We start from the raw sequence: 57671 nt of genomic DNA, 5'->3' as shown, positions 1-57671 counted from the left end.
CACTGTAAACGGCACGTTCAGTTCCAGTTTGGCGATCTGCGCCAGTACCTGGCCTTCGGGGTCTCGCAACAGTCCGGCTTCGGCCTGCACCAACCAGTTGGCGTCGATAAACCGCAGGCACGCATGCTGCTCGACGACTCCCGGATCGTTCAACATCAGGTCAGCGTCCGCGTGCGCACCAATACTCCATCGCTCCCCAAATAACGGCAACGCAGCGCCCTGGCGCAGCCCATCAAGCACCCTTAACTCAAACATCATCGCAACCTCCACGCTGGCCATGGCCGAATACTCATGCCACCGCACCACGCATCAGCTCGTCCTGGCCCAGGTCAATGCGCCCCAGCACCTTGACCTTGGAGGAGCTCCCCAACTCGGCAAACGACAGCACCGGGACATGGTTGAACTCTTCCAGCAGCAAGGTACGCAAGGGACTTCGCAGGTCCTGCGCCACCAACAGCACACTTTTACTCTTGGCCCTTAAGGTAAAGGCCTGGTTGAGCAGGCTGATCAACGCAGCGCTGTGCTCATCGTCAAGCGCGAAAAACACCCCGGTCTGGGTCTGTCGCAATGCCTCGCGCAGGATGTTTTCCGTATGCGGTGAAAGCAGCCAGGCATGCAGGCCGTCGGCCTCGCTGTACTGGTGGAAAATCTGCGCCTTGAGCGCAATACGCGCGTAGTCGGCCAATGCTTCCGGTTCACGCTCATGCTGGCCATACTCGATCAGCGATTCGACAATCAGCCGTACGGCCCGCAGCGGCACCCCTTCGCTGGCCAGGCGTTGCAACACCGACGAAAAGCGCGACAGCGGCATGATTCGCTGCAGTTCCTGCACCAGTTCCGGCTGGTTGTGCTCCAGCCAGCTGAGGATCGACTTGCTCTCCTGGATCCCCAGGAACTGCGGGCCGCTGAGCATCATGGCCTGCTTCATGCGTTCGATGATCAGACTGGTCGCGGTGAAGCGCTCCAGTTGCGGATCGTCGAGCAGTGGATCATCCGGTGCCAGCCAGACCCAGTCCTGTTCATCACGCTCAGCCAGGCCGGGTATTCCATGCTCGGGCTCGACCGTCAAGGCGTTACGCTCAACGGCCAGATAGTTGACAACCGAGGCCTTGACCATCGGCACTTCATGCACACAGAAACGCATTTCGTCGGCGGCCAGCGAGTCATCGAGTTCGACTTCGAAGGGCGGCAGGGTCAGGCCAATATTGGCAACCAGTGCATTTCGGGACTGGCGAATCCCATGAATAAGCTCCGTCACCTCAGGCGTCCCACGCAAAACCGGGGGAAACTGCAACAGGTAGGGGCGCGACGGATCGAACCCGCGCAAGTCCTCTTTTCCGTTCTCTTCGGGACGCACGGCTTCGGAGGCTTCGGCCGCGGGCGCTGCCTCTCGCTGACGCTGGCGCATCAGGTAATACCCCAATGTGCCGGTTATCAGCGAAATAAGGATAAATACCCCGGTCGGCATACCGGGCACTATCGCAAAGGCGAGCATGCCCACCGAAGCGATTATCCAGCTCTTGGGCTCGCTGGTCATTTGCCGGGCAATTTCGGCCCCCATGTTACTGATGCCCTTGCGCCCCTCCGGCGCCACCCGGGTGATGATCATGCCGGCGGTCAGGGAGATCAGCAGCGCCGGAATCTGTGCAATCAGGCCATCACCGATAGTCAGCACCGAATACAACGCCATTGAATCAGCGGCGCTCAAGCCGTGCTGGAACATGCCCGTAGAGAAGCCGCCCAACAGGTTGACCACGACGATGATCAACCCCGCGATAGCGTCGCCCTTGACGAACTTCATCGCCCCATCCATCGCGCCGAACAATTGGCTCTCACGGGACAACTGCTCGCGCTTGTCCCGCGCTTGCGTGCCGTCGATCAGGCCGGCACGCAAGTCGCTGTCGATGGACATCTGCTTGCCCGGCATGGCGTCCAGGCTGAACCGCGCCGCGACCTCGGCAACCCGTTCGGAGCCCTTGGTGATCACCAGGAAGTTAACCAGGGTCAGGATCAGGAAAATCACCATCCCCACCGCCAGGTTGCCCCCCACCACGAAATTACCGAAGGCCTCGACGATATCGCCGGCGTCTTGCTCCAGCAGGATCAGACGCGTGGTTGCAATCGACAGGGCCAGTCGAAACATGGTGGTCAACAGCAGGATCGAGGGGAACGAAGAAAACGCCAGGGGGCCCGGCAGGTAAAGCGCAAGCACGATCAACAGGCACGAAATGCAGATATTGAGGGCGATCAGAATATCCACCAGCCAGGTGGGCAACGGCACGATAAAGATGAATACGATGGCCATGACCACCACAGCGCCCAGCACCTCGGCGCGTTGTGCCACTTTGAGCAACCCACGGTTGATGGCCGACAGTGCGGTCACGTCATCAGCCTCGGTTCACCGGCATACCGTGTGGGTCCACGCAAGGCGCGGTCCAGTTCATCGATCACCGTCAGCAGGATCTGCAGGGTTTCCAGACGTATTCGCTTTTCGGACCACAATGCCAGGGGAAATTGCTGAAACAGAGGGTAAAGGGCATTGAGGGACATCAGTTGACGGTCAAGCGGACCGCCTCCCAGTTCGTCCCCCAAGCGCAGCAATTCATCGACCGCGATACCGGTACCGGCATACCCCAGCAGGCGTTGCAACAAGCTCACGGCGTTATGCTCAATACTCAAGCGCTGGATCAGCGTGTGACAACCGCCCAATACGCTGCTCAGTTGCCCGCAGTCCCGCAGGCCCATCAGCAAAGTGCGCAACAGGGGTGTGGGCATTGACGACACCGCGGCCGCAATGTCATCCGCCAAAGCCTTACGCATCACCTTGAGCCCGACGTGGAACTGCTCACCACCGTATACACCCAGCAAAGCCTGCATCATCGTCGGCAGGGACTGGCGCGTGACCACACTGGCATAGTAGAGCACACGCAGTGCCTGGCGCTCCTGCGGGTCGACCCCGGCTGACTGCAATGCCAAGGCAATGTTCAGGCCGGCCTGGATCTCCCCTTTGAAACGAGCTTCAAGATTGGCAATTGCATCGCGCGCCAACAACGTAGTGTCGGACGGGCGGCCCTCGCTGTCTGCCTTGGCCACCACATGCTTGAGCACCACGAACGCGCGCGCCGGGTCCCCGTCCGCAAGCTTCAGCAATTTTTCGACAGTAGGTCTGTCCTGCAATTGCTGCCTGAAGAGCAGTGAAAGGAAAGCCAGCGTTTTCTTGGCCGGATGGCCCAACTGATCATAAAGTTGCGCAAGCTGCTCGGCCGGAAGCACGCGTACCGCCATCTTCCGTTCGCTCAGCGCCCGGCTGTTGAGCTCCACCTCCTGACCAAACAGATGTGCAAGCTCATCGATGCCCTTCGCGGATGTGTGCACTTGCGCTGAGGCATGGCTGACAACCGCTTCACCCTCAGAGGGGTGGGTGCGCACATCGTTACGAGGGTCAGTTGTTTTACGGGATACTTGTTCCATGGACACGCCAGTACAGGAAGAGTGTTTCCCTGTGTGGCAACGTCTCCCCATGCAGTTCCATCAAAATCCGTGCTCACTGGGAATTTGAAAAAACTTGCAAAAGCCTTCGGCGCCGCATGCAAATCACTGCATAAAAACCCACCAGCCAAAAATATTTATATATGTAAATCATACAGTTATGTATTTTTTTCGATTGGCACAGGGAGTGCTAAGGGGACCTGTCGACACCCGCTCGACTGCGTCTACCCTAAGGAAAAAAAACATGAATCTCCCCATTGAAGCTTTAGCTCACCTCGTTGGCAGCTCGCCTCAATTCATGCATCACCTGACAGACGACCAGCAGAAAAAACTCAGGCGCTTCATTCACAAGCGCGTACTCAACCCCGAAGATGCGGATGATCTTCTGCAACTGACGTACTTGGAGGCCTGGCGCAACCGCGAGCGCTTCTGCGGTAACGCCTCGCTCAGCACCTGGATGTGCGGCATCGCGCAAAACCTGATTCGCAACCACTTCAGGCGCATGTATGCCAAACCCGTGCATTGCGAATTTGATGAATCGTTGTGGCATGGACAGGAAGAAAACAACAACCTGGATTGGGAGTTTGAGATCAACCGCCGCCTGGAGAATACCCTGAGCGCCATTGACCACCTGCCGGCGGAAATGCGCAAGACGATGTACGCCTCCCTGGAAACCGACGGCAGCTATCAGGACACAGCCGACGTATTGGACATCCCCATCGGCACCGTTCGCTCGCGACTGTCGCGCGCACGCGAACAACTCAAGCGCGCCACCCAGAATCCGTTTCAATCGTAAATCCGGCTGACTGGCAAAGCGTTGGGCGACAAGGATATCTGCCCAACCGAACCAGACCTCTTTCATACGTGCCAGGCAGATCGCTCAGCCTCCTGACAGTACCGCACCGATCCCACCAACACCGAACATCACCCCCACGGCTCTCGGGCGATCAGTCCAGCTGCCAGCAGGAGCGGCGGGCAGGTTTGCGCGGCGGTCGAGGATTGCTCGGCACCATGGGTGTCTCTTCACGGGAGAAGCGAATCAGCAACCACTCGTCGCCCAACTCGCTCATTTCCGATAAACAATTGAAAGCGTAGATAAAAATTCAAAATAAATGCTTGACGCATTCCCGTTCTACGCGAATAATGCGCGCCACTTGGCTACATAGCTCAGTTGGTTAGAGCATAGCATTCATAATGCTGGGGTCCGGGGTTCAAGTCCCTGTGTAGCCACCAAGTACCGATCCATAGATGTCTACAGCAGTCTATGAATCACCTCAAGAAGCCCGCCTCGTGCGGGCTTTCTTGTATGTGGCCGTTTATCCCTGTCTATCCCTCCCCACCCCGCACCATCGCTGCCCACTGGCATGCCGGACATCTATACCTGTCCTTTTTAACCAAACGGTTGTCCATTCGAGCCAAGCACACTTCATCTCCCCTAGATAATGTTCACTCCACGCCGTGTCCCTAAAAACACAAATGACGAGGTGTCTCATGCATCTACGAGAACAGCAGCGACTATCCGATTCATCCTGGTTTTTACAGAGATGGGACATGGCACCCGAAGAGTTTGCCACTTACCTGCTGCAACTCGGGACCTTGGTGCTGCAACGCCGATGGAATGGGACCAATCGTAAAACACCAACGTCCACGGCGATCTAGAACAGCGAACCGTCCGGTCAAGGCAGAAATAGAGGAACCCCAGTCACGGACCATATCTACCCCCATGGCCGCAGGACCAGTTCCGATGTCAGCATTTTGCGTCTGCTGCAAGCACGGTTTTCCTAAGCCGTTGTCCGTCTAGACCAAACGATTGTCCTTGCCAGCAAAGCGTGCGCTCGACAGCAGCTCTAATTTGGATTCGTCGCAAGTTCTCGCACCCTTTATCAACCGTGCGGAACGCGACATTGAGCGAATGAGATCGTCCCCAGCCGAAACGGAGAAACCGCATCATGACCGACCAGCAACCATCCGTGGAACAACAGCCCTCCCTCTATGCGCGTCTTGGGGGCTACGACGTCATTTATCAGTTCGCAGGTGCAGTTTTGAGGAAGACCATGGGACATCCCGCTATCGGCCATATCTGGGCCCACATGTCCGAATCAACATTCCAGAAGGAACACATCAACTTTGTCGATTTCCTTTCTGAACATTGGGGTGGCAGCGCCAAATACCGAGGTAGGGACATGGTCACCGCGCATCGCGGAATGGGTCTTACCGAGGTGCACTGGCAAGCCGTGCTCGATTGTCTTGAGGAATGCTAAAACGACTACGATCTGGCACCGGATCTGCGCAAAGAGGTCAATGACTTTCTGATCAAGTTTAAACCCGCCGTGATTGGTAGCCCCTCCTACCGCGACGTAGTACTCGCACACCCCGAAATGGACCCCGCCAAAGGAATGAAAAGCGTTGGGGTAATTTGGCCGAAACGAGGGAAGTAACCTGTGAAAAAGCTGGCGCCGGATATTGGTATTGCTGCATTCGTCGAGTAATGCAGGGAGCGATTTCACCAACTTCAGAGGGGGCAAAGACATGAGTCATACGCACGAACATCATCACGATCACGACCACACTGAGCCACCGGAGGCCATAGCGCTACGCGTCAAAGCGCTCGAGTCCCTGCTGACGGAAAAGGGCCTGGTCGATCCCGTAGCCATGGATGCTTTGGTGGACACCTACCAACACAAGGTCGGCCCGAGAAACGGCGCCCAGGTCATAGCGAAAGCCTGGTTCGACCCTCTGTACAAACACAGGCTGCTGGAAGATGGCACCGCAGCCATCGCCGAGTTGGGCTTTTCTGGTGTTCAGGGTGAAGACATGGTGGTCGTGGAGAACAGCCAGACCGTGCACAACGTGACGGTATGCACACTGTGCTCCTGCTACCCATGGCCGACCCTGGGCCTGCCACCGGTCTGGTACAAGTCCGCACCTTATCGCTCGAGGATAGTCATTGACCCGCGCGGCGTGCTGGCGGAGTTCGGTCTGACGATTCCTGATGACAAGGAAGTTCGCGTCTGGGACAGCAGCGCTGAGCTGCGCTATCTGGTATTGCCGGAACGTCCGGCGGGTACTGATGGCTGGAACGAGGAACAACTGGTCGAACTCGTGACTCGCGACGCCATGATCGGCACCGGACTGCCTAAGAATCCGGATCAAGTAGCCTGAACCTGAGAAGGAGAAAACCCATGAATGGTATACACGACCTGGGCGGCATGCATGGCTTCGGCCCAGTGCTCACGGAAGAGCACGAACCCATCTTCCATCATGATTGGGAGCGCAGGGTTTTTCCGCTCTTCGCCTCGCTCTTCGTCGGCGGGTACTTCAACGTGGACGAATTCCGCCACGCCATCGAACGCATGAAGCCGGCCGAATACCTGCAGTCGAGCTACTACGAGCACTGGCTGCACGCCTTCGAGACCCTGCTGACAGAAAAGGGCGTCATCAGCGCCGCCGAACTGCAGGGTACGGCCAAACCAACCCCACCGACACAGCCCGTCACGGTGTTAACACCGGACATCGTCGACGCCGTAGTGCTCGGCGGCGCCTCGTCGCGGGCAAAAGAAGATGTCCCCGGCCAATTCCGAGTCGGTGACCGGGTGCGAACGAAGTGCCTCAACCCAACCAATCACACCCGGCTGCCACGCTACGCGCGCGGTAAGGTCGGCACAATCGTGATTGCACATGGCGCGTTCGCTACCCCGGACACGATGGCCCATGGTTTGGGCGAACAGCCGCAGCAGGTCTATGCCGTACGCTTCAGTGCCGAAGAATTGTGGGGAGTACGGCGACCGGACAGTGTGTGCATCGACCTATGGGACAACTACCTGGAGGCCGTATGAACACGAGCATGCGCCACGACTACAAGGCCGTCGGCCTCCCTCTCGACGATGAAGGCCCGGTGTTCGACAAGCCTTGGCAGGCTCAGGCTTTTTCCCTGCTGGTGCACTTGCACCAAGCCGGCGTGTTCCCCTGGAAGGACTGGGTGCAGGTATTCAGCGAAGAGATCAAGGCCGCCCCGGCGCAACCCGGAGAAGGCGTCAATGACGCCTATTACCGGCAATGGATCACGGCCATGGAAAGAATGGTCACCACCCTTGGCCTGACCGGGATGGAGGACATCGTCCAGCGGGGCGAGGAATGGAGGCAGGCCTACCTGAATACTCCCCATGGACAACCGGTGGTTTTGCTCAATGCAAGTTGTCCACCGGCCCACGGGCACACCGGTGAGCATCTGCCGCATCGCGAGCCCGTGGCGATCAGCCGAGCCTCTAACTGAGGGCGGAGCAGTTTTTTGTTGTCCTTTTTTACCTAGCAAGCCGCAGAGGCGGCCAAGGAGTCATCGTCATGCATATCGAACCTGGCCTCGTGGAAGCCGGAAAACTCTGGCTGAGCTATGTTACCGCCGCAAGCGTCGGCACCTACACCGTCAAACTCGTTGCGGACGCCATTGGCGAACGAGGTGCCGTCTCGCTGGTAGTTCGCGCCGCCGCCGCCACGGCGCTGGTGTTTGGCTTCTTTGAACTGCTACCGCATCATCCGGTTGGCGTCTCGGAGGTGCATCTCATACTCGGCTCGACGCTGTTCCTGTTGTTCGGTGCAGCACCTGCAGCAGTAGGTCTCGCTTTGGGGCTGTTAATCCAGGGTCTGTTCTTCGCCCCATTCGACCTGCCGCAGTACGGCATGAACGTCACCACCCTTTTGGTACCGCTGTTGGCAGTTGCTGCCCTGGCGCGGCGTATCATCGCGCCAAACACGCCCTATGTTGATCTGGGCTATCGCCAGGCACTGGGCCTGTCGACGGCCTTTCAGTCAGGCATCGTCGCCTGGGTTGCCTTCTGGGCCTTCTACGGGAAGGGCTTCACGGCAGAGAACGCACTGTCAGTCCTGACCTTCGGCAGTGCCTACATGACCGTCGTCATCCTCGAACCGCTGTTGGACCTGGCCGTGCTGGCCGGTGCCAAGGCAACGCATCGCCTGCGTAACAGCAGGCTGGTCGAGCGCCGTCTGTACCAGACCGCCTGAGTCGACAGACGCCAGTCCAATCCAGACTGTCCCCGGGCATTCGAAGACCGCAATGCTCGGGGCATCAAGAGCGAGAACGACCTCAACACCTCGTGAGCAAAACTGGAGGTAGTTGATGCGTTTCAGAAATAGCCCCCGCAAGTCAGTCCGGGGGAGTACCGCTGGCTCCATATTCATGGCGAAACGCGCCGTGATGAACGGGGACTACCAACAGATGACCGCAGGTCACCCTGCGCCGCGTCGCATCCCCGCACCTCGCACCTTGATCGCCTTTGTAGTTCCTGAACCTTGTCTTCACCTGATCAGAAGATCCTGGACCGATCCACAACTGTTCGTTCCTGGTTTGGCTTCACCTTCGACGCTGGCTGCGAGTCCGCGTGGGGAGATCCCGAACCGTTGCTTGAACAACCGGGAGAAATGCGAGGCATCGTTAAATCCCCAGCGCAGCGCTACGGCGAGCACGCCAGGATGGCCGGAACTGCAGAGATCGCGCGCGCTGTGCCGCAAGCGCAGCTCCCGGATCAGGCCACTGACGCAGCGTGCTGTCGCCTGGCGCGGTGCCGCGAGCCTGGACACCAGTTGCTCCCTGGGTATACGGAATGACAGCACGCGCCAATCTTCCCTGAAATCGAGAAAGTAGGGACGCGTGGAGTCCACGACGGAGAAGTCACCGGGCATCACCAGTGTCTCCTGCCCATCCTGACGGACCACGCATGCCCCTTCCAACTGGAAGTTCGCGAAGCAGAACTCGACCGGGTTGCGGCGGATTTCATCCCAACGTCGTTGGACGAACTGCGCACGGGAAAACACGCGGGTCTGCGCGCTCATGGAAAGGGGCCGGGAGCTCACCTCGCCCGTGAAGTCCGATCCTGCAGGCTCTTGCTTGAGGATGGGATTGAGCGAGACGAAGGCTTCGCAGAGGACCTCACGCCAGTAGCTGAATCTTTCGCGCTGCACGCACGCTTCGGTAGTCCAGATTTGCATCCTGCGGTCACCCCTCAGTGGCGCAAAAGACAATCATCGCGAGCGCAAGCCAGCGACTGATTTCTGAGCCAATGTCACGGTAGGGCGGGCCGCTCAGACGTGTCATGTGTGCCTCCTGTTGCACAGATCGTCAATTGGGCTTGCACGCTCCAGCGAGACCGAGGCAGTCCGGCTGCCTACGATGGGTTGTCCGTTACCTAACCCACCGCAAGAAAGGTCGCTTCCCATGGCTATCGATTTCCAGCTCACCGAATCACAGAAAGCTTTACAGGCAAGCGCGCGAACCTTCGCCGCCGAAGTCCTCAGCAAGGTCGCCCCCACCATCGCCCCAATCGCGCGACCGGAAGACCGGTTCTACGCCACGCGGCCGTTCTACGATGCCATGGTCGACGCCGGCTTCATCAAGGCGTTGCTGCCCGCCTCGTTCGGCGGCAGCGCCCTGACCACGCTGGATTTTGCCTTGGCTGCCGAAGAACTCGCCGCCGCCGACGTCAACTTGCCTTCGGCCTTGCTGGGCACCGGCCTGGGTTTGCACGCGGTGCTGCACCACGGCACCGAGGAGCAGAAGCGCCGCTTCCTGCCGGACTTCGTCGAAGATGGCTCGCGCCTGGCCGCCCTGGCCTTCACTGAGGTCACCGGCGGCGCTAACTACGACAGCTCCGCCCCCTCCGCCGGCGTGCAGACATTCGCCCGCCTCGAAGGCGACGAATGGGTCATCAACGGCGCAAAGCACTACACCACCAACGGCACCGGTTGGGACGGCAAGGGCGCGCACCTGTACAGCGTCATATGCCGCACCGATGCGGCCCTGCCGCCGCAGCAATCGCTGGCGGTCATCATGGTGCCCGGCAGCGCCCAGGGCATCGAGATCGCGGGCTTTCTCGATACCGTCGGCCATCGCGCGACGATCTCGCCGCGCATCCATTTCAACAATGTGCGCGTGCCGGCGGCCAATATTGTGGGCAAGCCGGGCGATGGCATTGCCATGGTGGAAGATGCCTTCTCCTGGACTGCGCCGCTCATCGGCGCGGCCTGCGTAGGTGTGATGCGCGCGGCCTTCGACGTCGCCTTGAAGTTTGCCCGCACCGACAAGCGCTCCGGCACGGTGCCTGTGATTGAGCACCAGAACGTTGGCTTCATGCTGGCCGATATCAAGATGCGCATCGAGGCCGCGCGCTACCTGACCTGGAAAGCCTGTCACCAGCTCGATATCACCCAGGGACGCAGCCGCGAACTGGCCATCATCACCAAGGTTCACTGTTCGGAACTGTGCGTTCAGGCTGTCTACGATGCCATGCGCGTTGTCGGTGTCGATGCCTATACCGACCTCTACCCGTTGGCCGGCCTGATGCAGGACGCGCTGTGTTTTCCCCTGTACGACGGCGGCAACGTGGGGGTCCGCCGCCGGCAACTCCATGCGCTGCTGCGCTCGCCGGCCTACGACGCCATGGCCGGCGCAGAGGCACGCAATTGAAACGGCCCCCAGGCCACGAGGCGTAAGCGCCGAGCAACTGTCCTTCCCAGCACAACGAATGACCGCCCCAACAAAGCGACTTGGGGCACGTCCCCCCTATCTTTGCCATGCGCACTGCCGCGTTGTCCTGTGTCGCCGCACTTCGCCGACCGATCAATGACAGATGACTACTCGAGAGAGGACTTCCGTAATGACCCAAGCATTCTCCAGCGTCGCCCGCAGGACCGGCCACGTGTCAAAGGCCGGTATCCACTCGCCCCTGAGCTGCATGAACAAGGTATTGGCCTTGGCCTGTCTACCGATGGTCACGATGGTGCCGATGACCGCGCGCGCCATCGATGTGGACATCGGTGATTTCGTCCCGGCGCCGGAGGGTACGACGGCGGGGTTGCTGTACCTGCAGCATGCCGAGCGCAACAAACTCTATGCCCAGGGACGGCAGACGGCGCGGGATCCTCGGCTGGTCTCGGATGTCGGTATCGGGAGGCTGGTGCACTACACCACGATTGGCGGGCTGACGGTAGGCCCCCAGATCCTGGTACCGTTTGGCCGGCTGGATGCCGGGCGCGACACGAGTGCACTGGGCAAGACCAGCGGGGTAGGTGACATTATCCTGGCCGCACCAGTCTGGTTGATCAACGACTCAGCGTCTCGCACCTATCTAGCCATAGCGCCCTATCTGTACCTTCCAACGGGTAGCTATAGCCACGACCGCCCGCTCAATCTGGGTGAGAACCGCTGGAAATTTGATTTACAGGTAGGTTTCGTCAAAGGGCTGACCGACAATTGGTATGTCGATTTGACCGGCGACGTCATGTTCCACGGCAAGAACGACAACTACGGCGCTGCCGGCGACACGCTCAAACAGAAACAGCTCTACCAGGGGCAGGGATATTTGCGTTACCAGTTCACGCCCGGAGCCAACGCTTTCGTCGGCCTGTCGCAGACCTGGGGCGGTGAGACCCGAGTCAATGGCGTTGACAGCGACGACGAGGCTCGGCAACGAAAAATCAGCGTGGGTGGCAGTTACTTCATCCGCCCGAAGACGCAGGTGCTGGTGGCGCTCGGGCGCGATCTTGAGGTGGAAAATGGCTTCAAGGAAAGCGCCCGCATAAACGTTCGACTGTTGCAGGTGTTCTGAGCAAAAATCTCATTCAGGGCTACTCGATAACGCCTGGCGTTGAAACATATCCGGGCATGGGGCGACCAGGCGTAATCGAACAGCATTTGCCCTCAATTGACGCGTAACCCGCTACTGATAACGGCTTACCGAAAGGTAGAGCGTTTTTTATGCCTTGAAAAAAGTGCCTGGGGCATACTCGCAGCCCCCTCCTGGATACAGAACTGAGCCAATAGGATGTCCCTTCATGAGCCTTGATGTGTTCGCAATCATCATGCTGGGCGCGGCGTTGCACGCGACTTGGAATGCCGTGGTCAAGGGCGGTGACAACAAGCTGCTGACCACCTGCATGATCGCGTCCATTGCATCGCTGATCGCATCGACGGTCATTCCGTTTCTGGAGCTGCCGGCCAAGGAAAGTTGGCCCTTCATCGGCGCGTCGGTGATTTTGCAGGTGGTGTATTTCGTGCTGGTCGCCTCGACTTACCGCATTGCCGACATGAGCCAGACCTACCCGATCATGCGCGGTACCGCGCCGTTGCTGGTGGCGACAGCGAGCGTGGGACTGTTGTCCGAATCCTTGTCCTCATTTGCCTGGCTCGGCATTGCCATCATCTGCATCGGCATTTTGAGCATGGCTGCCGCCCCCAGCATCGGTCAGCGAAAAGGGATGCTCCTGGCGCTGGTCAACGCGGCGGTCATCGCCGGCTACACCCTTATCGACGGTGTGGGTGTGCGCAAATCCGGCGCCCCGGCGGCCTATACGCTGTGGATATTCCTGCTCACCGGCATCGCGCTTGCCGTATGGGCATTTGCCGTCAGGCGGCGCGAATTCTGCCGCTATCTGGCGCGCCACTGGCGCCCAGGTGTTATCGGTGGCTTCGGCACCGTCGTGTCCTACGGCCTGGCGCTTTGGGCAATGACGGCGGCACCGATCGCCACGGTTTCGGCGCTCAGGGAGACGTCGATCCTGTTTGGCGTGGTGATCTCGGCACTGGTGCTCAAAGAGCAACTGACCCGCCGCCGCATCATGGCTGCGTGCATCATTGCCAGTGGAGCTATGGTGTTGCGGCTGGGCTGACGCGCCGGTCGAACCCATGACACGCCCGGCAGGACTGCTCTCCAAACAAATCACCCGCCGCCCTATCAAATGAGACCGCTTCTCATTAATATGCCTGCTATTCGCGCAACGCCGCATCAGGGTATCGGGGCCATGGAGACAGGGACGCCAGGGGATCAGGAAAAACTCAGCGCCGTTTTTATCGGGCAGCGCAGTGCGTTAATCCGTATGCTGTCGCGCGTCGTCGGCTGTTCGAGCCAGGCGGAGGACCTGGCCCAGGAAACCTACCTGAAGGTGGCGAAAGCGCTGTACGCTCGCCCTATCGAACACTTGAAGCCGTTTCTTTATCAAACTGCGCAGTACCTGGCTTTTGATCATCTGCGCAGTGTGCGCAGTAAAAGGCGCTATGAGTGCCATCTGGCCGAAAGCCTGGTTGTCGAGGTGCCCACCACGGCACCCGGTCCGGAGAGCCAGGCCCAGGGCCAACAACAACTGCTGCAGTTTCAACAGGTGCTCGCTACCTTGCCCAAACGCCAGCAACAAATCCTGGTATTGCATCGATTGCATGACCTGTCCCAAAGCGAAATCGCCCAACGCCTGCAGGTGTCGTTGAGCACGGTGGAAAGAGATCTGCGCCAAGCCCTCACTGCCTGCGTCAAGCAAACGACCGACCATGATTGATCGCGCCGACACCCCCGATGCCATACGTAAGCAGGCGACCGACTGGTTCGCCCTGCGCGATGAGACGGTGCGCAACCCCATAACCCGCCAGCGCTTTGAGCAGTGGCGTGATGCGGATCCCCGGCACGCCACGGCGTATGCGGAACTGGCCGCGATGTGGGAAAGCCGCGCCTTCGAGCAAGCCTTGAAAAACCTCGCCAGCGACCTGGAATTGCCCCCTGCCCCGCAAGCCGCCACGCACCGCAAGACACGCTTCATGGCTGCCGCCGCTGCCGTGTTGATCACGCTGGGCATCGGCTGGATGACCGATGTGCCGATGCGCCTGCAGGCTGACCACATGACCGACGTTGCGCAGTTGGAACGCTTTGACCTGGAGGACGGCTCGCACATCGTGCTGGGCAGCCGCAGCGCAATCAGCATCGCTTTCGACGGCGCTCATCGCCGCATCAAGCTGCTGCGTGGCGAGCTCTACGTCGAAGCCGCACACGACTCAGAGCGCCCTCTTAGCATCGAAACCGCCGAGGCCAGCGTGACCGTAGTCGGCACGCAATTCAGCGTCAGCCAGCGCGACGCGGGCGTCACCGTCGCCGTGCGACAAGGCCAGGTGCGCTTCGCCAACCGCAAGGGCGAACAGAGCCTGTTGCAGGCGGGCAACTGGCAACAGTTGCTGGGTGGGCATCTGCAACCGCTGTCCCTGGAAGGTGGCGAACAGCAGATGGCCTGGATCAACGGACGGCTGTCGTTCCAGAACGCGCCGCTGGCACAGGTGTTGTCAGAGATCCGTCGCTATTACCCCTCACCGATCCTGCTATTGAACGATACCGCTGCCGGTGAGCGGGTCAGCGGCAATTACCAATTGGATGACCCCCAGGCGATCGTGCAGGCGTTGAGTAGAGTCACTTCCACCCACATCCAGCGCCTGCCGGGTGGCATCCTGATTATTCGCTGATACAGAGCCCCTGACACCGTCGCAAAAAGTTTTACGGCTTTCGAAGCTTCAACCCGTCAAGAACTTTGCCTTTGCAAATCATTCCTATTTCTAACGGGGCTCACATGTACTTTCCAGCACTCAATCCGACCCACGCCCGTAGCATCCTTGCGCTTGCCGTCTGCCTGGCGTGCAACACTGCGGTTGCCGTGGAACCGGCGGGCAAGCCGGCCATTCGTGAAGCAGCAGATACCCGCAGCTTTGCCATAGCGCGTCAGTCGCTGGTCAATGCCCTGGATCAATTGAGTGTGCAGAGCGGGCTGCAAATTGCCTATGCGGCGGACTTGGCCCAAGGCGTCGAGTCGCCTGGCGTCAGCGGCCGCATGACCGCCCTGGAGGCGCTGGCCCAGTTACTCAAAGGCACGCCCCTGAGCTTCGAGCTCAATGGTCCCAACGCGGTCATACTGACCCGCACCGCACAACCCGGCGCGGCCCTGCAACTGGGCACCACCACCGTGATCAGCAACCAACTGGGCACCGTCACCGAAGGCACCGGCTCCTACACCCCGGGCACCATCGCCACGGCCACGCGCCTGGTGCTGACCCCGCGTGAAACGCCGCAGTCCATCAGTGTCGTTACCCGCCAGCACATGGATGACTTCGCCCTTGACAGTGTCGACGACGTGATGCGCCATACCCCTGGCATTACCGTGTCGGCCTACGACACCGACCGCAGCAATTACTACTCGCGCGGTTTTTCGATCAACAATTTCCAGTACGACGGTATTCCCTCAGCCGTACGCAACGTGGCCTATTCGGCGGGCAACACCCTGAGCGACATGGCGATCTATGACCGGGTCGAAGTGCTCAAGGGTGCCTCCGGCCTGCTCAGCGGCGCCGGTTCCCTGGGCGGCACCATCAACCTGGTGCGCAAGAAGCCTACGGCGGAATTTCTCGGCCACATCACCACGGCGGCGGGCACCTGGGATCACTACCGCACGGAAGTGGACGTCAGCGGCCCGCTGACCGAAACCGGCAATGTGCGTGGGCGTGCGGTGGCGGCCTATCAGGACAACAAGTCGTGGATCGACCGCTACTCGAACAAAAGCTCGGTGTTCTACGGCATTCTCGAATTCGACCTGTCACCCGACACCTTGCTCACCGTGGGCGCCGATTATCAGGACAGCAAACCCAAAGGCTCCACTTGGTCCGGCAGCTTCCCGCTGTTCAACTATGCCGGCGAGTTGAACAATGCCAAGCGCTCCTTCAGCAATGCCACTGATTGGAGCAGTTGGCAGCAATACACCCGCACGGTGTTCGCGAACCTGGAGCACGACCTCGGCGACGGCTGGGTGACCAAACTGCAACTGGACCACAAGCTCAACGGCTACGACGCCCAGATGGGTGCGATCCAGTTCTACCAGCCGGCGGCGGACGGCACTGCCAATATCAACGCCCAGCGCTACAAGGGCGAAACCACCAGCGACTCGGCCGACCTGTATATCAGCGGTCCGTTCAATTTCCTCGGGCGTGAACATGACCTGGTGGTCGGTGGATCCATCAGCACCGCCCACTGGAAGGGCAAGGGCTATTGGGACGAAACCTTCCCCACCGCCAACCTGGTCGACTACGTCAACTGGCATGGCAACCTGGCCAAGCCCGACTGGGGCGTGGCCTCCCAAGTCACCGACGACACCATTCGCCAGACCGGCATGTACCTCACCACCCGCTGGAACCTCAGCAACGACCTGAAACTGTTGCTCGGCGGGCGCGTGGTCGACTACACCCTGACCGGCAGCACCGATACCTACCGTGAAACCGGACGCTTCATTCCCTATGCCGGGGCCATCTATGACCTCACGGACAACCTGTCGGCCTATGTCAGCTACACCGATGTCTTCATGCCCCAGGAAAGCTACAACCTCGACCGTAACCGCAAGTTGATTGACCCGGACGAAGGCGAGAACTATGAAGTGGGCCTCAAGGGTGAGTTCCTCGACGGTCGCCTGAACGCCAGCTTGGCGTACTTCGAGGTGAAGGAAAGCAACCGCTCCCTGCCCGACGATGCGTACAACAACCAAACCCCGACACCACCCAACTTTGCCTTCAAGGGCACCGACGCGACGACCAAGGGCTACGAACTGGAACTGTCCGGCGAAATCGCTCCAGGCTGGCAGTTGCAGGGTGGCTACACCCACAAGGTGGTACGCGACGACGCCGGCAAAAAAATCTCGACCTTCGAGCCCGAGGATCAAGTGAGCATGTTCACGATCTACAAGCTCAAGGGCGAGCTGGACAAAGTCAGCGTCGGCGGTGGCCTGCGCTGGCAGAATACGGTGTGGCAGGACATCTACAACAGCCCCAAAAACACCACCGAGAAATTTTCCCAGGAGTCCTACTGGGTGGTGGACCTGATGACGCGCTACCAATTCACGAAAAACCTGTCGACCACGCTGAACCTCAATAACGTGTTCGATAAGCCGTATTACACCAACGTAGGCTTCTACAACTCCGCCATCTACGGCGCACCGCGTCACTTCATGCTGACCACGCGCTGGGACTTCTGATTGCCTGAGCCACACGGCCTATCCCGGGGTAGGCCGCTTTTGACGCCCTCCCTTACCACTGTTAGTGTCCAGCCTCCCCCCACGCACGGAGTGCTTCACGGTGAAACTGGACATCTACCAAGTCGACGCCTTCAGCCAACATGCCTTCGGCGGCAACCCTGCCGCGGTGTGCCCGCTCACCGAGTGGCTGCCCGATGAGCAACTGCAGCATATCGCCGCCGAAAACAACCTCTCCGAAACCGCCTACTTCGTGCCCCGCGATGGGTTCTACGAGTTGCGCTGGTTTACCCCGCAAGTCGAAGTCGACCTGTGCGGCCATGCCACGCTGGCGACGGCGTGGGTGTTGATTCACGCGCTGGCGGATGCACCCCAGGTGCTGCGCTTTGCCACCCGCAGCGGCGAGCTACGGGTGACGCGCAACGGCGATGAACTGGCGATGGATTTCCCCGCCCGGCAACCACAGCGTTGCGAACCGCCCGCTGGAATGTTGAGTGCCCTGGGGATCGAGAGCGCCGACGTGTTCGGCACCGATGACTACATCGTGCTGGTGGACGACGAAGCCCAGGTCGCCGCGCTGACGCCTGACTTTGCGCGGCTCAAGGGCCTGCCCAAGCGCGGGATTGCAGTCACCGCCAAGAGCACCCGGTTTGATTTCATTTCGCGCTGGTTCGGGCCGAATGTGGGGATCGATGAAGACCCGGTCACCGGCTCGGCACACACCTCGCTGGCACCGTTCTGGGCCGAGCGCCTGGGCAAATCGCACTTGACGGCCGAGCAAGGGGGCCAGCGCAAGGGCCAATTGCACTGCGAGCTGCAGGGCGACCGCGTGATTATTTCCGGCAAGGCAGTGTTGTACATGCAAGGCACGATTTACCTGTAAACCGCAGCGCCCCATGGACAACAGATCATTCGCACAATGAACGGAGTTCAGCACGTGTTTTCGATTTCCCGCCGCCAACTGTCGCTCATGGCGGCAGCCCTTGCCCTGGCTGCCTGCCACACCCCGGTCAACGAACAGCCACCGGCACCGGAGTTGGGCTCGGGCTATCGCACCGACCTCAGCACCCGCCATGCCGAGCGCCATATGGCCGCCGCTGCCAACCCGCTGGCGGCCGAGGCCGGACGCGAGATGTTGCGCCAGGGCGGGTCGGCCATTGACGCTGCCATTGCGATGCAGGCGGTGTTGACCCTGGTGGAACCACAATCCTCCGGCATTGGCGGCGGTGCGTTCATCATGCTGTGGGATGGGAAAAACGTGCACGCCTATGACGGGCGGGAAACGGCCCCGGCCGGGGCGACCGAGCGGTTGTTCCTGAACGCCGACGGCACGCCGATGGCCTTCACCGACGCGCAGATCGGCGGGCGTTCGGTGGGCACGCCAGGGGTGCTGCGGGCCCTGGAAATGGCCCATAGGAAGACCGGCCGCCTGCAATGGGCCCAGCTGTTCGAGCCGGCGATTCGCTTATCGGAGCAGGGCTTCGCGATTTCGCCGCGCTTGCACAGCCTGATCGCCGCTGACCGCTTTATCCCGCAATCGCCGGAGATGGCGGCCTACTTCCTGAATGCCGATGGCACGCCTAAAGCCACCGGTACACGACTGAAAAACCCGGCGCTGGCCGCTGTGTTCAAGCGCATCGCCAAGGAAGGACCGGACGCCTTGTACCACGGGCCGATTGCCGATGAGATTGCGCGCAAGGTGCAGGGCAACCGTAATGCGGGCAGCCTGACTCAAGCCGACCTCAAGGGCTACGTCGCCAAGGAACGCGTGCCGCTGTGCACCGATTACAAGCGCTGGAAAGTCTGCGGCATGCCGCCGCCGTCCTCAGGCGGGATTGCGGTGGCGCAGATGCTCGGCACATTGCAGGCCCTGGAAGCCCGCGACCCGCACCTGGCCATCGCGCCGATGACACCGATAAAAAGCGCCTCGCCTGCCGGGCTTGAGCCCACGCCCGAGGCCGTGCACCTGATCGCCGAAGCCGGTCGCCTGGCCTTTGCCGACCGCGCGCTGTACGTGGCCGATGCGGACTTCACACCGGTGCCGGTGGCCGGCCTCGTGGCTCCGAATTACCTCGCACAGCGTGCCACGCTGATCGGCGAGCGCAGCATGGGCATCGCCAAGCCGGGCCGACCGGCGGGTATTCAAGTCGCCTACGCACCAGACCGTTCGCCACTGCGCATCTCCACGTCACAAGTCGTCGCCGTCGATGACCTGGGCGGCGCCGTGTCGATGACCACCACGGTGGAAGCCGCGTTTGGCTCCCATGTAATGGTCCAAGGCTTTTTGCTCAATAACCAGATGACCGACTTCTCCTTCATCCCCGAAGAAAACGGCCAGCCGGTCGCCAACCGCGTGCAACCCGGCAAACGCCCACGCTCGGCCATGGCGCCGACCCTGGTGTTCGACCGCGAGAGCGGTGAATTGCTGGCTACGCTCGGTTCGCCGGGCGGCTCGCAAATCATCGAGTACGTGAGCAAATCCCTGGTGGCGATGCTCGACTGGAACCTCGACCCGCAAGCCGCCATTGGCCTGCCCAACTTCGGCAGCCGCAATGGGGCTACCGAGCTGGAGGCGGGCTTGTTCAGCCCAGGCCTGAAGCAGGTGTTGAAGGACAAGGGCCATGAGCTGAGCGAGATCGACATGACCAGCGGCATCCAGGCCATCGTGCTCAAGCGGGACGCCCAGGGTAAGGTGTCGCTCAGCGGCGGCGCCGACCCTCGGCGCGAAGGCGAAGCGCTCGGCGACTGACTTTATTGAACGGAGGTGATCCCTTGCATCAGGCTGAAAATCTCGCTGCCATCCCTGGCATCGACCACAGTTTCTGTTCGATCGATGACCCACGGCGCCCGGATGAAGTGTTCATCTGCAAGCAAGTGCACAGCGCCTCGGTGATTGAATGGCAGGCCGGCCAGGTGGCCAATACGATCGAGGCCGATGGTGTGTTGACGCACCACGCTCACCCGATCGCGGTGATCACCGCAGATTGCCTGCCCATTCTGTTCGCGTCGAAAACGGGCGAACGGGTAGCCGCAGTCCATGGCGGCTGGAAGGGGCTGCAACGCGGGATTATCGCCAACGTCATGCAGCACTTTGCCGCCGAGGGGATTGCAGCCGACCAACTGCAAGTGGCTATCGGCCCATCGATCAAGCCGTGCTGTTATGAAGTGAGCGAAGGGTTTATCGCCGACTTCCAGAATGACCAAGGGCACCTGTGGCAACACGCCCAGGCACCGTGGTGCTTCGTGCAACCGGCACCGCTGCGGTCCCCGGAAATTACCCCGCCCCATGCACGGCAAGCAGGCAGTGCGTGGTTTGACTTGAGCGGGTATGGGTTGTTGTTGCTGCAAGCGGCGGGTGTCAAGCGGGAGCAGATCGAAGTGAGCGAAGTGTGCACCTACTGCACGTCGCCGACGTTTGCCAGCTACCGCAGAAGGACGCATCAGCCGGAGGAAGCGAAGACGTTGATTTATTCGTGGATTGCTCGTAGACCCTGACGAACCTACGCGCCCTTGTGGCGAGCGGGCTTGCCCCGCGTTGGGCTGCGAAGCAGCCCCAAAACATAGCCCCGGACCTGCTTGGCACACTGCAGCGCTCTTATTGGGGCTGCTACGCAGCCCAACGCGGGACAAGCCCGCTCGCCACAGGTATTTATCCCATCCGTTAACGGCTGATCTTCAACCCCTTCCGCCCCGCATGCCGCTCCAACGCCAGCTCAATCAACCGGCTCACCAGCTCGCTGTAGCTCATGCCCGCTGCCTGCCACAGCTTGGGGTACATGCTGATGCGGGTGAAGCCGGGCAGTGAGTTGATTTCGTTGATCAGCACTTCACCATCGTCGGTCAGGAACACATCGACCCGCGCCAACCCTGCGCAGCCCAACACCTCAAACGCCTCAAGGGCCAAGCGGCGAATCCGCTCACTGGCTGCATGGCTGATGTCGGCCGGCACCACCACCTGGGCCGCCTGGCCGTCGATGTATTTGCTGTCGTAGGAGTAGAAACCGCTGCTCACCACGATCTCGCCGCAGCCGCTGGCGACCGGGTTTTCGTTACCCAGCACGGCGCATTCTATTTCGCGGCCGCGCACGGCGGATTCCACCAGTACCTTTTGATCAAAACCCAGGGCCAGTTCAACCGCGGCGTGGTACTCAGCCTCGTTGCCAACCTTGCTCACACCCACCGAAGAACCCTGGTTGGCCGGTTTGACGAACATCGGCAGGCCGAGTTTATTCACCGCTGTTTCAAAGGAAGTACGCGCGGCGTTGCTGCGGGTCAGGGTGATGAACGGGGTCACGGCAATGCCGGCATCGCGCAGCAGGCGTTTACTGATGTCCTTGTCCATGCACACTGCCGAGCCGAGCACGTCGGAGCCGACGAAAGGCAGGTCAGCCATGCGCAACAGGCCTTGCAGGCAACCATCTTCGCCGAGGGTGCCGTGGACGATGGGGAAGATCACATCGATGTGTGCCAGCAGCCCGTTGCCGGAGGTTTCCACCACCTGCTGGCTGGCCTTGCCGGGTACCACCGCCAATTCGCGATTGGATTGGTTAAGGGCGATGAGTGCCGGGTTTTCCTGGTTGATCAGGAAGTTCGAGGTGTCGTTGAGGTGCCAGTGGCCGGCCTTGTCGATGCCGATCAAAACCGGCTCGAAGCGTGTGCGGTCGAGTGCATCGACAATATTGCGCGCCGACTGCAACGAGACTTCGTGCTCGGCCGAACGGCCACCAAAAATAATCCCTACCCGCACCTTGCTCATGACCCGGCCTCACTGTTGAAAGTAAGGCTTCTTACCACGGACGGTCAGCGATTCGCTACCAGGTGTGCGCCGAACAACACGTAGCAACCGCCGGCAAAACGGTCGAGCCATTTGCGCGAGCGGCTGTAGAGGTTGGCCATGTGCGCACTGGAAAACACCAGGGCCACGCAGGCATACCAGCTGAACGACAAGCTGGCCATGGTGATCACCGCCAGGGTCAGCAGCATCGGCGACGGCGACGGCGGCATGGTGGAGGCGAAGATGGTGGCGACGAACAACGCGGCCTTGGGGTTGGACAGGTTGCCCAGCAACCCCAGGCGCCAGGCGGAAAACAACGAGCGGCGCGCTTCGTCCGGCAACAAGCTCTGGCCCATCGCCGGTGCCGAGCGCTTGAACAGTTTCAGCCCCAGGTAAATCAGGTAGCAGCCGCCGATGATCTTGAACGCCAGGTACAACATGGGCGCGGCGGTAAACAGCGACTTGATGCCCAGCCCACCCGCCAGCCCCCACATGATCGTGCCGGTAGCCACGCCCGCCGACGCCACCACGCCATGACGGCGCGAACAACTGGCGGCCAACTGCGCGGTATTGAAGAAGTTGGGACCCGGCGTAACCACCGCCACCGTCCACAGCAGGGCCAGCGAGACCAGAGGCGCCACATAGGTGGGGTTGATAAATTCCATTGGGCGGTTCCATCAGCGCAGGGCACGAGCAGGGAGCATAGACCTCGCCCGCCGCCTGCACAAACGTACAAGACCCCGGCAGACAAGGGATGCAGACTGGGTTAACGTGTTTCCACCTCTTTTTGTGACAAGCCACCATGGGCAAACCGACCCGCAACTTCGACTGGCTGCACCGTGCCCCCCATGCCAGCGGCCTGGACCGTATCGAGGCGTACTTCGCCGGTTTCGCCTTCGACCCCCATCGCCACGACACCTATGCCATCGGGCGTACCTTGTCTGGCGTGCAGAGTTTTCACTACCGCGGCGACATGATCCATAGCCTGCCCGGCACCACTATGGTGCTTCACCCCGATGAGACCCATGACGGTCACGCCGGCAGTGACGAGGGTTTCAAGTACCGAATGATTTACGTGGAGCCGTCGCTGATCCAGCAGATCCTTGGCGGCAAGCCGTTGCCGTTTATCCCCAGTGGTTTATCCACTGACCCAAGGCTGTTCCGCGCCAGCGAAGTGCTGCTGCAGAACCTTGATCATCCGATTGACCCGTTGCAGGAACAGGACGCGATGTTCGACCTGGCCCACACGTTGAGCAACGCCGCTGGCGCCATCGTCAGCCGCAAGACCTTCGATTACGTCGCCGCCGAGCGCGCCCGCGAGTTTATCCACAGCGCCCTGGGCCGCAGCATCACCCTGGACGAAATGGCCGACCACGCCGGCCGCGACCGCTGGGCATTGTCACGGGACTTTCGCGTGCTGTTCGGCACCAGCCCCTATCGCTACCTGACGATGCGCCGGCTGGACCTGGTGCGCAGTCTGCTGGCGCAGGGGCAGTCGCTGGTGGACGCGGCGCTGACCGCCGGCTTCACCGACCAGAGCCATATGACCCGGCAATTTCGCAGCACCTACGGTATGCCGCCGTCGCGATGGGTGAAGATGCTCGGGCGCTGAGTGCGCTTATAGCGAATGCCCATCGATGGGCTCGCCGATGCTCAGGAAATGCCCACCCGCTACATGGTGCAAGGTGCGTAACTGATCATGCCCTTCAAAGTGCCAGCGGCCTTCGCTGAACACGCGCTCGTCGGCATAGGCCGCAACTACTTCGCCGAGGAACAGGTCATAGGTCTGCTGGTTGTGGGGCTCGGGGAGCAAGCGGCATTCCAGCCAGGCTACACAGCCTTCCAGCAACGGCGCCTCCGTGTGTTCACCGCTGAAGGTTTGCAGGCCATAAGCGGCGAACTTGTCACGCTCGGTGCCGGTGGTACTGCCGACCGTCTGCACGAGGTCGACCTGGGCCACACAGGGCACCTGCAGCACGAAGGTGCCGGAGCCTTCCAGCAATTGGCGAGTCCAGGTGGCCTTGTCCAACACCACCGCGACTTTCGGCGGTTCGAAATCCAGCGGCATAGCCCAGGCAGCCGCCATGATATTGCGCTGGCCGTTGTGGGCCGCACTCACCAGTACGGTTGGCCCGTGATTGAGCAAACGGTAGGACTTGGACAACGGAACGGGGCGGCAGTGAGTAGGGCTCATGGAGGATCGGCTCTTCAAACGAAAAAGCCTACGATACCCCAAGCGTCAGCCCTATGGATCAGCTCGACAGTTGGCTAGTGAATCGTCCTACGCGTTGAGCGCCAGCATATTTAACTGCCGTTATTTCGACACACGCCCATGACTTGGTACTCCAACGTAGTGAGCTTGCCGCTGGAGTCTTCATAGGTCATGCGCGAAGGCACGGTACTGCACGCGCGGATCGGCGGCGTCACGTTGACCACCTTGGCAATGTCCAGCTTCATCCCATAGCGATACGCCTGCACTTGGGGCACTGGCTTGCCGTTTCTCACGGCGTAATCGGCCATGGCCTTTTCATTGCGCTCCATCATCAGGGCAAAGGTGCGATCACCGCCGCCTTCGGCCAATGCACCGAAAGACAGGACGGCCGTTAATACACCCAGAGCGGTTTTATAAAAGTTCATCACCTATTCCTCGACTGAAAGTTCAGTGCCGAGACTAACGAACGAACCCTGACGCGATGTTCACCAGAACATTACTTATTTGTTAGGTGGCGACGAGCTTCCAGAATTGTAATGTTCACGCCACCCAATCGTTATCCACGGTTTGCAACTATCAGCCCGGGCCAGATCAATAAGAACGCCCGCCTCCATAAGAAGCTGATAACTGCCAACACCGAGGAGCGAAACATGCGGATCCGTTACTACACCCTTCCCCTTTCACTGATCGCCACATTGCCCCTGGCAGCCGCGGCCGCGGAAGACAAACCTGAAGGGTTTATCGAAGGCAGCAGCGTGAACGTGCTGGCGCGCAATTTTTACTTCAATCGCGATGACCGCAAGGGCCAATCCAGCCCCACCGGTAATGGCTATTCCGAAGCCTGGGCCCAGGGACTGATCGGTAAATTCGAATCCGGCTTTACCCAGGGCACCGTGGGTTTTGGCCTGGACGCCTTCGCCATGGTCGGCGTGAAACTCGACTCGGGCACCGGCCGCAGCGGCGGCAAGGGCTCGTTCGGCATGCTGCCGGTGGACAGCAACAACCATCCCGAAGACAACTACAGCAAGGTCGGCGGCGCGGCGAAACTGCGGGTATTGGACACGGTGATCAAGGCCGGCGACGTGTTCCCGCTGACTCCCGTGGTGGCCTACGGCGATTCGCGGGTGTTGCCGGAAAGCTTCCGTGGCGTGACCCTGCAAAACACCAGCCTGGAAGGCCTGACCTTGCAGGGCGGGCGTTTGAGCGGCATGAGCCAACCCAACGAAAGCGGCATGAACAAAGGGTTCGCAACGTTTTACGCCGGCCCGGTCGATTCACCTTGGATCGGCTACTTCGGCGGCGACTACACCGTGAACAAACACCTCGGCCTGAGCCTGTACAGCAGCCGCCTGAAGGACGCCTGGGACCAGTACTACGTCGGCAGCGCCGCCAGTTACCCGCTGAACGAAGACGTTTCGCTGTTCGGCGACATCAACTACTACAAGGCCGTGGATGAAGGCAAAAAGCTGCTGGGTGAATTCGATAACAGCATCTGGAGCGCCCGGCTCGGCGTGAAGGTGGGCGCCCACAGCCTGGCCGTGTCGCACCAGCGCAACAACGGCGATGACGACTTCGATTACCTGCGCCAGTCGGACTCGATCTTCCTCAACAACTCGATCCAGTACAGCGACTTCAACTCGCCCAAGGAGCGCTCGTGGATGCTGCGCTACGACCTGGACATGCAGCCATTCGGCATTCCCGGCCTGTCGTTCATGACCCGCTACGGCAAGGGCACCGGCGCCGACTACAGCAACGCCAACACGGTGTATATGCGCCGCGATGCCGCCGGCGATCCGCTCACCGACCAGCGCCGCTGGGAGCGGGATATCGAAGCCAAGTACGTGGTGCAAAGCGGCAACTTGAAGGATTTATCACTGCGTCTGCGCCAGGCCACCGTGCGCTCAAGTTCATTCGAGTCCGACCTTGAAGAAGTCCGCGTCATTATCGAATACCCACTGGCGGTGCTTTAAGACGCGCTTACATTCACTTGCCGATGCCCTACATCTGTTCACAGGTTGAAGTCTGTCAGAACTGTAATATCGGCCTCACCTTCTCGTTAAGTTGCACTTTTTATACTGCGCATCGAACACTTCTCATCTCTGCGGCTTTTGTGTAGCTCCTTTGGAACAGAGATGAATTTTATACGCCCCAGCCGGGGCGTTTTTTTTGCGTGCCCGGTCAGTGACGAATCGTCGCACCGGCCTGACGCGGCTTGACCCTAAAGCTACTTCAGGCTTCAGAGTTTTCCTACAGCCTATTCAAGCCTCTATGAGGCCATCTCCTTTCGTTTTCCTTGAAGGTAAATCCCCATGCGTATCCTTGTGGTTGAGGACGAGCAGAAAACCGCCGATTACTTGCAGCAAGGCCTGACCGAAAGTGGCTACGTCGTCGATTGCGCCGCCAGCGGCATCGACGGCCTGCACCTGGCCCGGCAGCACACCTACGAACTGGTGATCCTCGACGTGAACCTGCCCAACACCGACGGCTGGGAGGTACTGGAACAACTGCGCCGGGACGGCAACCAGCGCGTGATGATGCTGACCGCGCGCGGCCGCCTGGCCGACAAGATCAAGGGCCTGGACATGGGCGCCGACGATTACCTGGTCAAACCCTTCGAGTTCCCCGAACTGCTGGCCCGTGTGCGCACCTTGCTGCGCCGTAGCGAACATATCCCGCTGCCGGATGTGCTGCGCGTCGCGGACCTGGAGCTGGACCCGCGCCGCCATCGCGCCTATCGCGGCAGCCGGCGTATCGACCTGACCACCAAGGAATTCGCCCTGCTGCATGTGTTGATGCGCCAGGCCGGCGAGGTAATGACCCGCACGCAGATCATCTCGCTGGTGTGGGACATGAACTTCGACTGCGACACCAACGTGGTCGAGGTCTCCATCAGCCGACTGCGGGGCAAGGTCGATGACCAGAGCGAGGTCAAGCTGATCCACACCATTCGCGGCGTGGGTTATGTGCTGGAGGCGCGCCAATGAGGACCAGCAGCCTGTCGATGCGCCTGGGACTGACGGTCAGCCTCATGGGCGCCGGGCTGGTGGTGCTGCTGGCGACCCTGGCCTACCTGGCCTTGACCCATGAGCTGGAAAAGCTCGCGCGCAAGGGCCTGGAAAGCAAGATGGAACAGCTCCAGCACAGCCTCGCGCTGGGCCTGGACACCCACGCAATCAAAGCCCGTCCCCACTCGTTGCTGGACCTGGTGATGGGCCACGACAATTTCTACCTGACCATCGTCGGCACCGCACCCGATAACGCGGTGCTGTTCAGTGTCGGTGCCAAACCCCAGGAACCGTTGCTGACCGACTTCTCCCCCCGGGAAACCCTCGGTTACCTCAACTGGCAAGACCAAGACGGCAACCAGGTACTCAGTGCCTCCAGCCTGATGCGCCTGGCCAGCGGCGAGCGCGTACGGGTGTTGCTGTCGCTGGACCGCAGGGATGACCAGGCCCTGCTCAGTGCCTACCTGCGCGCCACCCTCATCGCCCTGCCGATGCTGCTGATCCTTATCGGCATGGGCGCCTGGTGGCTGGTGCAGCGTGGGTTGGCACCTTTGAAGCAGTTCAGCCATGTCGCGGCCCAGGTAACGACCCAGGACCTGACCCACCGCTTATCCATCGACAACCTGCCCCAGGAGCTGGGCGAGTTGGCGCAAAGCATCAACGTAATGCTGCGTCGCCTGGACGCCGGTGTGCAGCAGCTGTCGCAGTTCTCCGACGACCTCGCCCACGAGCTGCGCGCGCCGCTGACCAACCTGATGGGCAAGGCCCAGGTGACCCTGTCCCGCGAACGGCCCTCGGAGGAGTACAAGGCGGGGCTGGAATCCTGCACCGAGGAAATGGAACGCCTGTCGCGCATCGTCTCCGACATGCTGTTCCTGGCCCAGGTCAGCCATCCGGCGGCGCGGGCCGGGTTTGGCCCGGTGTCACTGGGCGAAGAAGCACAACGGGTGATGGCGCTGTTCGCCCTCAGCGCCGAAGACAAACACGTGACCCTCAGCCTGCGCGGCGACGCCTGGGTAACGGGCGATCGCCTGATGATCCAGCGAGCCATTTCCAACCTGCTGTCCAATGCCATCCGCCACACGCCCGAAGGCTCCAGCGTTCTGCTGCTGGTGGAGACCTATGACCAGAGCGCGTCGTTGTCGGTAGGCAACCCCGGGCGCGGCATCGAAGCACACCACCTGCCACATCTGTTCGAACGTTTCTACCGCGCCGACAGCAGCCGCACCCGCGCCGAAGGTGGCACGGGGCTTGGGCTGGCCATTGTGCAGTCGATCATGCAGCTGCATCAGGGGCACGCCCACGTCAGCAGCCAGCCCGGACGGTTCACACGGTTCAACCTGGTGTTTCCTCTTCCCGGCGATGAGCCCACTGGTACAACGCCGGCAGCACCAGCAAGGTCAGCAAGGTAGAAGAAATGATCCCGCCGATCACCACCGTCGCCAACGGACGCTGCACTTCGGCGCCGGTGCCGGTGGCCAGGGCCATGGGGATAAACCCCAGGGAGGCCACCAGCGCGGTCATCAATACCGGGCGCAGGCGGGTCAGCGCACCCTCGTGGATAGCCACCGACAGCGAGCGTCCTTCCTCGCGCAGGTTGCGGATGAAGGCAATCATCACCAGGCCGTTGAGCACCGCCACGCCGGACAAGGCGATAAAGCCCACGCCTGCCGAGATCGACAGCGGAATATCGCGCAACCACAGCGCCATGATCCCGCCGGTCAACGCGAACGGAATCCCGGTAAACACGAGCAGTCCGTCCTTGAGGTTGTTGAACATCATGAACAACAACCCGAACACCAGCAGCAACGCCACCGGCACTACGATCTGCAAACGCTCGGCGGCTTCCTTCAACTGTTCGAACTGGCCGCCCCAGGTGGTCCAGTAACCTGCCGGGACTTTCACCTGCGCCGTGATCGCCGCCTCGGCCTCGTCCACGAACGACCCCATATCCCGCCCGCGCACGTTGGCACTGACGATCACCAGACGCTTGCCGTTCTCGCGGCTGATCTGGTTCGGGCCGAGCACCAGGTCCAGGCTGGCGACCTGGGACAACGCAATGAACCCCAACTGCCCCGCCGCATTCCCGGCCAGTGCCGGCACTGGAATCAACAGCCGCGACAAGCCGTCGATATCAGTACGCAGCGCGTCGGACAAGCGCACGACCATGTCGAAACGCCGGTCACCTTCATACAGGGTACCGGCCTGGCGCCCACCGACGGCGACGGCAATGGTGTCCTGCACATCGCCGACATTCAGGCCAAAGCGCGCGGCCTTGTCACGGTCGATATTGATGGTCAACACCGGCAGGCCGGACGTCTGTTCGACCTTCACTTCCGAAGCGCCATCGAGGCCTTGCAAGGTCTCGGCAATGTCTGCGGCGGTGGTGTTGAGCACCGCCATGTCGTCGCCGAACACCTTCACCGCCACATCACTGCGCACCCCGGAAATCAGCTCGTTGAAACGCAGCTGGATCGGTTGCGACAGCTCGTACGCACTGCCCGGCACAATCGCACTGGCGCGCTGGATATCGGCGATCAGGGTTTCGCGGGATTTATTCGGGTTCGGCCATTGCGCCTTCGGTTTAAGCATCACGTAGCTGTCGGAAATATTCGGCGGCATCGGGTCGGAGGCGATTTCCGCCGTGCCGGTACGGGCGAATACCCGTTCGATTTCCGGCACCTGGGCCATCAAGGTTTTTTCCAGTTGCTGCTGCATCTGCACCGATTGCGTCAGGCTGGTGCCGGGCACGCGCAGGGCCTGTTGGGCGAAGTCGCCCTCACTGAGGCTGGGGATAAACTCACTGCCCATGCGGCTGGCCACCACGCCCGACGCAACAATGGCCAGCACGGCCAAGCCGAACACCAGTGGCCGGCGCGCCATCACCCAATCCAACACCGGCCCATAGGCCCGGCGTGCGGTACGCATCACCAGGTTTTCTTCTTCCTTGACCTTGCCGGTGACGAACAGCGCAATCGCCGCCGGTACGAAGGTCACCGACAAAATCATCGCCCCCAGCAGCGCAATCACCACGGTAAACGCCATGGGGTGGAACATCTTCCCGGCCACCCCGGTAAGGGCGAAGATCGGCAGGTACACGACCATGATGATCAGCTGCCCGAAGATCAGCGCACGCCGCGCTTCCTTGGCCGCCGCGAACACCTCGTGCAGGCGCTCGCTGCGGGTCAGCAAACGACCATGGCGCTGCTGCGCATGGGCCAGGCGGCGGATGGCGTTCTCGACGATCACCACCGCGCCGTCGACGATAATGCCGAAGTCCAGCGCGCCGAGGCTCATCAGGTTGGCGCTGACTTTGTGGGTGAACATGCCGGTAAAGGTGAACAACATCGCCAGGGGAATCACCATCGCGGTGATCAGCGCCGCGCGGATATTGCCAAGGAACAGGAACAGCACCGCGACCACCAGCAGCGCACCCTCGAAGAGATTTTTCTTCACGGTGGCAACGGCTTTTTCGACGAGGTTGGTGCGGTCGTAGACGGTCACCGCCACCACGCCTTCGGGCAGCGAACGGTTGATTTGTTCGAGCCTGGAAGCCACCGCCTGGGACACCGTGCGGCTGTTTTCTCCGATCAACATAAACACCGTGCCCAGCACCACTTCACGGCCGTTTTCCGTGGCGGCGCCGGTCCGCAGCTCACGGCCGATCTCGACCTGGGCGACATTGCGCACACGGATCGGCGTGCCGTCGGACGTGGTGATGACGATATTGGCGATGTCGTCGATGGACGCCACCTGCCCCGGCGCGCGGATCAACAATTGCTCGCCGCTGCGCTCGATGTAGCCGGCACCGACGTTGGCGTTGTTACGTTCCAGCGCCGTGACCAGATCGTTCAAGGTCAGGTTATAGGCCGCCAGGCGCTTGGGGTCGGGGGCGATCTGGTATTCCTTGGCGAAGCCGCCGATGGTGTTGATCTCGGCCACACCGGGCACGTTGCGCAGTTGCGGCTTGATGATCCAGTCCTGGATCACCCGCAGGTCGGTCGGCGTGTAGGGCGTGCCGTCGTCCTTGCGTGCGCCCTCCTCGGCCTCCACGGTCCACAGGAAAATTTCCCCGAGGCCGGTGGAAATCGGCCCCATCGCGGTTTCAATCCCCACAGGCAATTGCTCGCGGGCCACTTGCAGGCGCTCGTTGACCAACTGGCGGGCGAAGAACAGGTCGGTGCCGTCCTTGAAGATCACCGTCACCTGGGACAAGCCGGAGCGTGACAGCGAACGGGTCTGCTGCAGCCCCGGCAAGCCGGCCATCGCGGTTTCGATGGGATAGGTAATGCGCTGCTCGGTCTCAAGCGGCGAAAAACCGGCCGCCGCCGAGTTGATCTGCACCTGTACATTGGTGATGTCGGGCACCGCGTCGATGGGCAGTTTCTGATAGCTGGCAATGCCGACACCGGCCATCAACAGCACCGCCAGCAGCACGATGATGCGCTGCTCGATGGCGAATTGGATAAGGCGCTCAAACATGGGAAATCACTCGCAGGATCAATGGGCGTGCTCGGCCGAGCCCTTGCCCAATTCGGACTTGAGGATGAAGCTGCCGGTGGTGGCCACCTGAGCACCGGCCTCCAGGCCCTGGCGCACTTCGACGTAGCCGTTTTCACTGGCGCCAAGCTCAAGATGGCGGGTGATAAAACCGTCAGGCGTGCGTACGAAGACCGAGGGTTTTTCCTCGACGGTCTGGATCGCCGTTTGCGGCACGGTGACCTTGGCCTGGTAGGTGTCCGTGGCCAGTTGCACGGTGACGAACAGTCCTGGGCGCCAGGCGTCGTCGGGGTTGGGCACCGTCACACGCACGGTGGCGGTGCGTGTTTGCTCGCCGAGCAAATTGCCGACATAGGCCACGCTGCCCTGCACATCGGTGCCCATTTCCGTGGAGCTGACTTTCACCGGTTTGCCGAGCCGGACCTTGTTCAAATCCTTGGGAAATACGCCGAAGGTGACCCACACCTGGGACAGGTCAGACAGCGTGAAGGCGTTACTGGTCTCGCTCACCACCTCGCCGACACCGAGGTGCTTTTCCACCACCACGCCTGTGAACGGCGCACGCAGTTCGTAACGATTGCCGCCGGCCAGCACGGTGTTGCCGCTGAGCGCGGTCATCTTTTGGCGGGCATTGTTCAAGGCGATTTCAGCTTCTTGCAGGGTTTGGCGCGCCAGCAGGTAATCCTGCTCGGCGGAGATCTTGTCCTGCCACAACTGGCGTTCACGCTGGAAGGTAATACGCGCCAGTTCAACCCGACGCTCGCTGGCCGCCAGCTCACTGCGCTGGTCGGAAATCTGCTGGCTGGCGATCACCGCGAGCAGCTCGCCCTTCTTCACCGCCTGGCCAAGATTGACCTTCACGGATTCCACCACACCGGCCGCGCGCGGGACGATATGCGAGGTACGGTCTTCGTCGAAACGCACCTCCCCCGGCAGCGTCAGCAATGTGCTGATCGACCGGGGTTGGGCCTCGGCGAGCTCGATGCCGGCGGCCTGGATTTGTTGTTCAGTCAGCTCGAGCGTGCCTTCTTCTTCCTCGGCGTTGGCCACGCCGGACAGCATCAGGCCCAAGGCGACGGCAAGCGCCACGCCGTGTCGTTTATTCATAAGGCACTCCAGAAAAAATCAAAACCGGGCGAGGTCGCCGTAAATCCGTTCGATGCGCAGCCAGGCATCGGTGGCCTGGGCGGTGGCCGCAAGGTATTGGGTGCGCGCCGCGATCAGGGTGCGCTGGGCGTCGAGCACGTCGAGGAAGTTGAACTTGCCCATCTCGAAGCCGCGGGTGGCGCTGTCCACCGCGCGTTGGGCGGCGGGCAGGATCTGCTGGTTGAATGCGCGCACTTCGCTGTTCGCGGTTTGCCACAGGTCCAGGGCCTGGCGCGTTTCGGTACGCAGGCGCAATTCGGCAGCGTTGCGCTGGTCGCGGGCCTGATCGGCACGGCGCGTGGCGGCAAGTACGTTGCCCTGGTTGCGGCTGAACAACGGAATCGGCATCGACACGCCGACCAGGTTCACCCGCTCGCGCACACTGGCGTCGTACTGACTGCCGATGGACACATCCAGGTCGGGAATACGCTGGGCTTTTTCCAGGCCCACGCTGGCTTCGTTCTGCACGATCTGCAGTTCGGCCAGGCGCAGTTCGGCGGTCTGCTCAAGGCGCGCCAACAGTTGTGTGGCGGACGGCAACGGCGGTGTGGAGTGGCTTGGCGTGGCGACAGTCTGGAAGTCGGTCGCCGCGCTGCCGGTACTGGCGGCCAGGCGGCGATAGGCGTCGGTGAGGCCCATGTGTGCGCGATTGAGTTCGAGGCGGATCTCCGACAACTGCACCTGGGCCCGTGTGGCTTCCACCGGTGAGGATTTGCCGGCGGTGACACGACCGTTGGCGACCACCAGGCCGCGCTCGGCCAACGCCAGGGAGCGTTGCGCCAGGTCGAGACGTTCCTGGGCACGCAGGGCACCGTAATAGCCGTCGATCACCTCGACGCGCAGCGTGTTGCGGCGCTGTTCCAAGGCCAGTGCGGCGGCGTCCTGGGCACGCGTCGCCACGTCAATGCGGGCATCGCGCTTGCCACCCAGTTCCAGGGTTTGGCTGAGCTTGAGGGTGGTGGTGCGCGTATCGCGACGTGTGCCTTCGGCATCCCAGGACGCCACCGGATTGGGGATCAACCCGGCCTGCTGGCGACCGCCCGCGGCGATCTCGATTTCCCATTGCGCGGCCGCCAGGTCGGGGTTGTTGGTGAAGGCGGTTTGCAGGGCCGCGTCGAGGGTGAGGGTTTGTGCCTGGGCAATGCTGGCAGCTCCCCACAACAGCGTCGCCCCCACCAGCTTTCTAACGGAAATTGCCATAACGAGAGTTCCACGCCCATAAAATAAAAGCCGGGAGAATGTAGCGTTCGCGACTTATCAAAGCGGTGGAGCAAAGATTACAAATCCGACAGCAATGGCTCTGGGGCGGGCGTTATCAGGTATGCTTTTGGACCAGGAAACAAAAAGAAACAATTTTCCCAACCTGTTCGATAAGGAGTCTCGCCTTGGCGTTATCGACTGCCGCGTGGATGGTTCACGACACCCGTCTCATGCTCTGCGTACTGCTGGCCATCGCCAGCATCATCGTGCTGATCAGCGCGACCAAGTTGCCGCCGTTCCTGTCGATCCTGATCGGCACCTTTATCGCCGGGGTCGGCGCCGGGTTGCCAGCGGAAGAAGTGGCCAAGGCCTTCAGCAAGGGCGCCGGGGCGATCCTCGGTGAAGCCGGGATCATCATTGCCCTGGGCTCGATGCTGGGTGCGCTGATGGCGGAATCCGGCGCGGCCGACCGTATCGCCACCACCCTGCTCGGGCTGGGCAAGGGCAAGTCGTTGCCATGGGTGATGGCGCTGGTGGCGATGGTGATCGGCCTGCCGCTGTTCTTCGAAGTGGGCCTGGTGATGATGGTGCCGATCATCTTTGTGATGGCCAAACGTTCGAACCAGCCGCTGTTGAAAATCGCCATCCCGGCGCTGGCGGGCATGACCACCTTGCACGCCTTGATGCCACCGCACCCGGGGCCGCTGATTGCGGTGGGCGCGTTGCACGCCGACCTGGGCCTGACCATGTTGCTGGGCTTTTGCCTGGCGGTGCCGGCCGTGATCCTCGCCGGGCCGCTCTATGGCAACTGGCTGTCCAAGCGCCTGCATGTGGATGAGCCGGCCGACATCGGCGCGCTGTTCAGCGCCCCGCCCAAGGCCCCGCGCCAGCCGAGCTTTGGCGTGTCATTGCTGATCATTCTGTTGCCGGTGATTCTGATGCTCGGCAGCACCTTGGCCAAAGTCGCGCTGCCAGCGGAAAGCAGCGTGGGCCTGACCCTGAAATTCCTCGGCGAACCGCTGATCGCCCTGGGCCTGGCGGTGATCGCCGCCGTGATCTGCCTGGGCTGGGCCGCCGGGATGCCGCGCGCTGAGGTCGGCAACACCCTGCGCAAGGCCCTTGCCCCCATCGCCGTGTTGCTGCTGACCATCGGCGCCGGCGGCGGCCTCAAGCAAACCTTGCTGGATGCCGGCGTCAGCCAAACCATCAGCAAAGTCGCCGAAGGAGCGCACATGCCGTACCTGCTGCTGGCCTGGTTGATCGCCGTGGCGCTGCGCCAGGCCACCGGCTCGGCCACGGTCGCCACCACCACGACCGCCGGCATCCTCGCGCCGATGATGGCCGGGTTGGCGGCGACACAAAGCTCACTGGTGGCGCTGGCGATCGGCGCAGGTTCGGTGTTCTTCTGCCACGTCAATGATGCGGGGTTCTGGATGGTGCGCGAGTACTTTGGCTTGCAGCTGAAGCAGACGATTTGGGTGTGGTCGGTGTTGCAGACGATTGTTTCGGTGGTCGGGTTGGTCGGTACGCTGTTGCTGTGGCACTTCTTGACCTGACCTTCAGGCCGCCAAGGTGTGGCGCTTGCCAAACAGCGCTACACACCCCACCCCCACCGCGCCCATAACCACGCAATACCCCACGCAAATCCACGGGCTGGTCGGCATCAGCGCGATCAGCATCAGCGGCGTGGTACTCGCCCACAGTGCGTAAGCGATGTTGTAGGTGAAGGAAATGCCCGACACCCGCACCTGCGCCGGAAACAGGCCGACCATCACCGACGGCACCGCGCCCACTACCCCGCAACTCAAGCCCGCCAGCGCGTACGCCGCGCCAAGCCAGATGCCGCCGCTGATCAGGCTGGCGTACAGCAGGAAAATACCCACCGGCAGCAGCAGGCTGTAGACCAGCACCGCGCGCCAGGCGCCGATGCGGTCCACCAGCAGGCCGGCGAGGACGCAGCCGATATTCAGGAAGACGATGCCCAGGGCGCTCAAGGCAAAGGTGTGGCTGGGGCTCATGCCGAAGGTTTTCTGCATCATGGTCGGGGTGATGACCACCAGCACCACCACGGCGGAGGTGAGCACGCAGGTGAGGATCATCGCCGGCAACAGTACGGCGCGATGGTCACGCAGTACGGTGCGCAGCGGCAGCTCGGCAGCGGCCTGGCGGCGGGCCTGCATTTCGAGGAAGACCGGGGTTTCGCTGAGCCAGCGCCGCAGCCACACGCCGATCACGCCGAACACACCGCCGAGCAGGAAGGGGAAGCGCCAGGCGTAGTCGAGGATTTCGGCCGGGGTGAAGACCTGTGCCAGCAGCGTGGCAGTCAGCGCACCGAGCAGGTAGCCGAAGGTCAGGCCGGCTTGCAGGAAACCCAGGGCATAACCACGATGGTTGCGCGGTGCGTGTTCGGCGACGAAGGTCCAGGCGCTGGGTACTTCACCGCCCACCGCCGCACCTTGCAGCACGCGCAGCACCAGCAGGATCAGCGGTGCGAAATAACCGATCTGTGCGTAGGTGGGCATGATCCCGATCAGCAGGCACGGCAACGCCATCATCAGGATGCTCAGGCTGAACACGCGCTTGCGCCCCAGGTGATCGGCGAAGTGCGCCATCAGGATGCCGCCCAGCGGACGCGCGAGGTAGCCGGTGACGAAGATGCCGAAGCTTTGCAGCAGGCGCAGCCACTCGGGCATTTCCGCCGGGAAGAACAGTTGGCTGAGGGTCAGCGCGAAGAACACGAAGATAATGAAGTCGTAGATTTCCAAGGCGCCGCCCAGGGCGGCCAGGCCCAGGGTCTTGTAGTCGGAGCGGGAAAAACGCTGCGCCTGTGGAACAGAGGTGGCAGTCATGTTGAGGCTCGGCAGACAAACAAAATGGCGTGCAGGTTATGAGCTGCGCCGGTTGATGGCAATCGCGGCAGATATATTTGTTTTCCTCATGGATCGATGAAGATAACTGCATTCCCATATCAATGGCCGTGGAGGAACATGCCGAAAAATTGCCGACACCATAATAAATACAAGAGGAAAGACTCGTGGCCGATGCTATCGAAGAAAGCCGCTATGCCCGCTTTGCCCTGCGCTGCTCGAACTTTGCCGAGCGCTGGTTCCCCGACTCCTGGGTGTTCGCCGCCCTCGCCGTGATCATCGTCGCCGTGGCGACCCTGGGCATGGGCGCCGCGCCGACCGAAGCCGCCAAGGCCTTTGGCGACGGGTTCTGGAGCCTGATCCCGTTCACCATGCAAATGGCCTTCGTGGTGATCGGTGGCTACGTGGTCGCCAGCTCGCCACCGGCGGTCAAGCTGATCGACCGCCTGGCGCGTATCCCGAAGAACGGCCGCTCAGCCGTGGCGTGGGTTGCGTTGATTTCCATGGTGGCGTCATTGCTCAACTGGGGCCTGTCCCTGGTGTTCGGCGGTTTGCTGGTGCGTGCGCTGGCCCGTCGTACGGATTTGCGCATGGACTACCGTGCTGCGGGTGCGGCGGCCTATCTTGGGTTGGGCGCGGTGTGGGCGCTGGGGCTGTCGTCGTCAGCCGCACAATTGCAGGCCAACCCGGCCAGCTTGCCGCCGTCGATCCTGTCGATCACCGGGGTGATCCCGTTTACCGACACCATCTTCCTGTGGCAATCCGGCGTGCTGTTGCTGGCACTGATCGTGGTGTCGCTTATCATCGCCTACGCCACCGCGCCCGGCCCCAACAGCGCCCGTGACGCCAAGGCCTGTGGCGTCGACCCGGCCTTCAACCTGCCCAAGCTGCAACCACCGGGCCGCCCCGGCGAATGGCTGGAACACAGCCCGTTGCTGACCATTCTGCTGGCATTGCTGGCGGCGGGCTGGTTGTTCCATGAGTTCTCGACCAAGCCGGCGATCAGCGCGATTTCGGGGCTGAACACCTACAACTTCCTGTTCATCATGGTCGGTGCCCTGCTGCACTGGCGCCCGCGCAGTTTCCTCGATGCGGTGGCCCGTGCAGTGCCGACCACCACCGGCGTGTTGATCCAGTTCCCGCTGTACGGCTCGATTGCGGCGCTGATGACCGTGGTCAAGGGCGGCGACGGCCAGACCCTGGCGCACCATATCTCGACCTTCTTCACGTCCATCGCCTCCCACGACACGTATGCACTGCTGATGGGCGTGTACTCGGCGGTGCTGGGCTTCTTTATTCCGTCAGGCGGCGGCAAGTGGATCATCGAAGCGCCTTATGTGATGCAAGTGGCCAATGACCTGCAATACCACCTGGGCTGGGCGGTGCAGATCTACAACGCGGCCGAGGCGCTGCCGAACCTGATCAACCCGTTCTACATGCTGCCGTTGCTGGGAGTGTTGGGGTTGAAGGCGCGGGATTTGATCGGGTTTTCGTTTGTGCAGCTGCTGGTGCACACGCCGCTGGTATTGTTCCTGCTGTGGGCGTTGGGGACGACGTTGAAGTATTTACCGCCCGTCATGCCTTGAATAACTGATGACTGCACCTGTTGTTGCAACAGGTGCAATCACACTGCAGTTACAGGAAGACGCGCCAATAGATCAGGCAGCGCGCTCTGGATGGTGTCCCAAACCACATCAAGGTTGATATCGAAGTAACCGTGGGCGATGCGGTTACGCATTCCCCGCATGCTGCGCCAAGGAATGTGTGAATGAGCCTCAGCGAAGTGCGGGTGCAGATCCATGATTTTCGTCGACGCCTCACCAATGATGATCAGACTCATGACCACTGCTTGTTGAGTACGCCTGTCTTCCAGAAACTCTTCTTTGCTAAGGCCCTCTACAAAACTTATCGCGTCAGCAGTGGCCTGCCTTATGTGATCCAGATAATCCCCGAGGCGATTTGCTGTCATACAGGCCGTGCCTCAGCCAGCACTTTTGCGCGGAACTTCAACGGCAAATCGGCAGGCGTCAGTAGATCGACATTGACCCCTAGCAGGTCCTCAAGCTCGACTTGCAGCCCGCCAAGATCAAACAAAGTGGTTCCCGGCGGCGCATCGACCAGCAAATCAAGGTCGCTGCCTTCTTGGTCGGTACCCAGCAATACAGACCCAAATACCCTTGGGTTTGAGATGCGAAATCGGCCCACCACTTCTCTGACGGCTGCACGTTTTAGATCAAGGGCGGTTGAAGGTTTCACGGTTCACCTCAGTGATGTCCATTATCGGGCAAGTCTAGCAGCGCTGGCCAAGCGTAGACACGTCTTGCTCATCACACCGCTGTCTTCGTTCCGTCACATTGCATTGCTACCGTCCTGCGAAATATCTTGCAACATCTCGCCAGCAAGGACTCCCCGCAATGAGTGATGATCACGAAGACCGCCCTTCCCCAGATTCCATAGCCCAACCGCCGGTAGACACCGGCCGTCGGCGCTTCCTGGGGGGTGCGGCGGTGTTGGGGGTGGGCGCGACCTTGAGTGCCTGCGGCAACAGCAGTGAGGCGCCCGGCAAGCCCGTGGCGCGGCCGCTCACGCCGCAGGAGCTGGACAAGGCGTTGCGCGACCAGGTGAAGACCGTGGTGGTGATCTATGCCGAGAACCGCAGCTTCAACAACCTGTTTGCGGACTTCCCAGGCGTTGAGAAACCGCTGTCGGCGCTTTCTGCCGCCGACACGCAGCAACGCGACCGCGACGGCAGCCTGTTGACCACCCTGCCCCCGGCCTGGGGCGGTGTGCTGCAAGTGGGCCCGCAAAGCGTGGATGGGGTGACTTACCCCAGCGAAGTGCAATTCCAGGAAAACCTGCCCAACGCGCCGTTCGCCCTCAAGGGCCCGAACGCTGAAGACCTGCCTCTGAGCCTCGTCACCCGCGACTTGTGGCACGTGTTCTACCAGAACCAGATGCAGATCAACGGCGGCAAGAACGACGGTTTCGTCGCCTGGGCCGACTCCGGCGGCCTGGTCATGGGCCATTACGCCCAGAGCCGTTATTCCCTGCGCCTGTGGGATGTAGCCAAGGAGTTTGTGCTCTGCGATAACTTCTTCCAGGGGGCGTTTGGTGGCTCGTTCCTCAACCATCAATACCTGATCAGCGCCACCGCGCCGTTCTACCCGAATGCCGCGCAGTCGGTGGCCAAGGCGCAGATCGCCACGCTGCAAAGCGATGACCCCACCGACCCGCGTCTCAAGCCGCTGGATAAATCCCCGGCGAGCGCCATGACCGGCCCGCCGCAGTTCGGCCCCAGCGCGCTGACCCCGGACGGTTACGGCGTGAACACCCTGGCGCCGCCGTATTGGCCGACCTGGATTCGTGACCCGGAAAACCCGGACTACGCAAAAGCCGACCTGCCCAACGTACTGGTGCCGCAGACCCATGAGCACATCGGCGACAAGCTGTCGAAAAAGAACGTCGACTGGGCGTGGTACGCCGGGGCATGGCAGGCAACGCTGGATCAGTTCAAGGATTCGGGCGGTATCCCGAAGATCCCTAACTTCCAGTACCACCACCAGCCGTTCAACTACTTCAAGCAGCAGGGCCCCGAGAACCGTGCCGAGCGTGACAAGCGCCTGCGCGATGGCGGTTTGGGCGATGAGGCGAGCACCAATAAGTTCTTCGCCGATGCCCAGGCCGGCAAGCTGCCAGCCGTGAGCTTCTACAAGCCCCAGGGCAACCTGAATATGCACGCCGGTTACGCCGACGTGGCGTCGGGCGACCGCCATATCGTCCGCGCCTTGAAGGTGCTGCAGGAAAGCCCGCAGTGGAAAAACATGGTGGTGGTGGTGACCGTCGATGAAAACGGCGGCTGGTGGGACCACGTCGCCCCGCCCAAAGGCGACCGCTGGGGCCCAGGCACACGGGTTCCGGCGCTGGTGGTCTCGCCCTTCGCGCGTAAAGGCACCGTGGACCATACGGTGTACGACACCGCGTCGATCCTGCGCTTGATTACGCGGGTCTTCCAGCTGGAGCCCCTGGACGGGCTCAAGCAACGCGATGACGCCATGATTGCCCGAGGCCAGAAACCCATGGGGGATTTGAGCAACGCGTTGCAGTTCAGCGTGTAGGACGCTTATCCAATAGCGACATGCCTGGCGATTTAGCACGCGGTTTTCCTGGCCAACCGCTACTGTGAGGAGGTGGGCTTTCACCCCGCGCAGACGGGCTTTCGCTGACAAGGAATCAAGTATGTTCAAACCGACCAGGTTGTCCTTCACCCTGGCCGCACTGATGGCCAGTGCGGTCGTACACGCCGACATCGAAGTACCGCTGGGCAGCACTCAACGGGTGACCCAGTTGTTCGCTTACCCCAATAACTGCAATGTGATCTGCTTTCGGCCATGGACGCTGGAGCAGACCGCCGAGCACTACCTGAACCAAAGCCTGCAGCGCGATGGCTACAGCCGAGCCAAGGTCAGCGTCAAGAACCATGAAGGGCAGCTCGCCGCGACCTTCAGCGGTGTACCCGACAGTTACGGCCAGCCCCTGACCGCGCTGCTCAATACCGCTGACCTGGCCTACCAGGGCGCGAGCAGACTCAACAGCGACGGCAAGTGGGCGTACAACTGGTACCTGTTCCTGCCACTGGGCATGGCCCTGGAAAACCGCAAGAGCATCGAGTTGCTGCATTTCCCGCCGGATTATTCGCTGACCCAGGCCCAGGATTACCTGGAGTCGGCCACCACCGACCGCTGGGCCAGCCTGCTCACCGATAACGGCGTGCCGGCCACCGAAACCCCGGCCTACCAGACCATCATCGATATCGCCCCCATCGCCGCCCCTTCCAATGCGGGCAAGGACCTGGAGAACGTCTACGGCTACTTCACCGACTACCAGACCCGCATGGTCAGCGAACTGAGCCTGCACCCCAACGGCTCGCTGCCAATGGTCGCGTTCGGCGCGCCGGTGCGCAGTTGGATCAAGCAGCAATACGGACAAACCGTGGGTGTACTGGGCCTGGCGCAGATCAGCCCTGCCGCGGGCAAGACCGTCTCGGTGCTGGGCGCCAACCACCCCAGCTACATCTGGTACGCGGCCAGCCCGGACACCTATGACGGTAACGAGCAGAAAGCCGACGACGCGGGTTTAAAAGTGATGGGCCAGGACTTGAGCGCCGCCTGCTGGCAGGCCGGAATGGGCCAGAAACCCGCGAGCGATCCGAATGTGCTGCTCAAGGCCTGCATGAACACCTGGCAGGTCACGCGCAAAGAGCAGACCTGCGAATTGTTCTACACCTCGGTGCGCAACCTGACCCCGGAACAGGCGAACGCCAAATGCGCCACGCCTTCGATCAAGACGCAGCTCAAGCAACTGAAGAACGCAGCGCCCGCCCCCAGCATCATGGCGCCTGCGCTGTAGACAGCAGAAAATCCGATTTCTACTGTCAAAGTTGACAGTAGAAATCGGCTCCACGTTCAGCGAGTCTTGAGCCGGGCCCATCCGCTGCAAGACTGGTAGTCAGCCACCACCCGCAGGTCGATGCAGCCTAACCAAGGAGAGTTATGAAAACTCAAGCCATGGACCAGGCTAAAACCACTGTGAGTGATGGTTTGTACCCGTTCAAGACACTGCTCGTTGAACAGGGCTATCCCTCGGCCAAGCACTTTAAGGTTGAGCGCGACGGCGGCGGCGTCAGGGCTCGCGTGGGTTTCGACGGCCGCGTGCGCATTGCCCGGGTGTCCGGTTACGCCGTGAACGAGCGACGCCCACGTACGCTGCAGCTGTCCGCCCGCATCCACCTGTATGACAGCTGGTTCTGCGGCCTGCTGCGACACTCCTGCAACCCGAATGTGTTTTTCGACACCACCTACCTGGAGCTATGGACCGTGCAGCCCATAGTCGCTGGCGCCCCGCTGACCCTGGACTACGCCAGTACCGAGGACGCCTTGTTCCGACAGTTCGCCTGCCAATGCGGCGAGCTGAACTGCCGGGGCTGGATCACCGGCAGCACAGAGTGTTTGAACGCCGAAGGCCAGGCGTTCATGACCCGTTGGCGCCAACGCAAACGGCCTTAGGCTTCGCCCAGCGGACGCAGGCGATACTGCGGAGGCAGCTGCTCGAAGCCACTGATGGTGGTGTTCAAGCTTTTCCAACGGCCGTCCTTGATGCCGTAGATGCAGCCGTGGATAGACAGGCTCTGCCCACGGTGCCAGGCATTTTGCACAATGCTGGTGTGGCCGACGTTGGCCACCTGCTGGATCACGTTCAGCTCGCACATGCGGTCCACACGTTCCTCTTCGGTCGGCAGTTGGGCCAGCACGTCACGGTTTTCGTAGTAGAGATCGCGGATGGTGCGCAGCCAGCCGTCGATCAGGCCGAACTGGCGGTCCTGCATCGAGGCGCGCACGCCGCCGCAGCCATAGTGGCCGGTGACGAGGATATGTTTGACCTTGAGCACATCGACCGCGTACTGGATCACCGACAGGCAATTGAGGTCAGTGTGCAGCACCACGTTGGCCACGTTGCGGTGTACGAACAGATCACCGGGCAGCATGCCGACGATCTCGTTGGCCGGTACCCGCGCATCGGAACAACCGATCCACAGGTATTCAGGGGTCTGCTGGCGGGCGAGCTTGGCGAAGAATTCGGGATCTTCCTGTTTGATCGCATCCGCCCAGCGTTCGTTGTTATCAAGCAGGTCTTGTAGTTCGTTCATCAGGGAAAGCCTCAGGAATGATGCGCAGCTTTGACAGACGACCGCCCGTCCGGGTCACGCCGATGATAAAGATAGCCGGCGGGCAATTACTTGAATCTTGGGGGGCCATGCCTGTCCACACACTATAAGCCCCACAGTATGAGGATTGGCCATGACTGAATCACGACGTCCCTACGGCGCTACACAGCCCGAACCGATTGACGACAACGAAGACCGCATGGGCTCGATGCGCGAGCTGGATTTTGACGAGGAAGAACCGACGGCGGAGATTGGCAATGAGATCCCCCGTGGCGAGCGAGAACAGCTGATGCCCGACGAACGGGTGCGCGAGGCCGGACTGACCGGGGCTTCAACGGCTGATCATGAGTCGACCGATGATGATATGAGCCCGGAAACCCTGATCCATGAAGACGGTGCGCGGGACGCTCGGGAGGCGGGGGAAGACAACCCGGCGGATTTTGACCTGAGCATTGTCGATGAAGATGACATTGGCGGCGGAAATGGCCTGGATGAAGCGGAACTGGCTGATCTGGACCCGGTAGACGGAAACCGCTGACACTGCGCAAATCCAAATGTGGGAGGGGCGGTGCGACGATTCGACTTGCCCTCCTCCCACATTGGTTCGTGTGTTTAATCGACGAGGGTGCAGGCCATGACAACCGCATCTTCGCGCCCGCCGACAGCCGGGTAGTAGTCCCGGCGACGCCCAATCTCGTTGAAGCCATAGCGCTCATAGAGGCGGAACGCTCCGGTATTGCTGTCGCGCACTTCCAGGAAGCATTCCCGCGCGTTGGCGGCATAGGCGCGGGACATCAGGTGTTCCAGCAGTGCCAGGCCCAGGCCACGGCCCTGGTTTTCCGGCTTGACGGTGATGTTCAGCAAATGCGCTTCATCGAGGATGATCTGCACCACGCCGTGGCCTACCTGCTGCTCGCCTTCGAACATCAGCCAGATCTGGTACTTGCCCAGCCCGTCGAGAAAGATCCCCCGGGTCCAGGGATGGCTGAATGCCGCGTATTCGATTTTCAGCACGGCGTCGAGGTCGGCCTCGGTCATCGGGCGGAAGGATAAAGCCTCACTCATCGGTTGTTTTCCAGCGCGCCATCAGCCGGCGCATGGCTTGCCAGACATCAGCCTTACGCTGTGGCTCTTCCATTAATAATTCCAGGCCCGGCAGGGCCCATACAGAGCCCAGGCCTTCGACCTGCAGTTCGCGGTACCAGGCTTCGGCGTTCGCTTCACCGGCAAACCGTACGGCGGGCAGGCCGATCAGCCACAGGCACACGCAGGGTTCGTCCTCCAGGCGTGCCGAGACGAAGCCTTGCACGAAATCCCGCGCCGCTTCCGGGCCCTGGTCCATGGTGCCGCGTACCAGCAGCGGCCAACGGACCGGGTCGCCGACGATTTGCGGGCTGTCGGGCAGGCCGGCGGCGCGCAGCATGTCCTTGAGCAGCATGTAGGCGGGGTCGCGGGTCTGGAAGCGCTCGCCGGTGGGTAACTCCACCAATAGCAGGCAACGCCCGGCCCGCAATAACTGCAGGGCAAAGCGTGGCGGCGGCACCACGGGGGCCTTGGCAACCGGCGCAGCCGCTTCGGCCACCACGGGCTTGGCCATTGGCCCCGGGCGCGGCACCTCGACCTTGACGCGTTCAACCGCAGGACGAGCGTCCAGTACGGGTTTGACCACGGCCACCGGTGCAGCCGCCTCCTCCCCCGAAACCTCGAACGCCTCATAGGGCTCAAGCGCCGCTAACAGCTCGGGCCGCGACGGGGCGGCGAACGGCAGTTCGGTGCGGGGCAGCCAGTTGACCACCTGCATGGCGGTCAAGTAAGCGCGACGTCGGGACTCGATAAGCACAGCTCGGCCACTTGTGGATAAGTAAAGAGCGGGGATTCTACCGCTGTTCGGTAACAATCGCCCACTGTGCACTGACCGGCTGTGGATAAATCCCGCGCCTGATGCAGTACAATCGCGACTTTTAATCGCCAACCAGCCGGCCATTCCCATGATCGAACCCAAGCGCGTCCTGCGCGCCCTCGCCGAACACTGGGCCTTACTTGAGCCACTGTGCGAACACTTCGACCAAGGCACCCTGAGCCTCGGCGAGCTGCGCGCACAACTGGCCGCCCAACAACTGGACAGCACGCCCCAGGACATCACCAGCCTGCTGGACGTGTGGATTCGCCTGGATATCCTGGTGCCTGTCGCCAAGAGCCCGAACCGTTTCGAGCTCAACGCGCAGATCCACGACTTCCTGGCTTATCTTCGCAAGGAGCACCGGCTTGGCCTGTGCCTGGAGATCGAAGCCTACCTGCGCCATCTTGAGCGCCTGGCCGGTTATATCCAGGATGCCTTCGACATCCGTGATGGCCACGACCTGGCCCGCCAACTGCGCCTGCTCGACATGCGCGTACGCGACGTACTGAAAAAACTCGCCAACGACGAACAGGCCCTCGCGGCCGTGGCCGACCGTGCCAAGACCAGTGACCGGCAGATCCCGCTGCGCCAGCGTTACGCCGAAGTCCTGGCGACCTGGGACGAGTACGTCGAACCGATGATCCAGCTGGTGAACGCCGACGGTGCCTTCGAGCAAGGCGTGCGCAAGGTGGAAAACGTGCTGCTGCGCATGCTCACCGAGCAACAGCGCCTCGGCCACCTGGTGGACGACGACATGCTGCTGCGCACCCACGCGCGCATCCTCGAAATGCAGACCAGCGCCCAGCTGACCTTGCGGCATGCCCGCGAGCTGCTGTTGCCGCTGCGCGAAGAAGCGCGTCGGCACAATGCCGTGACCCGCGGTGCGGCGCTGGCGCTGTCGGCCATCCGCCGTAAAGGCCTGGACGCGGTGCCGCAGGCGGCGATGCCGATGTTTACCCGACCGCAAAGCACCTTCCTCGGCAGTGCCAGCCAGGTCGAGGCCTATGTGTATGCCCTGGCGAACTTCGAGCCGAAACCGGCCCGGTTCCCCAAGGCGCACAAGTCCCACAAGGGCGAAGCCCAGCGCGCACCTCGGACGGTCAAGGAAATGCTCGAGCGCTGCGAAGACGCGCTGCCGATGCCGGACCTGATGACCTGGCTGCTGGAGCAGGAACCGGACGGTGCCACCGACGAATTGCTGTACTGGTTCTCGCGGCTCTCGCGGGAGAAACGCTTCAAGCGCGAGCGCCTGGAACGCCGCGACTACCAAACACACGAGCACCAGGTCAGCCTGCGCTCATTCGCCCTGCTCCCGGCCGGCACCGACGCCGCCGAGCATCCTGCGAGTACACCTCATGCATCTTGATCTATCCGAACTGTCCCAGCTGGCGCCGATCTTTCGCGAGCTGTTCAAGGGTTACCACGTCAGCCGCCGCGACCCCGAGCTGTACGCGCAACTGTCGAACTTCCAGGACCAGTACCGCACGCTGTTCAAGGCCCTGGGCTTTGAGCTGGTGTGCGATACCCGTGGCTTCTACTACTTCGTGCCGGACTCCGCGATTGCGAGTGCGCAGGTCAACAAGACCGCCCAGCGCCTGGCGCTGTTCACCTTCATCATTGTCGAGCACCTGGCCGACCAGGGCCGCGACCCAATCGCCGTGCTCGACGGTGGCAGCCTGGGCCGTGACGAGCTGCCGTCGCTGCTGGAAAAGTACCGCGACCTGTTTATCCAGGCCGAAGTGCAGACCCAGGAAGAACTCGAAGAAAAAATCATGCGCCGTATGACCCAGCTGGGTTTTGCCAGCGAAGACAACGGCATTTACCGCTTCCTGCCGCCGATGCACCGCTTCCTCGACGTGTGCCTTTCGGTGCAGCAGGACCGCGACCTGGCGGCCAGCGTACACAGCGTGTTGCCACTGCCGGTGCCGGTGATCATTGACGAAGACAGCGATGAAAAACTGCTGAAGACCGATGACCCGCTGGACCTCAGCGACTTCGCGGACGAAAGCGAAGAAGACGCACTGGCCCGCGCCATTGCCGAAGAACAGGAGACCGACGCATGAGCAAGGAACGCTACGGCATCCGCCGCTTCGCGCTATTGAACACTGCCGGCTACAGCTTGGGCTTGTTCCCGCTGGAAGAACCGCTGTCGGTGTATGGCGCTAATAACCTGGGTAAATCCGCGTCGATCAACGCCTTGCAGTTCCCGATCCTGGCGCGCATGTCGGACATGAGTTTCGGCAAGTACACCCTGGAGCAATCGCGACGCTTCTACTTCGCCACCGACACCAGCTACATCCTGGTGGAAGTCTCCCTGCCCCATGGCCCCCACGTAATCGGCGTGGTCGGGCGCGGCCCGGGCGGTGGTTTCGGGCACCAGTTCTTTGCCTACGCCGGCAAGCTGGACCTGGCCCACTATCAGAAAAACGACACCTGCCTGCGTCAGAAGGAGCTGTTCACCAACCTTGAGCGCGAAGGCCTGAAAGCCTACGAACTCAAGCCGGATGAACTGCGCCGTTTGCTGGTGGGTGGTCATACGTCGATCCCGATGGACCTGACCCTGATCCCGCTGCGCTCCACCAGTGAGCAAAGCCTGAAAACTTTCCGCGCGTTGTTTATCAACCTGCTGCACATGCGCGAAATCACCGCGGCCAAGCTCAAGCAGCTGTTCCTCGATGCGTTCGAGCACAGCCTGCGTTCGGGTAGTGTGGATTACATCGCAGCGTGCGAAGAAGCCTTCCGCGATGTGCGACGCATGGAGCAGGACTACAACGCCCTGGTCGCTGCCGGCCCGCTGGTGGAAGCCCTGGCCAATGGCGTTCGCCAGCGCGACGCCCTGCGCGGCAAGCTGCATCGCCTGTCGCCGCTGCTGGATTCGCTGCTCGGCACCTGGTCGGACTATGCCAGTGCGCGCAAGGAAGAGCTGACCATCCAGGCCGAGCACTACCGCAACGAGCAGGACGCACTGCAGAACGACCAGCGTGGCGGCACCCAGGAGCTGATGCGCCTGGAGCGGGAAATCAGCGGCATCCAGCGTTGGCTGGGCGAATTGTCGGTGCTCAAGCATCGCTTTGCCCTGGTGGATGACGTCAGGGTCCTGGAGCAGCAATTGCTGGCGGCCAAGGACGCTCACGATGAACTGGCGGGCGCACTGGCGCAGTCGCGGCAGTTCAGCGCCGAGGATCTGGACGAACGTCTGCGCGATCTGGAAAAACGCTTGAAGTCGGTCAAGCAGCAGCTGGATCACGCGGATAACAACAGCTATGCCAAGCTGCGCGAAGAGTTTTCGCAGCAGGACGTCGAGCGCCTGATGCGCCTGTTCAACAGTTCGTTGTTCAGCCTGCCATTGGGTGAACACGGCATCACGCTGGATGAGGACGGCCAGTGGGTCAAATCCCTGGAGCAGATCCTCGATGGCTTCAAGGGCGAACGTTTTGAAGTGCCGGGGCTGTCCATCGACATCTCCCACATCGAACCACCGGCGCTGCAGGCCCTGGCGGACCGCGCAGCGTTGCGCGACCAAAAGGAACGCCTGGAGAAAGAACTCAAGCAGCTGAAAACCCAGCAAGCCGTGGCCTCCGACCGCGCGGCGAGCAAGACCCAGACCGAAGCGCTGTACCAGCAGGTGCTGGACGCGCAAAAGGCGCTGGAAGACTTCCGTCGCGCGCAAACCCTGAGTGCCGAAGAAGGCGAAAAACTGGAAAACCTGGCACAGATGGAAGCGGCCCAGGATGAGTTGAAACGATCCAGCGATGCGTTCACCGAGCGCGTCCAGCAACTGTCCGCCAAGCTGCAGCTGGTGGGCCGCCAGATCGGCGATATGGAAGCCAAGCAACGTACGCTGGATGACGCCTTGCGCCGCCGGCAGCTGTTGCCGGCCGACTTGCCGTTTGGCACGCCGTTCATGGACCCGGTCGATGACTCCATGGATAACCTGCTGCCGCTGCTCAATGACTATCAGGACAGCTGGCAGGGCTTGCTGCGTGCCGATGGCCAGATCGAGGCGCTGTACGCTCAGGTGCGCCTCAAGGGCGTGGCCAAGTTCGACAGCGAGGATGACGTAGAGCGTCGCCTGCAATTGTTGATCAACGCTTATGCGCACCGCACCGATGAGGCGCTGACACTGGGCAAGGCGCGCCGGGCGGCGGTCACTGACATTGCACGAACCCTGCGCAATATCCGCAGCGACTACGACAGCCTGGAACACCAGCTGGCGCTGTTCAACCGCGAGATCAACAAGCGTCAGGTGTCCAACCTGCAAAGCTTCCGCATCGTACTCGCGCCGAACAAGGAAGCCCTCAAACATATCGACCAGATCATCCACAGTGCTGGCCAGTACGAAGAAGGCGAAACCCTGTCGGTGTTCGACCTCAGCCAAAGTGCCGAGCAGGACAACAAGAACGAAGAAGCCAAGGAATACCTGGCCCGCCTGGTGGCGGCCAACCATAACCAGTTGGGCCTCAAGGACCTGTTCGAACTGGCTTTCGAGATCACCAAGGTGCACGGTCAGCCGGTGATCCACACCGACATCGACGGCGCGGCGTCCAACGGCACCACCATGACCATCAAGGCGCTGACCAACATGTACTTGTTGCTGCACTTGATGGACCGTGACCAGGCCGGGCGTGTGCGCTTGCCGTACTATCTCGACGAAGCAGCGGATATCGATGAGAAGAACCAGGCGGCGTTGCTGGAAACCAGTTTGCAACTGGGCTTTGTGCCGATCCTCGCCAGTGTGAAGCCACAGGTGTCTGCCCAGGTGGCAATCGACTTGGAAGGCGGCAGCGGGCCGAACGGTATCTACATCGATGAGGCGGACTGGAAGTACATCCGTCGCCATGATGTGGTGAAGGCGACAGTGAATGTGCAGGCGGATGAGCCGGAGCTGGATGAGGTCTGACGTTTTGCGCTGAAATGCAAAAAGGCCGCGATCCGATGGATCGCGGCCTTTTTTGTAGCTTTATTTGCCGAGTGGGATTTTCGGTGCCCAGGTCAGCCATTCCTCTTCGAATTTGTCGAACAGCGGGAAGGTTTGCTGCGGCCGCGCGGCGTTGCCCATACGCTCGCCGTCTGGCGTGGCAAATGCGATACCGCCGGCCACAAGAGTCTCCAGGGACTCGGTGCGCACCGTCGCCCCCTTGAACAGGCCAAAGTCGAGGCCAAAGCCGCTGGTGTTCCAGAAGCGGCTGCCACTGCGTACCAGCGGCGCGTACTTGGGTTCGATCAGGATGTGGATCAGTACACGGTCGGCGGTCTGGCCCAACTCGTAGCCGGTCACTTTGCCCACGGTGACTTCACGGTAGGTCACCGGCACACCTTCCTTCAACGAGCCACGGCGTGCGGCGCTGAGTGTCAGGCTCAGGCCGGCCTCCTGGCGGACAGCTTCAGGGGGTTGGGCCAGTGCGACGAAGCTCTTCTGTGGACCGGCGTTTTTCGCAGCCGGCTGCACCTCGATGTATTGCCCGGTGACCAGGGTTTCCAGGTTGGAGGTTTTCATCAGGCCCAGTTCTGGCTTGACCACCCAGAACTGGCTGCCGACGCGCGCGATGCGATCCGCTACTTGGGTAATACGTGCGCTGAGCAGCACCGATTGCATATCGGCACTGAGGTCTACGCTCTCGATCTTGCCCACATCCAGGCCTTTGAAACGTACCGGTGTGCCTGGACGCATACCGTCAGCACGCTCGACCCTGATGGTTACCAGGGTGCCATGCTGATTGGCCGCCTCACGGTCGGCAAACAAGCGGAATCGTGGAATGCGCTTTTTCAGCGGTACGTTCGGCTGCGGTGTTTCGAAGGCAATACCGCCGGCCATCAGGCTGGCCAGGGACTCACTCTTCACCTGGATACCACCGGTAAGGCCGCCGGTCAGGGTCACGCCGCTGGCATTCCAGAAACGTGTCGAACCGTTAACCAGGTTTTCGTATTCCTTCTCGATATGAACGCCGATCACCAGCTGCTTGTTCTTGCGCGAGAACTGGTAGCTCTGCACCGAGCCGACCTTGACCTGTTTGTAGAGTATCGGGCTGCCGACATCAAGGGAGCCGAGGTTGTCGGTGAACAGCACCATGTGCAGGCCCGGGGAACGCAGGTCCAGCGGTGGCGCCTTGGCGCGGGCGACGAATTCGCGTTGCGGGGCGCTGCCTTTGTCGCCAGGACGAATGGCGATGTAATTACCTTTGACCAGGGCTTCCAGGCCGGTAATGCCGGCCAGCGAGATGGAAGGTTTGACCACCCAGAACTGGGTGTCTTGAACCAGGTAGTCTTCGGCCAATGGGTCGAGGGTCAGCTCGGCGTTGGCGCTGGACAGGTCCGGGTCGATCTTCAAGGTTTTCAGGCTGCCCACCTGAATGCCTTTGTACATCACCGGTGTACGACCGGCTTGCAGGCCTTCGAAGTCCGTGAGCTTGACCTTGGCCTTGATACCGGCAGCGGCCGCATCGAAATCTTCGTACAGGCGGAACGGCAGGCTCGGATCGGTCGGCGGGCTGTCCTTGCGATTCTCCGGCGTGGCGAAGGCAATGCCGCCGGCGACGATACTGGAGAGGGATTCGCTGCGCACCTTCACGCCGGAGAGATTGGCATCGATGCTGATGCCGCTGGCGTTCCAGAAACGGGTGTGTTTGCGCACAAGGTTGGCGTAGGTCGGCTCGATGTAGACCTTGATCTCGACGGTGCTCTGGTCCTCGGAGAGCAAGTAGCTTTTGACCTGGCCGACCTGTATCTGCTTATAGAACACCGGGCTGCCACGGTTGAGCGAGCCGAGGCGGTCGGCCTTGATGGTCAGGTGCAGGCCAGGCTTGGCATCGGACAAAGGCGGCTCTTCGGAGAGCGCCTTGAATTTGCGTGTGGGCTCACCGTCACCGGGGCTGGCGGCGATGTAGTTACCCGAGACCAGGGTTTCCAGGCCGGTGATACCGGCAAGGCTGACACTGGGCTTGACCAGCCAGAAACGCGTGTTGGTCTTGAGGTATTGCTCGACATCCTTGTTCATCTCGATGGTGGCAATCACCCCGCGATTATTGCCCTCGTCGTCAAGGGCAAGGGTCTTGACCTTACCCACGGACATGCCTTTGTAGACCACTTCGGTTTTGTTGGCCTGGATGCCTTCGCCGCTTTCAAAACGCACCTGGATCTCAATACCCTGCTGGGAATAGGCACGCCACCCCAGCCAACCGCCGATGATCAAGGCAATCAGGGGAAGAACCCAAATGGCTGACCAGTTGGAGGCCGGGCGGGTTTTAGCTTTAGGCAAATCACTCATGGTCGTCGTCCGACTCCGTATTATCCCAAATCAGTCGGGGATCAAAAGTTACTGCGGCAAACATCGTCAAGATCACCACACTGGCGAACGCTGCAGCGCCGAGGTTGGCCTCGACGCTGGCAAGCCGCCCAAAGTTTACGACCGCCACCAGGATGGCGATCACGAAGATATCCAGCATGGACCAGCGGCCAATGAATTCGATAAAGCGGTACATGATAATGCGCTGCTGCGCGGAAAGCGGTTGGTGACGTTGAACCGAGAACAGTAACAGGCCAATGCCCACCAGCTTGAACGTCGGCACCAGGATGCTGGCGATGAACACCACAGCCGCAATCGGGAACATGCCGTGCTGCACCAACTGGATCACACCGGCCATGATGGTGCTTGGCTCGCCCTGGCCGAGGGAGTTGACGGTCATGATCGGCAACAGGTTGGCGGGGATATACAGAATGGCCGCCGTGATCAGCAAGGCCCAGGTGCGAGTGAGGCTGTTGGGGCGACGGGCGTGGATCAGCGCACCGCATCGGGTGCAGGTTTGCTCATCGGTGTCAGGCTCTTGTTTGTTCAGCTCGTGACATTCAGTACAAATCAGAATGCCCGCATCAATCGCCCGCATGATCATCTTCCCCTGACAGTGCTTGCCAGATCTGGTGCGGCGACATCACCACCTCAAGCAGAACCTGAACCATTAATAGGCTGACAAAGCAAACCAGACCCAGGCCGATGGTGATTGAGGCCATGTCGGCGAGTTTCACGATCGCCACCAGTACGCCCATCAAGTAGACCTCCAACATTCCCCAATCTTTCATGTGGTGGTAAATGCGGTACAGCAGCAGGCCGTAACTACGGCCGATCTTCCAACGAATACTGAGCAGTACCGCCAGCTGGCAAAGCAGCTTGAGCAGCGGAATACCCATGCTGCATAGGAACACCACGGCGGCGACGCCTTGCATCCCGGTATCGAATAGACCGACTACGCCACTCCACACAGTGTCCTCTGAGGACTGCCCGAGCAGATTGAGCTGCATGATGGGCAGAAAGTTCGCCGGGACGTAGAGCAACAGCGCGGCGAGTACCAGAGCGAGGCTGCGCTCAACGACATTATGGCGGTGAGCGTAGAGTTCATAACCGCAACGCGGGCATTGGGCTTTTTCACCGAGGGCGAGCATGGGTTTGCGCATCAGCAAGTCGCACTCATGGCATGCCACCAAGTTGTCCAGTGGTAAATCCGACACCTCAAGGGCATCAACCGGATCCGGCATAGGTAGGGCTCTGACTCTAAAAAAGGTTAGGTGCCTATTCTAGTGGTCTGGTTCAGAAATAACTGTGCAAATTTGTCGTGCATCTTTCCGCACTTTTCGACCGCCCAAAACAAAACCCCATCTGCTCTCGCAAATGGGGTTTCGGAATTTAATCTTGACGATGACCTACTCTCACATGGGGAAACCCCACACTACCATCGGCGATGCATCGTTTCACTGCTGAGTTCGGGATGGGATCAGGTGGTTCCAATGCTCTATGGTCGTCAAGAAATTCGGGTACTGAGTCGTGGCCAGCTGGCCTCGCTTCAGCAAATTGGGTATGTGACAGCTGTCGGTGTTTTGTGAAATCTCGAACTTTCGGTTCATTGCGTCTTCACACACCGCAATCTGGCCTTTCGACGCAAATTGCTTGGGTGTTATATGGTCAAGCCTCACGGGCAATTAGTATTGGTTAGCTCAACGCCTCACAGCGCTTACACACCCAACCTATCAACGTCGTAGTCTTCGACGGCCCTTCAGGGGACTCAAGGTCCCAGTGAGATCTCATCTTGAGGCTAGTTTCCCGCTTAGATGCTTTCAGCGGTTATCTATTCCGAACATAGCTACCCGGCAATGCCACTGGCGTGACAACCGGAACACCAGAGGTTCGTCCACTCCGGTCCTCTCGTACTAGGAGCAGCCCCTCTCAAATCTCAAACGTCCACGGCAGATAGGGACCGAACTGTCTCACGACGTTCTAAACCCAGCTCGCGTACCACTTTAAATGGCGAACAGCCATACCCTTGGGACCGGCTTCAGCCCCAGGATGTGATGAGCCGACATCGAGGTGCCAAACACCGCCGTCGATATGAACTCTTGGGCGGTATCAGCCTGTTATCCCCGGAGTACCTTTTATCCGTTGAGCGATGGCCCTTCCATACAGAACCACCGGATCACTAAGACCTACTTTCGTACCTGCTCGACGTGTCTGTCTCGCAGTCAAGCGCGCTTTTGCCTTTATACTCTACGACCGATTTCCGACCGGTCTGAGCGCACCTTCGTACTCCTCCGTTACTCTTTAGGAGGAGACCGCCCCAGTCAAACTACCCACCATACACTGTCCTCGATCCGGATAACGGACCTGAGTTAGAACCTCAAAGTTGCCAGGGTGGTATTTCAAGGTTGGCTCCACGCAGACTGGCGTCCACGCTTCAAAGCCTCCCACCTATCCTACACAAGCAAATTCAAAGTCCAGTGCAAAGCTATAGTAAAGGTTCACGGGGTCTTTCCGTCTAGCCGCGGATACACTGCATCTTCACAGCGATTTCAATTTCACTGAGTCTCGGGTGGAGACAGCGCCGCCATCGTTACGCCATTCGTGCAGGTCGGAACTTACCCGACAAGGAATTTCGCTACCTTAGGACCGTTATAGTTACGGCCGCCGTTTACCGGGGCTTCGATCAAGAGCTTCGCGTTAGCTAACCCCATCAATTAACCTTCCGGCACCGGGCAGGCGTCACACCCTATACGTCCACTTTCGTGTTTGCAGAGTGCTGTGTTTTTAATAAACAGTCGCAGCGGCCTGGTATCTTCGACCGGCATGAGCTTACGGAGCAAGTCCTTCACCCTCACCGGCGCACCTTCTCCCGAAGTTACGGTGCCATTTTGCCTAGTTCCTTCACCCGAGTTCTCTCAAGCGCCTTGGTATTCTCTACCCAACCACCTGTGTCGGTTTGGGGTACGGTTCCTGGTTACCTGAAGCTTAGAAGCTTTTCTTGGAAGCATGGCATCAACCACTTCGTTAACTAAAAGTTAACTCGTCATCAGCTCTCGGCCTTAGAATCCCGGATTTACCTAAGATTCCAGCCTACCACCTTAAACTTGGACAACCAACGCCAAGCTGGCCTAGCCTTCTCCGTCCCTCCATCGCAATAACCAGAAGTACAGGAATATTAACCTGTTTTCCATCGACTACGCTTTTCAGCCTCGCCTTAGGGACCGACTAACCCTGCGTCGATTAACGTTGCGCAGGAAACCTTGGTCTTTCGGCGTGGGTGTTTTTCACACCCATTATCGTTACTCATGTCAGCATTCGCACTTCTGATACCTCCAGCAAGCTTCTCAACTCACCTTCACAGGCTTACAGAACGCTCCTCTACCGCATCACTTACGTGATACCCGTAGCTTCGGTGTATGGTTTGAGCCCCGTTACATCTTCCGCGCAGGCCGACTCGACTAGTGAGCTATTACGCTTTCTTTAAAGGGTGGCTGCTTCTAAGCCAACCTCCTAGCTGTCTAAGCCTTCCCACATCGTTTCCCACTTAACCATAACTTTGGGACCTTAGCTGACGGTCTGGGTTGTTTCCCTTTTCACGACGGACGTTAGCACCCGCCGTGTGTCTCCCATGCTCGGCACTTGTAGGTATTCGGAGTTTGCATCGGTTTGGTAAGTCGGGATGACCCCCTAGCCGAAACAGTGCTCTACCCCCTACAGTGATACATGAGGCGCTACCTAAATAGCTTTCGAGGAGAACCAGCTATCTCCGAGCTTGATTAGCCTTTCACTCCGATCCACAGGTCATCCGCTAACTTTTCAACGGTAGTCGGTTCGGTCCTCCAGTTAGTGTTACCCAACCTTCAACCTGCCCATGGATAGATCGCCCGGTTTCGGGTCTATTCCCAGCGACTAGACGCCCTATTAAGACTCGCTTTCGCTACGCCTCCCCTATTCGGTTAAGCTCGCCACTGAAAATAAGTCGCTGACCCATTATACAAAAGGTACGCAGTCACCCAACAAAGTGGGCTCCCACTGCTTGTACGCATACGGTTTCAGGATCTATTTCACTCCCCTCTCCGGGGTTCTTTTCGCCTTTCCCTCACGGTACTAGTTCACTATCGGTCAGTCAGTAGTATTTAGCCTTGGAGGATGGTCCCCCCATATTCAGACAAAGTTTCTCGTGCTCCGTCCTACTCGATTTCATGACTAAGAGATTTTCGCGTACAGGGCTATCACCCACTATGGCCGCACTTTCCAGAGCGTTCCGCTAATCTCAAAGCCACTTAAGGGCTAGTCCCCGTTCGCTCGCCACTACTAAGGGAATCTCGGTTGATTTCTTTTCCTCAGGGTACTTAGATGTTTCAGTTCCCCTGGTTCGCCTCTTGCACCTATGTATTCAGTACAAGATAACCATCTTATGATGGCTGGGTTCCCCCATTCAGACATCTCCGGATCAAAGTCTGTTTGCCGACTCCCCGAAGCTTTTCGCAGGCTACCACGTCTTTCATCGCCTCTGACTGCCAAGGCATCCACCGTATGCGCTTCTTCACTTGACCATATAACCCCAAGCAATCTGGTTATACTATGAAGACGACATTCGCCGAAAATTCGATCATACTCAATTAAGAGCCACTCACAAATTTTACCTTAGCCTGAGCCGTTACCAGTGAAAGTAACGTTCAGTCTATCTTTCTATCACATACCCAAATTTTTAAAGAACGATCTAATCAAAGACTAGAAATCAA

48 protein-coding genes, 1 tRNA gene, 2 rRNA genes and 1 pseudogene (1 of these 52 running past the window's edge) are annotated in these 57671 nt (G+C 60.6%); 29 read left to right on the top strand and 23 right to left on the bottom strand.

All coding sequences use genetic code 11. The features are described from left to right. The 3 genes in view from BFQ01_RS01730 to sctW are tightly spaced (at most 34 nt apart) and all read right to left on the bottom strand, a layout consistent with a single transcriptional unit that may run on beyond the window. On the bottom strand, positions 1-255 hold the 5' end (the start) of the coding sequence (locus tag BFQ01_RS01730; protein WP_065924106.1) for an FHA domain-containing protein. Its footprint begins 654 nt before the window's first position; 255 of the gene's 909 nt are visible here — the first part of the coding sequence; it begins with the start codon at positions 253-255; its stop codon lies beyond the left edge, outside the window. Between the two features lie 34 nt (positions 256-289). Next, positions 290-2383, bottom strand: coding sequence for a type III secretion system export apparatus subunit SctV (gene sctV, locus BFQ01_RS01725; protein ID WP_027606910.1), 2094 nt, complete (start codon positions 2381-2383; stop codon positions 290-292). Beyond that, positions 2380-3471, bottom strand: coding sequence for a type III secretion system gatekeeper subunit SctW (gene sctW, locus BFQ01_RS01720; protein WP_162844253.1), 1092 nt, complete (start codon positions 3469-3471; stop codon positions 2380-2382). Before sctW ends, sctV begins: the two co-directional genes overlap by 4 nt. Positions 3472-3733: 262 nt before the next feature. On the opposite strand from sctW, the gene BFQ01_RS01715 reads away from it, so the two are divergent. Further along, positions 3734-4285, top strand: coding sequence for an RNA polymerase sigma factor (locus BFQ01_RS01715; protein ID WP_065924015.1), 552 nt, complete (start codon positions 3734-3736; stop codon positions 4283-4285). Between the two features lie 151 nt (positions 4286-4436). On the opposite strand, the gene BFQ01_RS32795 is transcribed toward BFQ01_RS01715, so the two are convergent. Then, entirely contained in the window at positions 4437-4559 is a 123-nt protein-coding gene (locus tag BFQ01_RS32795; RefSeq protein WP_256097656.1) for a hypothetical protein, read from the bottom strand. Between the two features lie 86 nt (positions 4560-4645). Here BFQ01_RS32795 and BFQ01_RS01710 point away from each other — a divergent pair. The 6 genes and pseudogenes from BFQ01_RS01710 to BFQ01_RS01685 all read left to right on the top strand — a co-directional run bounded on the left by BFQ01_RS01710 (position 4646) and on the right by BFQ01_RS01685 (position 8508). Beyond that, positions 4646-4722: transfer RNA gene (locus BFQ01_RS01710), tRNA-Met, on the top strand. A 716-nt stretch (positions 4723-5438) separates the two neighbouring features. Continuing rightward, positions 5439-5927, top strand: a pseudogene (locus BFQ01_RS33250) (group 1 truncated hemoglobin). 91 nt (positions 5928-6018) lie between these two features. Next, complete coding sequence (gene nthA, locus BFQ01_RS01700; RefSeq protein ID WP_027606924.1) at positions 6019-6651, top strand: nitrile hydratase subunit alpha; 633 nt, start codon at positions 6019-6021, stop codon at positions 6649-6651. A gap of 20 nt (positions 6652-6671) precedes the next feature. Next, positions 6672-7325 (top strand): nitrile hydratase subunit beta, encoded by a 654-nt coding sequence (gene nthB / locus BFQ01_RS01695; RefSeq protein WP_065924014.1) that lies wholly within the window; start codon positions 6672-6674, stop codon positions 7323-7325. Next, positions 7322-7762, top strand: a complete 441-nt coding sequence (locus BFQ01_RS01690) for a nitrile hydratase accessory protein (protein ID WP_065924013.1) — start codon at positions 7322-7324, stop codon at positions 7760-7762. The genes nthB and BFQ01_RS01690 overlap by 4 nt, the downstream gene beginning before the upstream one ends. Before the next feature lie 68 nt (positions 7763-7830). Further along, positions 7831-8508, top strand: a complete 678-nt coding sequence (locus BFQ01_RS01685; RefSeq protein WP_065924012.1) for an energy-coupling factor ABC transporter permease — start codon at positions 7831-7833, stop codon at positions 8506-8508. A 294-nt stretch (positions 8509-8802) separates the two neighbouring features. Here the strand turns inward: BFQ01_RS01685 and BFQ01_RS01680 are convergent, their stop codons facing one another. Then, positions 8803-9492 carry an AraC family transcriptional regulator gene (locus BFQ01_RS01680; protein WP_065924011.1) on the bottom strand — a complete coding sequence of 230 codons (690 nt, stop codon included), beginning with the start codon at positions 9490-9492 and terminating at the stop codon, positions 8803-8805. 226 nt (positions 9493-9718) lie between these two features. Here BFQ01_RS01680 and BFQ01_RS01675 point away from each other — a divergent pair, with 226 nt between their 5' ends. From BFQ01_RS01675 to pgeF, 9 genes are all read left to right on the top strand, one after another. Next, entirely contained in the window at positions 9719-10966 is a 1248-nt protein-coding gene (locus tag BFQ01_RS01675; protein ID WP_065924010.1) for an acyl-CoA dehydrogenase family protein, read from the top strand. Between the two features lie 190 nt (positions 10967-11156). Beyond that, the gene (locus BFQ01_RS01670; protein WP_256097654.1) at positions 11157-12107 is read left to right on the top strand and encodes a transporter; all 951 of its coding nucleotides are present in this window, start codon (positions 11157-11159) and stop codon (positions 12105-12107) included. 226 nt (positions 12108-12333) lie between these two features. Beyond that, positions 12334-13167 (top strand): EamA family transporter, encoded by an 834-nt coding sequence (locus BFQ01_RS01665; RefSeq protein WP_065924009.1) that lies wholly within the window; start codon positions 12334-12336, stop codon positions 13165-13167. A 132-nt stretch (positions 13168-13299) separates the two neighbouring features. Next, a complete protein-coding gene (locus BFQ01_RS01660; protein ID WP_065924103.1) occupies positions 13300-13827 on the top strand; it encodes an RNA polymerase sigma factor in 528 nt (175 codons plus the stop codon). After that, on the top strand, positions 13820-14776 hold the full coding sequence (locus BFQ01_RS01655) for a FecR family protein (RefSeq protein ID WP_065924008.1): 957 nt from the start codon (positions 13820-13822) through the stop codon (positions 14774-14776). Before BFQ01_RS01660 ends, BFQ01_RS01655 begins: the two co-directional genes overlap by 8 nt. A gap of 104 nt (positions 14777-14880) precedes the next feature. Then, on the top strand, positions 14881-17322 hold the full coding sequence (locus BFQ01_RS01650; protein ID WP_065924007.1) for a TonB-dependent siderophore receptor: 2442 nt from the start codon (positions 14881-14883) through the stop codon (positions 17320-17322). A gap of 100 nt (positions 17323-17422) precedes the next feature. Beyond that, complete coding sequence (locus BFQ01_RS01645; RefSeq protein ID WP_065924006.1) at positions 17423-18202, top strand: PhzF family phenazine biosynthesis protein; 780 nt, start codon at positions 17423-17425, stop codon at positions 18200-18202. Positions 18203-18238: 36 nt separating this feature from the next. Further along, the gene (ggt, locus tag BFQ01_RS01640) at positions 18239-20068 is read left to right on the top strand and encodes a gamma-glutamyltransferase (RefSeq protein WP_065924005.1); all 1830 of its coding nucleotides are present in this window, start codon (positions 18239-18241) and stop codon (positions 20066-20068) included. A gap of 23 nt (positions 20069-20091) precedes the next feature. Further along, positions 20092-20814: a peptidoglycan editing factor PgeF gene (gene pgeF / locus BFQ01_RS01635; RefSeq protein WP_065924004.1), complete on the top strand. Its 723-nt coding sequence runs from the start codon at positions 20092-20094 to the stop codon at positions 20812-20814. Between the two features lie 166 nt (positions 20815-20980). Here the strand turns inward: pgeF and ddlA are convergent, their stop codons facing one another. Then, on the bottom strand, positions 20981-22075 hold the full coding sequence (gene ddlA, locus BFQ01_RS01630) for a D-alanine--D-alanine ligase (protein ID WP_065924003.1): 1095 nt from the start codon (positions 22073-22075) through the stop codon (positions 20981-20983). 44 nt (positions 22076-22119) lie between these two features. Further along, positions 22120-22758, bottom strand: coding sequence for a LysE family transporter (locus tag BFQ01_RS01625; protein ID WP_065924002.1), 639 nt, complete (start codon positions 22756-22758; stop codon positions 22120-22122). Positions 22759-22895: 137 nt separating this feature from the next. Here BFQ01_RS01625 and BFQ01_RS01620 point away from each other — a divergent pair, with 137 nt between their 5' ends. Further along, positions 22896-23705, top strand: a complete 810-nt coding sequence (locus tag BFQ01_RS01620; protein WP_065924001.1) for an AraC family transcriptional regulator — start codon at positions 22896-22898, stop codon at positions 23703-23705. A 6-nt stretch (positions 23706-23711) separates the two neighbouring features. Here the strand turns inward: BFQ01_RS01620 and BFQ01_RS01615 are convergent, their stop codons facing one another. Together BFQ01_RS01615 and BFQ01_RS01610 are read right to left on the bottom strand one after the other, a co-directional pair. Continuing rightward, the gene (locus BFQ01_RS01615; protein WP_065924000.1) at positions 23712-24287 is read right to left on the bottom strand and encodes a flavin reductase family protein; all 576 of its coding nucleotides are present in this window, start codon (positions 24285-24287) and stop codon (positions 23712-23714) included. Positions 24288-24397: 110 nt separating this feature from the next. Then, complete coding sequence (locus BFQ01_RS01610) at positions 24398-24730, bottom strand: DUF2790 domain-containing protein (protein ID WP_065923999.1); 333 nt, start codon at positions 24728-24730, stop codon at positions 24398-24400. Between the two features lie 225 nt (positions 24731-24955). Here BFQ01_RS01610 and BFQ01_RS01605 point away from each other — a divergent pair, with 225 nt between their 5' ends. From BFQ01_RS01605 to BFQ01_RS01595, 3 genes are all read left to right on the top strand, one after another. After that, complete coding sequence (locus tag BFQ01_RS01605) at positions 24956-26275, top strand: OprD family porin (protein WP_065923998.1); 1320 nt, start codon at positions 24956-24958, stop codon at positions 26273-26275. Between the two features lie 339 nt (positions 26276-26614). Beyond that, a complete protein-coding gene (locus BFQ01_RS01600) occupies positions 26615-27289 on the top strand; it encodes a heavy metal response regulator transcription factor (RefSeq protein ID WP_027606942.1) in 675 nt (224 codons plus the stop codon). Then, positions 27286-28722: a heavy metal sensor histidine kinase gene (locus BFQ01_RS01595; RefSeq protein WP_065923997.1), complete on the top strand. Its 1437-nt coding sequence runs from the start codon at positions 27286-27288 to the stop codon at positions 28720-28722. The genes BFQ01_RS01600 and BFQ01_RS01595 overlap by 4 nt, the downstream gene beginning before the upstream one ends. On the opposite strand, the gene BFQ01_RS01590 is transcribed toward BFQ01_RS01595, so the two are convergent. From BFQ01_RS01590 to BFQ01_RS01580, 3 genes are read right to left on the bottom strand one after another with little or no spacing between them, the layout of a single operon-like run. Next, positions 28646-31792: a CusA/CzcA family heavy metal efflux RND transporter gene (locus BFQ01_RS01590; RefSeq protein ID WP_065923996.1), complete on the bottom strand. Its 3147-nt coding sequence runs from the start codon at positions 31790-31792 to the stop codon at positions 28646-28648. The genes BFQ01_RS01595 and BFQ01_RS01590 overlap by 77 nt on opposite strands. 18 nt (positions 31793-31810) lie before the next feature. Next, the gene (locus BFQ01_RS01585; protein ID WP_065923995.1) at positions 31811-32917 is read right to left on the bottom strand and encodes an efflux RND transporter periplasmic adaptor subunit; all 1107 of its coding nucleotides are present in this window, start codon (positions 32915-32917) and stop codon (positions 31811-31813) included. An 18-nt stretch (positions 32918-32935) separates the two neighbouring features. Beyond that, positions 32936-34156, bottom strand: coding sequence for a TolC family protein (locus BFQ01_RS01580; RefSeq protein ID WP_065923994.1), 1221 nt, complete (start codon positions 34154-34156; stop codon positions 32936-32938). A 185-nt stretch (positions 34157-34341) separates the two neighbouring features. On the opposite strand from BFQ01_RS01580, the gene BFQ01_RS01575 reads away from it, so the two are divergent. After that, on the top strand, positions 34342-35712 hold the full coding sequence (locus BFQ01_RS01575) for a GntT/GntP/DsdX family permease (RefSeq protein WP_065923993.1): 1371 nt from the start codon (positions 34342-34344) through the stop codon (positions 35710-35712). A 3-nt stretch (positions 35713-35715) separates the two neighbouring features. On the opposite strand, the gene BFQ01_RS01570 is transcribed toward BFQ01_RS01575, so the two are convergent. Further along, entirely contained in the window at positions 35716-37005 is a 1290-nt protein-coding gene (locus BFQ01_RS01570) for an MFS transporter (protein ID WP_065923992.1), read from the bottom strand. 185 nt (positions 37006-37190) lie between these two features. On the opposite strand from BFQ01_RS01570, the gene BFQ01_RS01565 reads away from it, so the two are divergent. Next, on the top strand, positions 37191-38609 hold the full coding sequence (locus BFQ01_RS01565; RefSeq protein ID WP_027606949.1) for a short-chain fatty acid transporter: 1419 nt from the start codon (positions 37191-37193) through the stop codon (positions 38607-38609). A gap of 38 nt (positions 38610-38647) precedes the next feature. Here BFQ01_RS01565 and BFQ01_RS01560 read toward each other — a convergent pair whose 3' ends face one another. Beyond that, complete coding sequence (locus tag BFQ01_RS01560; RefSeq protein WP_053134107.1) at positions 38648-38992, bottom strand: HepT-like ribonuclease domain-containing protein; 345 nt, start codon at positions 38990-38992, stop codon at positions 38648-38650. Continuing rightward, on the bottom strand, positions 38989-39279 hold the full coding sequence (locus tag BFQ01_RS01555; RefSeq protein WP_053134104.1) for a nucleotidyltransferase family protein: 291 nt from the start codon (positions 39277-39279) through the stop codon (positions 38989-38991). The genes BFQ01_RS01560 and BFQ01_RS01555 overlap by 4 nt, the downstream gene beginning before the upstream one ends. 158 nt (positions 39280-39437) lie before the next feature. Here BFQ01_RS01555 and BFQ01_RS01550 point away from each other — a divergent pair, with 158 nt between their 5' ends. From BFQ01_RS01550 to BFQ01_RS01540, 3 genes are all read left to right on the top strand, one after another. Then, complete coding sequence (locus BFQ01_RS01550) at positions 39438-41138, top strand: acid phosphatase (protein ID WP_065923991.1); 1701 nt, start codon at positions 39438-39440, stop codon at positions 41136-41138. A gap of 121 nt (positions 41139-41259) precedes the next feature. Then, entirely contained in the window at positions 41260-42429 is a 1170-nt protein-coding gene (locus BFQ01_RS01545) for a hypothetical protein (RefSeq protein WP_065923990.1), read from the top strand. A gap of 143 nt (positions 42430-42572) precedes the next feature. Continuing rightward, positions 42573-43085, top strand: coding sequence for an SET domain-containing protein-lysine N-methyltransferase (locus BFQ01_RS01540; RefSeq protein WP_065923989.1), 513 nt, complete (start codon positions 42573-42575; stop codon positions 43083-43085). On the opposite strand, the gene can is transcribed toward BFQ01_RS01540, so the two are convergent. After that, entirely contained in the window at positions 43082-43726 is a 645-nt protein-coding gene (can, locus tag BFQ01_RS01535) for a carbonate dehydratase (RefSeq protein ID WP_003188288.1), read from the bottom strand. The genes BFQ01_RS01540 and can overlap by 4 nt on opposite strands. A 151-nt stretch (positions 43727-43877) precedes the next feature. On the opposite strand from can, the gene BFQ01_RS01530 reads away from it, so the two are divergent. Continuing rightward, a complete protein-coding gene (locus BFQ01_RS01530) occupies positions 43878-44282 on the top strand; it encodes a serine kinase/phosphatase (RefSeq protein ID WP_065923988.1) in 405 nt (134 codons plus the stop codon). Between the two features lie 74 nt (positions 44283-44356). Here the strand turns inward: BFQ01_RS01530 and rimI are convergent, their stop codons facing one another. Both rimI and BFQ01_RS01520 read right to left on the bottom strand, forming a co-directional pair. Further along, on the bottom strand, positions 44357-44809 hold the full coding sequence (gene rimI, locus BFQ01_RS01525; RefSeq protein ID WP_003188286.1) for a ribosomal protein S18-alanine N-acetyltransferase: 453 nt from the start codon (positions 44807-44809) through the stop codon (positions 44357-44359). Then, a complete protein-coding gene (locus tag BFQ01_RS01520; RefSeq protein ID WP_065923987.1) occupies positions 44802-45545 on the bottom strand; it encodes an energy transducer TonB in 744 nt (247 codons plus the stop codon). The genes rimI and BFQ01_RS01520 overlap by 8 nt, the downstream gene beginning before the upstream one ends. Before the next feature lie 187 nt (positions 45546-45732). Between BFQ01_RS01520 and mksB the strand changes: the two genes are divergently transcribed. The 3 genes from mksB to mksF are packed head-to-tail and all read left to right on the top strand — an operon-like array spanning position 45733 to position 50544. Continuing rightward, positions 45733-47010: an Mks condensin complex protein MksB gene (mksB, locus tag BFQ01_RS01515; protein WP_065923986.1), complete on the top strand. Its 1278-nt coding sequence runs from the start codon at positions 45733-45735 to the stop codon at positions 47008-47010. Further along, positions 47000-47707 (top strand): Mks condensin complex protein MksE, encoded by a 708-nt coding sequence (mksE, locus tag BFQ01_RS01510; protein ID WP_065923985.1) that lies wholly within the window; start codon positions 47000-47002, stop codon positions 47705-47707. The genes mksB and mksE overlap by 11 nt, the downstream gene beginning before the upstream one ends. Further along, a complete protein-coding gene (gene mksF, locus BFQ01_RS01505) occupies positions 47704-50544 on the top strand; it encodes an Mks condensin complex protein MksF (protein WP_065923984.1) in 2841 nt (946 codons plus the stop codon). The genes mksE and mksF overlap by 4 nt, the downstream gene beginning before the upstream one ends. A 60-nt stretch (positions 50545-50604) precedes the next feature. Here mksF and BFQ01_RS01500 read toward each other — a convergent pair whose 3' ends face one another. The 5 genes from BFQ01_RS01500 to BFQ01_RS01480 all read right to left on the bottom strand — a co-directional run bounded on the left by BFQ01_RS01500 (position 50605) and on the right by BFQ01_RS01480 (position 57482). Continuing rightward, a complete protein-coding gene (locus BFQ01_RS01500; RefSeq protein WP_065923983.1) occupies positions 50605-52908 on the bottom strand; it encodes a PqiB family protein in 2304 nt (767 codons plus the stop codon). Then, on the bottom strand, positions 52901-53524 hold the full coding sequence (locus BFQ01_RS01495) for a paraquat-inducible protein A (RefSeq protein WP_065923982.1): 624 nt from the start codon (positions 53522-53524) through the stop codon (positions 52901-52903). Before BFQ01_RS01495 ends, BFQ01_RS01500 begins: the two co-directional genes overlap by 8 nt. After that, on the bottom strand, positions 53511-54170 hold the full coding sequence (locus tag BFQ01_RS01490) for a paraquat-inducible protein A (RefSeq protein ID WP_065923981.1): 660 nt from the start codon (positions 54168-54170) through the stop codon (positions 53511-53513). Before BFQ01_RS01490 ends, BFQ01_RS01495 begins: the two co-directional genes overlap by 14 nt. Positions 54171-54322: 152 nt before the next feature. After that, positions 54323-54438 (bottom strand): 5S ribosomal RNA (gene rrf / locus BFQ01_RS01485). Positions 54439-54590: 152 nt separating this feature from the next. Beyond that, positions 54591-57482: ribosomal RNA gene (locus tag BFQ01_RS01480) — 23S ribosomal RNA — on the bottom strand. Positions 57483-57671: the final 189 nt, after the last annotated feature.

Origin of the sequence: Pseudomonas sp. 8 R 14, from assembly GCF_900005955.1 — a bacterium.
Lineage (GTDB): Bacteria > Pseudomonadota > Gammaproteobacteria > Pseudomonadales > Pseudomonadaceae > Aquipseudomonas > Aquipseudomonas marginalis.
This window is presented reverse-complemented; position numbering and strand designations above follow the sequence as displayed.

Excerpts from the sequence above, each read along its gene's own strand:
- sctW (WP_162844253.1), bottom strand. The coding sequence starts at position 3,471 with ATGGAACAAGTATCCCGTAAAACAACTGACCCTCGTAACGATGTGCGC.
- BFQ01_RS01715 (WP_065924015.1), top strand. The coding sequence starts at position 3,734 with ATGAATCTCCCCATTGAAGCTTTAGCTCACCTCGTTGGCAGCTCGCCT.
- BFQ01_RS32795 (WP_256097656.1), bottom strand. The coding sequence starts at position 4,559 with ATGAGCGAGTTGGGCGACGAGTGGTTGCTGATTCGCTTCTCCCGTGAA.
- nthA (WP_027606924.1), top strand. The coding sequence starts at position 6,019 with ATGAGTCATACGCACGAACATCATCACGATCACGACCACACTGAGCCA.
- nthB (WP_065924014.1), top strand. The coding sequence starts at position 6,672 with ATGAATGGTATACACGACCTGGGCGGCATGCATGGCTTCGGCCCAGTG.
- BFQ01_RS01690 (WP_065924013.1), top strand. The coding sequence starts at position 7,322 with ATGAACACGAGCATGCGCCACGACTACAAGGCCGTCGGCCTCCCTCTC.
- BFQ01_RS01685 (WP_065924012.1), top strand. The coding sequence starts at position 7,831 with ATGCATATCGAACCTGGCCTCGTGGAAGCCGGAAAACTCTGGCTGAGC.
- BFQ01_RS01680 (WP_065924011.1), bottom strand. The coding sequence starts at position 9,492 with ATGCAAATCTGGACTACCGAAGCGTGCGTGCAGCGCGAAAGATTCAGC.
- BFQ01_RS01675 (WP_065924010.1), top strand. The coding sequence starts at position 9,719 with ATGGCTATCGATTTCCAGCTCACCGAATCACAGAAAGCTTTACAGGCA.
- BFQ01_RS01670 (WP_256097654.1), top strand. The coding sequence starts at position 11,157 with ATGACCCAAGCATTCTCCAGCGTCGCCCGCAGGACCGGCCACGTGTCA.
- BFQ01_RS01665 (WP_065924009.1), top strand. The coding sequence starts at position 12,334 with ATGAGCCTTGATGTGTTCGCAATCATCATGCTGGGCGCGGCGTTGCAC.
- BFQ01_RS01660 (WP_065924103.1), top strand. The coding sequence starts at position 13,300 with ATGGAGACAGGGACGCCAGGGGATCAGGAAAAACTCAGCGCCGTTTTT.
- BFQ01_RS01655 (WP_065924008.1), top strand. The coding sequence starts at position 13,820 with ATGATTGATCGCGCCGACACCCCCGATGCCATACGTAAGCAGGCGACC.
- BFQ01_RS01650 (WP_065924007.1), top strand. The coding sequence starts at position 14,881 with ATGTACTTTCCAGCACTCAATCCGACCCACGCCCGTAGCATCCTTGCG.
- ggt (WP_065924005.1), top strand. The coding sequence starts at position 18,239 with ATGAACGGAGTTCAGCACGTGTTTTCGATTTCCCGCCGCCAACTGTCG.
- ddlA (WP_065924003.1), bottom strand. The coding sequence starts at position 22,075 with ATGAGCAAGGTGCGGGTAGGGATTATTTTTGGTGGCCGTTCGGCCGAG.
- BFQ01_RS01625 (WP_065924002.1), bottom strand. The coding sequence starts at position 22,758 with ATGGAATTTATCAACCCCACCTATGTGGCGCCTCTGGTCTCGCTGGCC.
- BFQ01_RS01620 (WP_065924001.1), top strand. The coding sequence starts at position 22,896 with ATGGGCAAACCGACCCGCAACTTCGACTGGCTGCACCGTGCCCCCCAT.
- BFQ01_RS01615 (WP_065924000.1), bottom strand. The coding sequence starts at position 24,287 with ATGAGCCCTACTCACTGCCGCCCCGTTCCGTTGTCCAAGTCCTACCGT.
- BFQ01_RS01610 (WP_065923999.1), bottom strand. The coding sequence starts at position 24,730 with ATGAACTTTTATAAAACCGCTCTGGGTGTATTAACGGCCGTCCTGTCT.
- BFQ01_RS01605 (WP_065923998.1), top strand. The coding sequence starts at position 24,956 with ATGCGGATCCGTTACTACACCCTTCCCCTTTCACTGATCGCCACATTG.
- BFQ01_RS01600 (WP_027606942.1), top strand. The coding sequence starts at position 26,615 with ATGCGTATCCTTGTGGTTGAGGACGAGCAGAAAACCGCCGATTACTTG.
- BFQ01_RS01595 (WP_065923997.1), top strand. The coding sequence starts at position 27,286 with ATGAGGACCAGCAGCCTGTCGATGCGCCTGGGACTGACGGTCAGCCTC.
- BFQ01_RS01590 (WP_065923996.1), bottom strand. The coding sequence starts at position 31,792 with ATGTTTGAGCGCCTTATCCAATTCGCCATCGAGCAGCGCATCATCGTG.
- BFQ01_RS01585 (WP_065923995.1), bottom strand. The coding sequence starts at position 32,917 with ATGAATAAACGACACGGCGTGGCGCTTGCCGTCGCCTTGGGCCTGATG.
- BFQ01_RS01580 (WP_065923994.1), bottom strand. The coding sequence starts at position 34,156 with ATGGCAATTTCCGTTAGAAAGCTGGTGGGGGCGACGCTGTTGTGGGGA.
- BFQ01_RS01570 (WP_065923992.1), bottom strand. The coding sequence starts at position 37,005 with ATGACTGCCACCTCTGTTCCACAGGCGCAGCGTTTTTCCCGCTCCGAC.
- BFQ01_RS01560 (WP_053134107.1), bottom strand. The coding sequence starts at position 38,992 with ATGACAGCAAATCGCCTCGGGGATTATCTGGATCACATAAGGCAGGCC.
- BFQ01_RS01550 (WP_065923991.1), top strand. The coding sequence starts at position 39,438 with ATGAGTGATGATCACGAAGACCGCCCTTCCCCAGATTCCATAGCCCAA.
- BFQ01_RS01545 (WP_065923990.1), top strand. The coding sequence starts at position 41,260 with ATGTTCAAACCGACCAGGTTGTCCTTCACCCTGGCCGCACTGATGGCC.
- BFQ01_RS01540 (WP_065923989.1), top strand. The coding sequence starts at position 42,573 with ATGAAAACTCAAGCCATGGACCAGGCTAAAACCACTGTGAGTGATGGT.
- can (WP_003188288.1), bottom strand. The coding sequence starts at position 43,726 with ATGAACGAACTACAAGACCTGCTTGATAACAACGAACGCTGGGCGGAT.
- BFQ01_RS01530 (WP_065923988.1), top strand. The coding sequence starts at position 43,878 with ATGACTGAATCACGACGTCCCTACGGCGCTACACAGCCCGAACCGATT.
- rimI (WP_003188286.1), bottom strand. The coding sequence starts at position 44,809 with ATGAGTGAGGCTTTATCCTTCCGCCCGATGACCGAGGCCGACCTCGAC.
- BFQ01_RS01520 (WP_065923987.1), bottom strand. The coding sequence starts at position 45,545 with ATGCAGGTGGTCAACTGGCTGCCCCGCACCGAACTGCCGTTCGCCGCC.
- mksB (WP_065923986.1), top strand. The coding sequence starts at position 45,733 with ATGATCGAACCCAAGCGCGTCCTGCGCGCCCTCGCCGAACACTGGGCC.
- mksE (WP_065923985.1), top strand. The coding sequence starts at position 47,000 with ATGCATCTTGATCTATCCGAACTGTCCCAGCTGGCGCCGATCTTTCGC.
- mksF (WP_065923984.1), top strand. The coding sequence starts at position 47,704 with ATGAGCAAGGAACGCTACGGCATCCGCCGCTTCGCGCTATTGAACACT.
- BFQ01_RS01500 (WP_065923983.1), bottom strand. The coding sequence starts at position 52,908 with ATGAGTGATTTGCCTAAAGCTAAAACCCGCCCGGCCTCCAACTGGTCA.
- BFQ01_RS01495 (WP_065923982.1), bottom strand. The coding sequence starts at position 53,524 with ATGCGGGCGATTGATGCGGGCATTCTGATTTGTACTGAATGTCACGAG.
- BFQ01_RS01490 (WP_065923981.1), bottom strand. The coding sequence starts at position 54,170 with ATGCCGGATCCGGTTGATGCCCTTGAGGTGTCGGATTTACCACTGGAC.